Source organism: Chroococcidiopsis sp., from assembly GCF_051657925.1.
Taxonomy (GTDB): Bacteria; Cyanobacteriota; Cyanobacteriia; order Cyanobacteriales; family Chroococcidiopsidaceae; genus Chroococcidiopsis.
Map to the genome: position 1 here is coordinate 1 of NZ_JBOFLP010000320.1, position 48,068 is coordinate 48,068.

The following is a 48,068-nucleotide window of genomic DNA, read 5'->3' on the forward strand; positions in this document are numbered from 1 at the left end:
AAAGAAGTAATTTTAGTTTGTTCCTGTTCTAGGCAAATTGCACCAAATCTTCCTGGTGGTTGAGTTGCCGTTAAAGTAGCTAAAGTTTTTTGTTGTTTGTGAAATTCAACTAGCTGTTTAATATTGACGCTACTTACACCATCACCATAAGTAAAACAGAAAGTTTCACTACCAATATGCTCTTTGACTCGCTTCAGCCGTCCGCCAGTCATGGTTGATTCTCCCGTATCAACTAGCGTGACTCGCCAAGGTTCGGCATAACCGCAGTGAACGTTCATTTGATTAAAGCGCATATCAAATGTGACATCAGACATGTGTAAGAAGTAGTTAGCAAAGTACTCTTTAATCACATAGCCTTTGTAGCCGCAGCAAATAATAAAATCATTGATGCCATAGGCAGAATAAGTCTTCATAATGTGCCAAAGAATTGGTCTACCACCAATTTCAACCATTGGCTTTGGCTTAATGGTAGTTTCTTCACTTAAACGAGTGCCAAGTCCGCCAGCAAGTAGAACAGCTTTCATAGCTTTACCTCTGAGTTTTGTTGTAGTTTAAGAAAATTTGTTTGAGACAGAAGAGCTGCATTTGAAGTTGGAGATTTCGATCCCCCAACCCCCTTCAAAAGGGGGCATTTATTAGAGCTGCATTTGAAGTTAGAGATTTCGATCCCCCAACCCCCTTCAAAAGGGGGCATTTATTAGAGCTGCATTTGAAGTTAGAGATTTCGATCCCCTAACCCCCTTTAAAAAGGGGCTTTAAGTCAAGTTCCCCCCTTAAAAAGGGGGGTTAGGGGGGATCTTTCGCGTAACTCCTGCAAAAATTAGCTAGTACCAGTGTTTTTACTGAGTCATAGCTAAATCGTCGATTTGAGGATATTTGAGTCCTAGTCATAAAAGATGAATTTCGTAGTTTGAGTCAACTCAAGTCTCCGTTTTTCTACCGATCGCGTGCTGATTTTCAGTAGAATTATCTAACAACAATCGCACTAAATTACTAGTATTCCTGCTTTTACCGATATAACAGTGAATAATTGAGCCTTTGAGCAGCGATTAATTGAAATTGACAACATTGTTAATCTACATTCTGCGATCGCTTGCCAGGAATAGTTTTAGAGAGAATCGTTCATCGAGAGATAATTAACCTCTCAAATATCGAACTCATTTTTTAAAGTAATAACGCATTGATTAGTCCCTTCATTTGCAGCATTAGTCATATTCACTAGCGTATTTTCACAGGGGTTCTACTTACGCAAAAAGATCGGTAGAATTGCGGTTTTCAGAAAAATCAGTATTTTTTCTCCTAGAAATAGATGGAAGCAAGCATTAACTTGAGTTCACCGCTGATTTGAGGAAAGACAACGTGCAGTTAACTTCTGCTAATTGATTCACTTTGAGTCATTCATTTAAAACTTGTTTAGTTTTTTTGACTCGATAGCAATTACTCAAATTAGCGTTAAAAATCCTGCATCTACGGAGAACTTAAATATGACCGTTGAGAATTGCAATAAGTCTGCCAAAGTTTGGAAACAGCGATCGCTACGCTCGGCTTTAGGCACGATATTCTTGGGTACGGCTTTGTTTGCTTCAGTAGGAATACATCAATCTCATGCCGGAATTATTGAGTCATCGACTGAAATTACGCAATCTAGAAACAAAGGTTGCTCGGGAATGGAGCCTTCATACAACATTAAGAGAGCTGGACAAACAGCTTTCAAACATTGGGTAAACCGTTGCGGCGAACGATCTGAAATCGAAAAGAATAAAACTAAAATTGGTGAAACTTATTGGTATGGGTGGTCTATATTCATCCCCACAGACTGGAAAGATAATGACGCAGGATGGGATATTTTGAATCAATTTGGGGCTTATCCCACCAAAAAAGGTAGAAAACATCCCTGTGGTGGCATTGGCTCCAAGATTTCTCGCAAAGGCGATTCCGTCGGATTCGATCTTCAACGCAGTGGTGGTTCTGTTGATGCCGTATGTACTCGATTTACCATAGCTAAGGTTGCAGAACTACGAGGGCAATGGACTGATTTTGTCATGCATGTGAAGTGGACGGGAAATCAAGACGGATTCCTTAAACTTTGGCTGAAAACAGGCAACGGCAACTACGTTCAAAAAATTAACCATCAAGGAGCGACTTTCTGGAACGATGAAGGCACGGGACCATACTTCAAGATGGGATTGTATAAAGGCAATCCTAACTTTCAGGGTCCCGCTCCTAGAGTTGTCTACACTGATGAATATCGCCTGGGGGATGCTAATTCTGGCTTTGGACAAGTTGCACCATAAGCAGCGCGATCGCTTACTTCTGAAGTTCCAAACTGCTATATCTTTCAATTAAATGCATCACTAGTGAAGGAGCGTTAAATAATTTTCCTTGAAAGGGAGAAGGACGCTCCTTTACATATTCAAGTAACTGCTGAAGTTCGATACAGTGTTGTATGCCATATTTCTCTACAGCACGAGCGAATAAGAGTTGATGGTCATCGACATGTTCTCCATAACGTTTCAGTCTTGGGAGTAGGACAAAACAAGCACCCATTTCTGCTAGCATTCGTGTAGAACCTTGCCCTGCATGTGAAATAACTAATGAAGCCTGCTGTGCCGCTGCATACATTTCATGGCGACTGAGTGAAGGCACGCTAGTTAACAGGGGATGGTTTAACCGAGTCGATGTAGCACCATGCTGAAGTAATACTGGTTCGACAATAATCTCTTGTTCGAGTAATATTTGTAACCAATCAACAGCGCGATCGAAAGGAAAAAAGATAGTTCCAAGCGTGTAAACAATCATTGAACTCAACCTTCGTAAGCTTGGAGAAAATTACACAACCACACCTTTGTATTGAGCCTTGGGATAGCGTTCTACACACTCGGGCCATTGGACGTAAAACTCGTCTACTAAGTGATAAACAATTCTTCCGGTGAGGCTTAAATTACCCGAGCGCGAGATACTTTCAATAAAAACTGTTTTAATGCCATACAATTTGCTAGCTATGATAAATGGTACGGCTATGCTAGCTCCCGTGGAGAGGACTAAATCAGGTTTGCTTTGGCGCAGAATAACTAAGGCATTAAAGAAGTTGATTAATGCCTTAACTAACATCCGAGCTTCCTGCATTGCTACCCAATAAACCCGTTCTTTTTCGCTTAATTTTTGCGTGTCATAATGCCGATAAGTCACCCACTCTCTTTCGTAGGTAGACCAAAAGCTTTTCAAACCCATCATGGTAGAGAAATGACCCCCTGGATTGCAGACCAATAACAATTTCATTGCGTTGAACTCCGGTGTGTGTGAGGAGAGGCGAGTGGTGCGTGGTGCGCTCAAGGCGTGGTGCGTGAAAAATTTTGATTTTAAGTCGATTGGTTGATGTTAGAAGTTAGGCAGAAGAGATCCCCCAACCCCCTTAATAAGGGGGCTTTGTTCCCCCTTTACTAAGGGGGGCTAGGGGGGATCGAGATCTCTAGCTTCAGGTGCGGATCTCCTGTCCGTAAACCAATCGGTGGAGAGGTTTGCGTTCTGCTAATTCCTTGCCCCTGCTACCAAGCCGTTCGCGTAACTGTCGGTCTTGACACAAACGCAGTAGAGCATTGGCGAGTTCTGTGGGAGAATTTGGCTCTACTAGCAAACCATTTTCTTCGTGGCGAACTGCATCTGTTACTCCACCCAGCCGCGCTGCGATGACAGGTTTGGCAAAGTATCCAGCTTCGAGGTAAACAATCCCAAATCCTTCGATACTCTTGGCTGCGGCATCAAAAAAGGTCGGCATGACAAATAAATCGCAGGCTGCATAGTAACTAGCCAATCGATCGTCAGGAACGTATCCGGTAAAGAACACGCGGCGATCGACACCTAATCGGGTCGCGAGGGATTTCAGCTCGGACTCCATCGGACCTCGACCGCAGATGAAATAGTAGACATCAATGCCTTCAGCCACCAGTGCGGGCAAATTCTCGATCGCCCGATCGAATCCTTTACGACGAACTAGCCGCCCCACGGAAAGAAGGACGACCGCTGTTTCAGGAATGCCGTGCTGAGCGCGTAGCTCTGTGCGAAGGTTGGGAACGCGGTCGAGATTGCCAAACTTCTCAACTCCGATCGCGGGATTGATAATATATGTAGGCGTATTAAACTGACAGCGATCTTTTAAGTAGTCTTGGGTAAAACGACTATTGCAAACAATACCCTGCGCCCGCTGGAGCGTGTGCTGGAATAAAGCCTGAAAAATGGGATTGCTTAAAGGGCAGAGTAAATCGTTTCCATGTAAATAGATAAAAAACCGGATCGGTAGCAAATAACTCAGCAGTAATAGCACGGGAAAATCGAAGCCGTGAAACCATTCAATATATCGATAGCGATAGCGACGATAGAGTAAGAGGGCAACAATAAACGACTCGCTCGCGTAGAGCAGCTGCTTGAGGACACCACCCAACCAACCAGCGCGATCGAAAAAAGTATGGAGAAAACCAGGGACTAGCCAACGATGGACTGGAAATAGTTGCAGGCGATCGAATTCCTTGTCTCCTGGGTGAGCGGCGGTTAAAACGATCGCGCGATCGGGGTCTTGCAAACAACGATTGTAGGTGTAATCTTGAATTCCGCCTGGATCGGGGGGAAAAACGCGAGAGACAATCAAAATATCTGGTGCTTGACTGGCTGACGCAGCATCTAGAGCAAGACTTTGTGTAGTCATTGGGGTTTGCTTTATGTTTTTGGTGCTTGACCCAAGAATTTCCAACGCACGTAACCGCGCAACCCATATCGCAGCAGCAAGATACCCTGCTGCGGCAAGAGAGTGCAAGTACTACGAAACACCAACCTGACGAGGGTATCCTTCATACTCCGCCCGATTGCCTGACTTTCTTGCCAGGACAACCACGCAACTTGCAACGCTTCAATCCAACTGCCTTTACCTCGCTCGATAGCTTTGAAACTGCGATAGTCTACATCCTGCTGGAGATTAGAGCGCTCGACGAGTCCGACTGTGGCAGCTGCGCGATCGACGTAGGCAGCAGTTAACTCGCGCTGATGCAGCATCCGCGACCAGTTCCCGCTGTGGGCTTGTCGATTTTTGCCGTGGATGCGATAGAACATGAGTGGTTCGTTAATACTACCCACTTCGCCATAAAAGGGAACGGTTGCCGTCAAAAAAGTATCTGCTGCTTCAGTTCGTTGTGTCGGAATCGGTAGGACTTGCTGGAGAACTGTACGGCGATATGCCAGTGCAGAAGTAATTGCTGTGGCGTATCTTCCCCATTGCAATAACAAATTGCGGACATCTCCTTGGTTGAGAATACTAGAAGTGCTGCTCCCAATCGGGACTCCCTCAGCATCTACAGAAGTCCAGCAGTGACCGAGCTGTACCCATTCAGGATGCTGCGCAAAAGTGGCGACGACTCTGGCGATCTTTTCTGGGTGAAAGAAGTCATCGGCATCTAGAAAACAAATGATTTCGCCTTTAGCTCGGGCAATTCCAGCATTCAATGCCGTTCCTTGCCCGGAATTTTCCTGAAAAATCGCTATGAGGCGATCGCCATAAGACTCAATAACTTGCCGCGAATTATCCGTGGAACCATCATCAACAACGATTAATTCAACATTTTTGTATGTTTGCTCTAAAACGCTGTCAATCGCTTTAGCAACAAAACGTCCGTAGTTGTAGTTATTAATGATGACACTGACGAGCGGAGATGTTTCCAGCTGGCTAGAACGCTCGTGCCGTTGCAGATCGGTTATCATATCCCAGAGGTTGGGGCTAAAAAACAATTTTCATCGCTGGAGCGCAAGCGATCGCTTGCATCTAAGGGGACTAATCCCGTAATTCTGGCGATCGCGCGGGCGTATCCCACCGCACTACAGTAAGTTTCCACCCAACGCCTGCCCTGAACGAGCGTAGTTGGAGTATTGAGGTCGGCACTCAGGCGCACGATCGCCTCAGCCGCAGCGACAGGATCGTTGGGATCGACAGCCCATTTGGGCGCGAAGTTCTGTAAAATTTCACCAATGCCACCAGTGTTGCTACCGACGACTGGTACGCCACAGGCGATCGCCTCTACCACCGTGCGACCAAAAGGCTCCCGCGGTGCAAGCGTGACGACAACATCGGCATACTTGTAGTAGTCCTCGATCGCAAATGTGGCTGGTAAAACCGTGAAGCGGTCTGCCACTCCTAAGCTTTCGGCGCGATCGAGCAGAGCGCGGGTCAGCGACTGACCTGGGGAAGCATCCTCGCCAATGACAACTCCGTGGTAGTTGTGACCGAGAGTTTTGAGCTGAGCTAAGACCAGCGGCAGCGATCGCAGATTTTTGTCGTTCACCTGCTCGGGTGCAGTAATTCGCGAAGGTGTCAGCATCAGCCGCGCTCCCGAATTGAGGATGGGCTGTAAATTTGCTGGCGGCGAGCTAGTTGCGGGGCTGTCGTTAAACCGCTGTGGATCGATTGGCGGATAAAGGATTTCTTGAATCTCGGACACTAAACTCTGAACGTGCGCAGCCGTGAAGCGTGAATTACAGATGGCGCGGGGGGAGAGGCAGGCAAAAGCTATCTTTCTAGCCAAGTTACCCAACAGATTGGGCGATCGGGTTTGGTCGCGGAAGACATGGTAAACCGGACGACCGCTCAAACGCAATGCAGGTGCAGCCAGGATCAAGCTCGGCAAAATCTTACGCACGACACAGTTTTCCAGTAACAGGGGATAATCTTTGGGTTGCTCGCTTACCCAATGAAGCGCGTGCTTCATAAACTCCCGTTCCTGAATGATTTGCAGATAAGATGTTTGACCGACTTGCCGCAAATACCGCTCCATTAAGGAGTTAGATTTGACTAGGACGCATAACTGCTCGGAGATGCCACATTGTTCAAATCCCTTGAGCATTAAAGACAGGGAAACTGTCGTACCCCCTAAGGTATTTTGACATCCTGGTAGAACTAAGAGCTTAGCCACGATCGCACCTCTCCAGCAGGTTTGAGTTTAGGTTGCCGGATGGCAATGCATAGCAACAGAGTCAACGCTGGAAAAGGTGAAAACCACATTGCTCCTAACGTAGCAGCGGCAAGGGTAAACATGATCATCACGCAAAAAACTGTGAGGGGTCTTCCCGAGCGGGTCTTGTACAACCACGCAAATAAAGATATCCAGAAAACTGCAAAAATTCCCGTACCGACTAAGCCGTTGCCATACAACAGGTTGCCTAAAATGACGCTGTGGGAGCCGACGACGTTTGCCTCGCCGCCAGCCATACTGACGGGTTGCCCCTTACCGATTTGACCCCAGATCGGCTCTTCTAGAAATGCCTCCCAGGTCTGTCTGTAAATCTCGGCACGCCATTCAGTGGATGATGCCCGAAACTGAGAAACGTGCGCGGTGATATCTGTATAGCTACTGACTAAAAAGTGCGTGAATGGCGCAATTGATAATACGGTGAAACTGGCTACAGCCATCACCGCAAACAAGATGAGACGATTTCGAGGTTGACTGTAGGCGCTAAAGAGGTAGCGAAACCAAACAGCGATCGGAAAAGCTATCCATATACCCCGGCTCAGACTGATAACGATGAGGAAAGCACTGCCTAAAAGTAACAGCAGCGACCAAATCCGATTTTTGATTTCCAAGGCAATTAAGCCAATACATCCTACAATCAAAGCAAAAAGTTGTGCGGAGACAAAAAATAAGCTCGGACGGTAGTACCCCGATATATCGCCCTGATAGGGAGCTAAGAGGTTTTCTCCTGCTGCTTTACCCGTGACCAATCCAAACAAGTTAGGTATGCTAGGAGGCTGGAAAAGGCTGATTGGCAAGACATATTGGAGCAACAACCAAAAACCAAGCATTTGTAATATGCTGACCGTACAAGCCCAGGCGATCGGTTCTAATCGCAATCTCACGTTATTGCTTTGAATGTACCAAAGCAACAATGCGTAGCTAAACCATGTAATCAAGAGACCAGATATGCTGCCTTTGTTGGGAGCATCAAAATTGATCAGCATTTGGGCTATTCGATAGATGCAGAAGACAAACACGGCAACGACTGCCGTAATCGGGGGCTTGAGACGTATTTCTCCATGCTTCCACCATTCATAAACAGCAATGCATACGATCAGGAGAGATGTCATGTACTTGTAAATGCCTACTACCCACAGCACTGGTATGAGAATGATAAAGGCACAGACAAAACGTTCTCCTGCTGTTAAAGCTCCCCAGCGCATCCACCACCAGAAAAAGAGCTGGCGATCTGATGCCGTTGTTGTGACTGTAGATCTAGGTCTGTACAGCTGAGTCATGATCTCCGCAACGCCTAAGCCTCGTTTTCTAGTAATTCTCGTTGTCGTCCGTACCCGTAGCGATAAACTGAGGTGTGGGAGTCCGATCCGTTGACTACCAAACCCATAATCCGCGCGTTATACCGCGTCAGTTGTTCCAAGCTATTCATCACGGGATAGCGATCGCTCGTGCCAGAACGCAAAACAAACAAGACGTTGCATATCACGGCACTCATTAAATTCGTCTCGCTGGCTAGCCCGACAGGAGGGCTGTCTATTAATACGTAATCGTAGCCACCGGAGTCGCGCATGGCTTTGATATTGCGCTCAAAACTACCACGGGCAAAGAATTCAGGAATTTTCTGTTTGGGGATAGACAACGCTGGTAGTAAGTCAAGACCAGGATGGATGGAGACTGGCGTTGGAGGATTAGCATTTGCTGCTATGTCGATCCGATTTTTCCCTAAGCGCCGACTCATTTCTGCCTTGCGCAGATCGCCATCGATTACCAGCACCCGAAAGCCAAAGTTGAGTAAGGCTAGAGCTAGCCCTAGAGTAACCGTGGTCTTACCTTCTCCAGCAGTGGCGCTAGTCACCATCAAACATGGGTGTTCCAGCATCAAGATAGATGAAGCCAAGCGCTGAAACTCGATATCGATTTCGGCTGCTAAATTTCGTTCCATGCTGGGTTGTTTGAGATGGGGAATGCTGCCCAAAACCGGGAGTTCCACTTGCTGTAAGTCTTTTGGTTTGAGCAATGGGTTGCGATTTTCTAGGAAGAAAATTAGAGCCATGCTGCCGAAAATAGCAGCGAGCATACCGCCAGTGGTAATCAGCCTTAAGTTAGGTATGGATGGTCTGGGGTCGATGGTGGGTTCGTTTAGCGTTTGCACGTTTGGATAGGCGTTAAAAGGATTGGTCTTTGACTGCTCGCTTTGAGCAATAATGCCTTTGTATACGCCTTCGGCAATCTCGTACTTGCGCTGGAGGTCTAACAACTGTGCTTGATTTTTCGTGATGAAGTTGAGTTCGGTATTGAGTTTGTCAACTTGCTTTTGAATTTGCTTCGCCTGTTGCTGCGCCCCTTGAGCTAAGGTCTGATTTCGGATCAACTCTACCATCAGTTCTAGGCGGCTATCGTTAGGTCCATTACCTAGAGTTGTATCTATTTGCGCGGCGTTAACACCAGGAATTGCCACGGCAATTTGCTGATTGAGCTGGCGGAGTAACTGTTGGCGCTGCTGTAATAAAGATTGCACCTGCGGGCTATCATCTCTATACTTACTGCGGGTTACTGCCATAGTTGACTCTAGTTGCGAGAGTTGAGTGCGGGTGGCTTGATACTCTTTGTTCTCGCCCAAACGCAGAGAATTCATTGCTTGTTGGGGCGTAATCCCGAGACTGACTGCCGCAGCTTGAGCTTGCGTGGCGTTAGCTTGTCCCTGTGCGATCAGCGTCGCCTGCGTCGTTTTCAAACTGTTAATTGCTGAAATCAACCCCTTAGATTGTTCGGGACTGTCAACTAGTCCGGTGGAGCGCTGAAAATTCGATAAATTCGCTTGCGCTTGGCTGAGATTGAGACGAGCTTGTTCCAGCTCTTCTTGGGTATACTGGACACGGACTTCTGCATCTTTGCGACGCAGTTCGTTGAGTCGTTGTTGATAGACCTCAAGAAAGGTAAACAATCGCTTGTAAGCTATGTCGGGACGGCTACCCTGAGCTTCGACTTCTATCAGTGTTGTTGCTGGCTGTGGGGTGACGACAAATAACTGGCTGAAGCTACTCACCTTCGAGTACAAGCTTTTTTCGGGGTCAACTGCCTGCACGCGCTTCATCACGGCATCGCTAGTTAAAATAGCCAACTGCACGTCCAGAGGGCTGACATCTTTAAAGTTGAGCGCCGAGGTTTGAGTGCTACCTAAAGGACCGAGATTTGCACTTAAACCGCCTGTTTGGGGAAGATTTAACTTGGCATTAGCTGTCCAGACTGGAGGAATGCTCGTGCTGGCATAGAACGCTGCATAAATTGTGGCAGCAAGCACGGCACTGTTAAACCCAAGCAGTGGCAACCAGTGCTTGCGGGCAATACTGAATATCTGTTTCATATTTGAATCTCGTTCTAGTTTGGTAGTGGAAGTAACAAAAGTATCAATGCTTGACAATAGCTGACAATTATTTGTCTAAGACAAGAGTTTCTCTTGTTGCAACCGAGGTTTGACTTAATAACTTGCGAAGAAGTAAATAGGTCAACTAATAAAGTTGAAGAGCAAATTTGTCGGGTGAGATTAATTACACTCTTGTCCCAAGCCTACCTGCACTCTGATATCTTCTGTTTTAATGTCAGCAGATGTTTTTCAAGTTACAAATATGTCTCAACAATATGTCTCAACACACCCTTGACTAAAATTTGAACTAGAACTGATAGCGATTAGCTATGAATTTTTCGAAAAACTGCTGTAGGTTGGTAATTGCCTAATTGTTTCTCGCAATACGTTTGTTTTACTTCTTTGAGTCCGTTGGCAGTAAGTCTCAAGGGCTTGCATTTCTAGTTCAGAAACTTTAAAGGTAATCCATTGTTTCGGGCGAGTATATTGTCGATTTTGAGTCAATATGAGCTGTTCAATAGAAATAGTTTTCATTTGTCACGGTAAAGTTAAGTGGTAGCCTCAATTCCCTTGCTGAACCCAATAACAACCCTGGACACTACGAGGGTTAACCACAAAAATCCCCTAAAAACAGAAATTTTGCCCTGGCAAGCTAGCAAAATCTTGATGATAGTTTTCCTCATATTCGATTTTAGAAATTGGGGTCTTCTTCAGGGTGGGGAGGTTGGTTGAGATTAAAGCCTCTGGTTGCAGAACGCGAGTTAGTATAGGTTGGTAAACCTCGAATCAAATCTCTTAAAACATCTGTTTTTGTGCGTTGAGTTTGTTGACAATAAGCTTCGAGGGCTTGCATTTCTAACTCCGAAACTTTAAAAGTAATCCATTGTTTCTTTTTTGTAGACACAAGCTGCCATATGGGTAAAAGGTGGTGGATGAAAATTGTAGATTTACCCTGTAAAAGTTCGTACTCTTGCCAGTCTGCATCCAAACATTTAAATGTCAAGTTGAATAATCAACTACTCGCTGTCATGCGATCGCCCGCTATTAGCGATCGCGATTTGTAATACCAACAAAATATAGCCATATTGAAGTAAACCCGTAATAGTACTTATAACTAAATGCTTATCACTGAAGAAAGATTTATATATAAGTGCTATCTTGTAACGTGGTCAAGAGCAATATTGAATGAACTGCAATTTCTGTTTGGGATTCGTTCAAAAATACTGAATAAAGCAGTATTTTTGAGAATAGAGTTTTGGCAAAAATTGTCGCTAATGCACGATTTGAATCAGATTTCCAAAGGAGTGGCAGGATATAAGCTAGCGCTGAGCGTGTTATCATCAGAGGCTAGCACTCTTTCAGATTTATAGGGATGAGGTTAGAAAATATTCTCGATCTAGTATCGAGCGATGCACTGGGAGGATAGCCTCTCAACTGAAGGTAAGGTGAAAACTCTTCTTTGAATGAGTGAATTCCATGCCAGTCTCAAAGTTTTGATTGACAGATACGCAGCGCTTAGTCTAGGATTTACGGACTTGAATCGTCAATTTCTCAATAGGAAAGTGCGTATCGCTAGAAGGTAAAGAGCTATTTTGCGGACAGAGGATAGATGCAGCAAAACTTACCCCATAAGCTAGATAAGAGAATTACGTTACCACTCGTCCACTTACTCGATAAGACCGAGCCTGCCTTCAGTCATGCTTTTCTCCATGCCGCTCGCACTTTACATAGTTATCTGCAAGAAATTCAGTCTGCAATTGCATTAGTTGTCAATTCAGAGAGCGAACCTTACACTATAGCTGTAGTCGGTTTATTTTCTAAGCTGATGCGCAGTTACAACTCTTACGTTTTACTAGAAATTCATTACGATGACGCTGGCAGCCAATTTCTGGTAGAAGAGTTATGGGATACGGCAGTGACGCTGACTTATTTATTAGAAACTGCCGAGCGAGAAACTTTTACCGATTATATTGCTGCTTCTGTCTACCAGGCTCGCCTGCTGCTGCAAGAAGTCGAAACGCAATTAGTACACCTCCCCCAGAATTTAGATCTGCTCGTGTTGCGCGATCGCCTGAAAGCTTTTATTTCCGAACAAAAACAGCCAGCAACCGATCGAACGCTGACAAACTTAGCAGCAGATACGTGGGGTATGGAGACAGCCAATACAACTGCTAAGCGCGCTAGATTATTAGGATTGAATTTTCTCAGCAATCCAGCACAGCGCATAGCACAAAAAATTACGCCGGCTAGTTTGTTGGACGTGCAACTGAATTATCTCAATTCTGCTCCGCATGGCTTGCCAGCGTCGGATTCGCAGAAGATTGATTTTCGGCAGTTACGGGATGCAAGCCACCTTTGCTTGCACGCAACCAAAGCTTTGCTAGAAGAATTCGTGCAGACCTCAGATGCGGGTCAGGTTAAAATTCAACAGCAAGAGTTAAATGAATTTTTTGAATGGTTTTACCACGCCTATCAAGCTTATAGTAGCGATCGCGATGCATCCCTAAAGTCGAACAAGAACGGAGGCAGGCATTGATAGATGGCAGCGATTTATCTCCTGCAATAGGAGAGTCTGCTACTTGGCGCTCGACTCATGCGATAACTATATTCACTCACTGAAGGGTTTGGCACTTCTGGATTAATTGTTTGAGTTGATTGCTGCCAATCTTTACTTGTAGCTATTTGCGAAGTTAATTGACCTGCTGGATTACGGTTGAGTTTCAGCCACAGCTTACCATGTTCGCCGCAAAAAAATTCTTCAATCCAGGAGTTGCGATCGACATAAGCACCTTGACTAGCAAGCAAAGCGGCGCTTTTGTGAGACACATTTACATATTGTCGGATTTGAGCTGCTTCTGTATAGAACAAAAAGTGTTTTGTGCTACCTGCTCGCCATAAACGGCGATCGCAGTAAGGACAGCAAAAATGCTGTATTTGTTTGCGGCTGCTACGTTTTCCAGGCATTGGAAATCCCTTTGAATCACTACAAAAATACCATCCGCCAGAACATCTTTTCTGTCACTCAAAACTCATGCTTAACTAGAATCTTGCTCCAATATAACTTTGCTGGAATCAATCTAAAATTTACCGAATTTCAACCACGCAATCTCATGACGCTCGGAGGTAAGTTGCTCGATCGACTTGTGTGCGCCATTAGCTGTAAATCTGGCAGCGCAGTCTCTACCTCATTGGTACTCACTACAAAAGCTTTGGGAATAGGAATGCAACTGGGTAAATCGTCGCTATCGTGGACTTTGAGCGTCAAGCGTTGCACCTTTGGAAACATTTCTCTGACTAATTGTAGAAGATCGGCAGCGACTATCTGAAAGGTTTTTTGTTCTACGATTAATAGCGTTAGCGTATCGCTAGATAACTGCAAATCTTTCAATTTTTTTAATGTTTCTAATGGAGAATTCGCATATAATGTTCTCAGCTTTTGATGAGAACGCTGCAAATCTTTCTTAATCTCTCCTATAAGTTCGGGTTGTGGATCGATAACCATCACTACAGGTTGACTCATAAAATTTACTACTTCCTTTTTAACTCTTTTTTTGGTTTTCTTACCAATTAAGAACAACAAATTTACGAAAACTAGAATGAGCGAGTTCCTCGCTTATTTGTAAGCGAGATTTACCCACAAAAAAAGCTGTTAGAGTCGATCAACTTTCACTTCTAACAGCCTCAAGTTTATTCTCATTCAAAAATAATTAATCCCCTGGCAGACTGGCAAGTTATCGATAATAAATTATCGATAATTATTCGTCCACTCAAGAGTACGCATACTCTTTTTATGGAAGTTGTAAAAGTGCACTCCTCGGTGTCTTCTCTTACAACCTACAGCGCCATATGCGCTGAATACCTCTTGCATATTCCTAATTAATTTCTATTGGAAATTCAAACCACAAATACTTAGGAAATTCATTAAATATTTGCGAGCTTCTCAATACTAAAAAAATAACAGAACTTATTGGTATTTGTCAAATGCTTTTTTCAATTTTTTCAGGTTCTATTTCTTAAGATGAAGTCAACTGAACTGTTGCGATCGCGCTCTTGATTCCTCATCAGTTGTTCGGAGCGATCGCTACGTTTAGGTGCTGTTAGCTTTTGGAAAGATGCATAACCTCTCCCGGCTCAACTATTAATATGCAATCTATATCATTTGGTTTAGAAAATAACAGTGCTCTCACTTTGGAGTAGAGTTTGTCTCTTGATTTTGACTGTTGAGTTCGCTTACAAGGAAAATATATTGATATCTTACCTGATTATTTCTGCACTTTATTAGCATACCTATACTGAGAAGATTTAAAATGTACTCCCATATACAAAGTTACAATTTTTTTCATACAACCATAGATTCTTGGCGATTGCTTACCCAGCGGTCATTTCTCAGGTAATGGGCAGGAGCTTTTTCGGCGTTTCCGTCTTTCATAACCTCTCGCTAGTGGGATTTACCAATTATTACTTACGAATTCTCAGCTTAATGTAAGAAAATGATGCAGACATCCGTATCAAGGATGAGATAACTGTCTTATATTGGCGTTCGAGGATGTATGAAGTATCACAAGCTGAAAGCAAGTCATATCAGCATTTAAGAGTGTATGAAGTATCACAAACTAAAAACAGATAATCTTGACATGCAAAAATGTACGAAGTAACACAAGTCAAGAGCAAATCAACATTGAAATACTTATCTTGCCGCTCGCGATCTCGATCTATCGCTCAACATCTAAAAGAGTCAATGAGATTGAGAAAATTGCCTGTAGAATCTCTATATCCGTGAACGAGAGGCTCTGAATTTCCAATTTAGAATCTAGAGTTGCACCACTGCTTACTTCAAGTATAGACTAATCCCCACGATTGATGGAGTAAGCAGAATCGTTCATTCGCTATGTAGCAAACGATTGCATTAAGAAAAACTTAGTATTTTTTCAGTTTTACAGATTAATGATTAGAATTAAATGCCTCACGGTAATATTTTTTAACTTTTCAAGAACATCTGCGATTTTGAAACAATAAAATATAGATAAATTTGCAAATCAATATACTTCGGTCAAAATATTTTGAATTATTCTGCCGCGAACTTAACTGCGCCTGCACTCTACAATTGGGATTACAGGTAATGAAGTAGCTAGATGTCAATAGTTTCTTGCCCCTTATGTTTCCCAACCTATGTCTGAGCAAAATACATCTAATTTAGATGCAACACCTTTGTATGCGATGAATCCAGTCGATCGATTTTCCGATCGCGTGGGGGATTATGTAAAATATCGTCCGAGTTATCCTCAAGCTGCAATTGAGCGAGTCTTAGCGGGATTATTGCCATCACAACTGATTGCTGCAGATATAGGTGCGGGAACGGGAATTGCAGCGCGATTGCTAGCAGAAAAGGGAGTGCGAGTCATAGCAATCGAACCAAATGCACCAATGAGGCAAGCAGCTGCACCCCATGCTTTAGTAGAATTCCGAGACGGGACTGCTGAAACAACAGGTTTGGCTGATGCTGCTGTAGATTTGGTAACGTGCTTTCAGTCTTTCCATTGGTTCGATCCAGAACCGACGCTGCTGGAGTTTCGCCGAATCTTAACAGAAGAGGGAAGATTGGCTGTAGTGTGGAACGAACGCGATCGCCATGACGAGTTTACAGCAGAGTATACTCATCTGATTAAAGTTGCTTCTGGCTATCATCCCGCCGAACAGCGCCGGATGGCGATCGAGCCTTTACTCAGGAGTAGCTTGTTTGCTGATGTCCAGCAGTATAGATTTGCCTATCAACAGCCACTCGATTTTGATGGGGTTGTCGGTCGGGCAATGAGTACGTCGTACATTCCCCGCGCTGGTGCAGCATACGAGCGATTGATTGCAGATTTACGGCAGTTGTATGCTAAGAATTGTAACGATGATAGTTTCGTGACTTTAGTTTATACGACAAGCGTATTTCTAACGCAGATTAGATAATTTGTCGTCTGTCATTAGATAGATGTTTGCAGACATGTTCGGCGATCGCATTTGAACGATTGAACCAAGAATGCGACTGCGATCGCTGGATAATAAGGAAATAGCTGTAATTGTACCGCTCTTAAAGTATGAATCAGATTGCCCTAAACTTAGTTGCTATTTCCATCTTCGTGATGACGCTTTCAACACTGCTAAGTCCTTTGTTGCATTTTTCACCAGTGATTCCAGCGCTTGCTACTTTCAGCGTTTTAGCAGTGGCTACGTTAGATAGTTTTAGCTTTCAGGGCAAAGGGAGTAATTTAGTTTTAGACTGGCTGGCAAGTTTTTCACCCCAACACCGCGATCGCATTGTCCGCCACGAAGCGGGACATTTTCTGGTAGCGCATTTATTAAATATCCCGATTACTGGTTATACTCTTAGCGCTTGGGAAGCTTTGAAGCAGAAACAACCAGGTTTAGGTGGTGTCAGTTTTGAAGATCGGGAGTTAGCAGCGCAGTTAGATCGGGGTACGCTGACAGCTCAAATGCTAGACCGCTATTGTACTGTTTGGATGGCAGGTTTAGCTGCAGAAGATTTAGTTTACAGTAACACCGAAGGGGGAGCAGACGATCGCCAGAAGTTCGGAATGATTTTGACTCCTTTAGGATATACGGCTAATGCTGTAGAGCAAAAGCAACGCTGGGCGGTTTTGCAAGCACGGACTTTGTTACAGGCAAATTGGTCTGCTTATGAGGCTTTAGTTGGTATGATGCAGCAACGGGCTGGGGTTGATGAGTGTTGTCGGGCGATCGAGGAGCATAAAAGGGACAAGGATGACAAGGGAGACAAGGGAGAAGTTTTAATTTAAATGTCACGCAAAGCTGCAAAGACGCAAAAGTCGAACGGCACAACTTTTCTTATTTTTAATTGTCTACTTTTGACTCTCTTGCCAGCAAACGCAGTGTTGTAAAAATCGGGCGGGAATGTCGGGGCGCGTACCGAAATGAAGGTGGATATAAGAAGCGTGTAGGTGAGGGAGTCGCCAGCCTTCTGCGACTGGGGGAGTGCTGAGTCCTTGGGTTTGAAATAGAGGTTGGGTTGGTAATTCTGATAAAGAAGAACGATGAAATTCATGTCCCCAGACTGTATCGTTTGTGTGTAATAAGGGACTATCTTGGAGAGCAATGCAGTGACGATATCCCAAGGTAAGGCGAGAACCCATGACGCTAGCAGTGGGGATGACTCCTACCATTGACCAAGAATTCTGCTCAAAGTCGATAATTTTATCGCATAAATACATCAAACCTCCACACTCTGCATATGCGGGCATTCCAGCTAACATGGCTGTTTTTACTGAGGCGATCGCTCCTGTATTTGCTGCTAATTGTTGGGCGAAAACTTCGGGAAATCCACCACCGAAATATAAGCCGTGGACATTTTCTGGTAAGCCAGAATCGGTTAAGGGACTCCAAAATACTAATTCTGCCCCCAATTGTTGCAATAAGTCTAAGTTGTCTTGGTAATAGAAATTAAAAGCGCGATCGCGCGCAACGGCAAGTCGAATTCGGAATTCGGAATAGACGCTGACGCTACACTGCGTGAACGGAATTCGGAATTGGTGGTTTGGTAATTGGTAATTGGTAATTGGTAATTGGTAATTGCTCCTCTGCTCCTCTGCTCCCCTGCTCCCTACTCCCTGCTCCCTGCTCCCTTGTATCAAAGGCATTAATTTGTCCCAATCAAAACAGGTTTGGGCTAAAGTTGCCAGTTGCTCGATCGCGAGATCCAGTTGGGGAAGTTCGGCGGTGGGGACTAGACCGAGATGGCGATCGGGAATAGTAATATTATCGTGGCGGTGTAAAACACCAAGAATTGGTAAGTCTAGAGGTGCAAGGGCATCTTGTAATAATTGTAAGTGGCGATCGCTTCCGACTCGATTCAGTACGAATCCAACTATTTTCACACGGGGATCGAAGGAACAATAACCGTGGGCGATCGCGGCAACCGAACCAGACAGGCGACTGCAATCTATCACCAGTACTACAGGTAGATCGAGTATTCGAGCGATGTGAGCGGTACTGGCAAAATTAATTGGTAGTTGGTAGTTGGTAGTTGGTAGTTGGTAGTTGGTAGTTGGTAATTTTGAATTTTGAATTTTGACTTCTCCATTGCCAATTCCATCAAATAATCCCATCACTCCCTCTACTAGTGAATACTCAGACTGTTGGGTATGATGGATAAAACATTGTTGGACGTAAGTTTCGGAAGTCAGTACGGGATCTAAGTTGCGACAGGGAGATCCGGTCACGTACTGATGAAACATCGGGTCGATATAATCTGGTCCTACCTTAAAAGACTGGACAGATAGTTTTTGCCACCGACATAAAAAAGATAGTAGGGCAAGCGTCACGGTTGTTTTGCCTACCCCACTGCGTTCTCCAGCAATAATTAAAGACATAATAGTTAATAGTTAATAGCTAATAGTTCATTGTTAACCATTAACCATTAACCATTAACCATTAGCTAATTTCAACATCTGTACTGTCACTGCCAGACTTTCTTCAAATAGTACGTCTCGTCCCCAGCGTTGTAGTTGCTGCGAGAGCAACTCTTCAGCACTTTGATCGGCAAGGGATGTTACTTGGTTGACGATCCCAGCTTGAGCGCCGCCGTGTGCCTCCATCCGCATACAGCCAGAGGTTTCGGAACACAAAACGGTAGAACAGTTGGCAGCTGGATTCGTAGATGTGAGGCGTAAAGCAATCAAATCTCCGGCTACGTCACCGTCGCTAGCAGTTGGAACGCCAGCAATTTCTGCTTCGACTTCGCGATCGCCTTCTGCCATGAAGTAAAAGCGTTTGATGTCGTAGTCTCCCGTTTCTGTAGTCACTTTAGTCGGTCGCCAGTTCAATCGACTTGCCAACCAGCCTAAAAACATCAAGGCTTGGGCAGAATTGCCTTTTTCATAGTCTATGGTGACGCGATCGACTTCCCCTAATGAAGCGCGGCGCTGGGGTGGATCGAAGGCTTCTGCCGTCAACTCTTGCCAAGCAGCTAGCCGACTCCAGTTGACATCGAAAATTGTCATGCCTGCATCGATCAATTCTTGCAGCCGGATGAGATTGGTTTCGACTTGTGTAAAACTGTTGGAGTCGAAGATGACAGAGTTGCAAGAGGCTGCCAAACGCTTGAAGATCGGGTGATCGGGTTCTGGAGTAGCTTTCCACCAGAGAAATTTAGGCAAGCCACCAATTAATAAATCTGGAACCATGCCTACCACTCTTTCGAGGGCTTCAACCGTTCCCGTCAGGGTGATGTATTCGCAACAGATCAAAGTTGTGGCGGACTGCTTCTGGATCGGGCAGTATGCAGAAACTTGTGCCTTTACGCCCTCGTCTTCTCCAGTGACCGGACACAATGCAATAATTCGACAAGGATTGCGGCTGGCGATCGCATCAGCGACAGCAGGACTGCGGGTATCCATTGCGTAAGCTGTCGTTGCCGTGCTGCTATCTACTACACCACGGCGTTTGCTTTGTTCTTCCCTAAGTTTTATTAGTAACTCTGGGCTAGATTTCCCCGTTTTTTCCAGTCCAAATACTTTTTGGGCTTCGCGAATTGCGGAGGCGGTGCGTGGTCCTGGGATGCCGTCGATTGGACCGCTGTAATATCCCAAAGCTGCCAGCAATTGTTGAGTTTCTTCTGGTTCGTAAACGAGCAAAGTAAAGGTTTTGGCGCGAGTGGCGGCGGGCAGTCCCCCATCCTCACCAGCCACGCCATAACTTTGCCAAATCTGATTGAGTTCGGCTTCAATCTCGCTTACTGAGATATCCTTGGGAGCCTGAAGTGAGAAAATTGGAGCAGATTGAGTCACCATAGGACAGGATGAAAGATGAAGGATGAAGGATGAAACTAGCTATTAGCAATAGAGCGATCGCCACATTTACCATCATTTCCGTAAAATGGTATTTGTAACAGATAGTCTGTATACAGATTGAGTGCCGATCGCTTCATTGCTATTTACAACCTACGCCAGCGACGACCATCTTGATTGATCAGTAATTCCGCCTCGGTTGGTTCCCAAGTCCCTGCTTCGTATTGTGGGATAGTTGCGGGATCGGTGGGCGAATCCCAAACTGAAAGGGCTGGAGTCACCAATTGCCATGCAGCTTCTACTTCGTCAGCTCTAGTGAATAGCGTTTGGTCGCCCATCATGCAATCGAGTAAGAGGCGATCGTATGCGTCGGAAGTTGCTTGTAAGCCAAAGGAACCATAGGTAAAGTCCATATCTACAGAACGAGTCCGTAGAGTTCCCCCTGGCATTTTTACCTCAAATCGCAGCGAAATCCCCTCGTTGGGTTGAATTCGCAGTGCCAAGATATTAGCGTTCATCTGCTGTGCTGCCGACTGAAACAACAAATTCGGCACTTCGCGGAAATGAATTGAAATCTCCGAAACTTTTTTGGGCAAGCGCTTACCCGTCCGCAGATAAAAAGGCACGCCTTTCCAACGCCAGTTGTCGATCAAAAACTTCATGGCGACAAACGTGGGAGTTGTAGACTGGGGATTCACGCCTGGTTCTTCTCGATAACCAGGGACGCGCTTGCCTTTCATCCACCCCGCACTATATTGTCCTCGTACTGCCGCACGTTCCAAATTTTGAATATCTGCTAGGCGAGTCGCTTGAATCGCCTTCATTTTCTCCGTGCGGATTGAATCGGCATCTAGGGTGTTAGGTGACTCCATTGCTGTGAGGGCAAATAGTTGCATCAAGTGGTTTTGCAACATATCTCGCAATGCCCCAGAGCTTTCATAATATCCCGCTCTGTCTTCTACCCCGACTGTCTCGGCAACGGTAATTTGGACGTGATCGACAAACTGGCGGTTCCACAATGGTTCAAAAATGGCATTCCCAAAGCGAAACACCAGCAAATTTTGGACTGTTTCTTTGCCCAAATAGTGGTCGATGCGATAGACTTGTTCTTCTTTACAAACTTGCTGCACGACACGGTTAAGCGATCGCGCCGTTCCCAAATCTCGACCGAAGGGCTTTTCAATCATCAAGCGGGTTTTGAGCGGATCTTTGAGCATTTCTGCTTTGCCCAACTGCTGGATGGCTTCAGCAAAAAACTTGGGCGACACGGACAGATAAAATACGCGGTTGCCTCTGGTTCCCCGCTTTTCGTCCAACTCTGCCAAAAAGTTTTTTAGCTTTTGATAGCTTTCGGGGTTGTCAATATCTCCGGGGCAATAAAATATACCCTGAGAAAACTCTTGCCATAAGTCTTCCGAACCAATACCGTCAGAAAACTGCTCGATCCCCTCCCGCATTTGTTCGCGGAAGTAATCGTGACTCCATTCTCTGCGTGCTACGCCTACAATTGTAAATTCGGGTGGCAGGCGGCGTTCCCGTCTGAGTTTGTAGAGTGCTGGAACGAGTTTGCGCTGAGTCAGATCTCCCGACGCACCAAAAATGACTAAGATTTGCGGTTCGGGAACTCTCTGTTGTTGCAGCCCCACTCGTAAGGGATTTTCTAGCAACGTGACCATATGAGGGGTTAGGGGTTAGGGGTTAGGGTAAGAAGAGAACTGAGGCAGCTGAGGAAGCTGTAGGGCGTAGACACCCGAAGGGTGGCTTCTCGGAGAATAAGCCCTTCTCGTAGCCCGAAGGGCTTGCCGAAGGCTAGAATGGGAGCTGAGGGAGCGTCGAAAGAATTTAATTAGGAATTGCGAATTCAATTGACTTCCTATCCCCTCACTCCTCGCTCCTCGCTCCTCCTATACAGGTGATAGCTTAGCAACCTTCTCTTCCAAGGACTGCATCAGCGATTCAAAGGGTTTAACGAATTTGTCGATCCCTTCCACGATTAATTCGTCCATCACTTGGTCGATATCGATCGCCACATCTGGATCTTTTAAGTTTTCAATTAACTTGTAGGCTTCCTCGACATTTGACTCGACGCGATTTGCTACGTCGCAGTGGTCGGCACACGCATCAATCGTATTGGGTGGTAATGTATTGACAGTTTCAGGACCGATCAGTTCGTCAACGTACATGACATCGCTGTAGTTAGGGTCTTTGGTACTGGTGCTAGCCCACAGCAATCTCTGAACGTTTGCGCCTTTAGCTACTAATGCTTGCCAGCGATCGCTTTGAATAATTTTCTTGTATTCTTGATAAGCAATCTTAGCGTTGGCGATTGCAACTTTCCCTCTGACGGCTCTTAATTTTGCTTCTTTCTCAATCCGGTCTACGCCTGCTTTGAGGGCAGCATCAATTTTCCCGTCAATATTAGAATCGATCCGCGACAGGAAGAAGCTAGCCACAGAAGAAATCTTGCTAATATCCTTTTCTTCGGCTGCACGTTTTTCTAAACCGCGAATGTATGCCCAGGCTGTTTCGATGTAACTTTGAACTGAGAACAACAGCGTCACGTTAACGTTGATCCCCTCGGAAATGACTTGTTCTACCGCTGGTAATCCTTCATCAGTACCAGGGATTTTAATCATGACGTTATCCCGCCCAATTTCTTGATAGTAACGACGGGCTTCGTTAATTGTCGCCTGGGTGTCGTGGGCGATCGTGGGAGGGACTTCAATGCTGACATATCCATCTAGACCGCCGGAAGCGTCATAGATGGGACGCAAGATATCGCAAGCATCGCGGATATCTTGAAACACTAAGGATTCATAAATTTTGTAAGTTGGTAACCCCGCTCGAATCCCTGCTTCGATGTCAGCATCGTAGATCGCATTACCTGCGATCGCTTTTTCAAAAATTGCTGGGTTAGAAGTGATCCCGCAAATACCTTGATTCTCAACTAAATTCTTCAGCTCTCCAGACTGAACTAAGTCACGGGTCAAATTATCCATCCAAATGCTTTGACCGTATTCTTTGATCTCTAGTAAATGATTTGTTGCCATAATATTTGTATTTCTCAACTCTTCATTGGTTTACTAACTGGGGAGCGAGGAGCGAGGAGTGAGGAGTGAGAGGTAAGAGAGTGGTGCGTGATGAGTGGTACGTGGTGCGTGTTTTTGCTGCCTCTGCTCCTCTGCTTCCTCTGCCCCTCTGCTCTTTTCTAGCCCCTAACCCCTAACTCCTAACCCCTCTCATTGAGGTATGCGTGCCTGCGCCCGAATATTCTTTTCCTCTTGGGCTTGGGCGTGTCGCTGAATAAAGGACTCAACTAATGCCACGTCATCTTTACTACCAATAATCAACGGAGTGCGTTGATGCAGTTTTTCTGGCACGACATCCATGATGTCTTGGGTTCCCGTAATTGCTCTGCCTCCTGCCTGCTCGACCAAAAATGCTAAGGGAGCAGATTCATACAGTAGGCGGATTTTACCTTCTGGTTTTTTCACCGTGCCAGGGTAAAGGAACACGCCACCTTGCACTAAAATCCGATGAATGTCACCTACCATAGCTCCACTGTAACGTGCGGTATAGCCTTCTGTGCGGTGGACGTAACGAATGTATTCTCGGATCGATTCGTCCCATTGCCAGAAGTTGCCTTCATTGACACTATAAACCGAACCGTGTTGCGGCAGTTGAATATTTTCTTCCGAAAGTATGAATTCTCCAAGGCTGGGATCGAGGGTAAAAGAATGCACGCCCTTACCGATGGAATACACCAACATGGTACTGGGTCCGTAGAGGATGTATCCTGCTGCAATTTGTTTGCTTCCCAATTGCAGTAAGTCTTTTGCCTCTCCATCTAGATCGTTGCCTTCCTGCTGTCGGATGGCGAAGATCGATCCCAGACTCATATTAATATCTGTATTGGATGAACCATCGATTGGATCGTAAAGCAAGGTATAACGACCAATCGGACAGTTTTCAGGAATGTAATATGGCTTTTCCATTTCTTCGGAAGCCAAGCGACAGACTAAACCGCTCTGCTTGAAAACCGAGATAAAAACATCGTTGGCATAAACGTCCAACTTTTTGACTGATTCCCCCTGTACGTTCACGTCTCCGGTAAATCCCAGTACGCCTTCCATCAATCCCGCACGACTGAGGTGACGCGAGATTAACTTGCCAGCGAGGGCAATGCGACTCATTAAGGCGCTCAGATCTTGGGCATCAGCAGAAAAACTTTGCAACTGTTGTAGGACGTGTCGAGACAGGGTTGTACAATCCCGACCTAGTGCAGATTCGTAATCTATTGGATGTTGGACAGCTTCAGCCATAACGATCGCTCTCTCTGTAGATGAGGGCATGTTGCAAGATTTACCAATAAGGCAGCACCCTGCACTACTATCTTAGGAACTGAATCTAAATAGTGGAATCTGGCTTTAGATAAACTATAGAAATCACTGCACCTTGCCACGCGCGATCGCCACAATCGTGTTGCTGAACGATTGCGAAATACGGCGATCTCGGATCTAGCTTCAGAGTCTGATTTTCAAACAATGCCGTCAAGCCATCAGTCTAGTTCTTGCCAAGAGCGATTGACAACATGGGTTGAACTGATGACAAGAATTAGATCGATTCCGATCGCGATCGACAAAACACCGACCAGCAATTATCAGTGTCAGATACTTAACTGGTCAGTGAAAGGGTTGACCCAAATTCAGATTTAAAGTATTAATCTTGTTCCGAGTAGTTTCCTACAGAGCGGGGTGGTTGTAACTACTCCTGACCAAATCTTGCCCTCACTCCGGCTCCGTTACGCCGATATCCACCGCCGCCACCGCCATTTTCTTCGCGGGGTTTAGCTTTATTGACTCGCAGCTGTCTTCCCATCCATTCGGCACCATCTAATTCAGCGATCGCTGATTCTTCTTGGGCATCCTCGTCCATGTCAACGAAAGCAAATCCGCGCATTCTGCCAGTTTCCCGATCCATCGGTAGGACAATGCGCTTGATCGTGCCATATTCTGCGAATACAGTTCTCAGGTCTTCTTCCGTAGCGCGGTAAGAAAGGTTTCCAACGTAGATAGTCATAATCGGTCGCGTAAGTCTGAACAGAGAGTCAAGTTCAGTCGAGAAATCGAACCTAAAAATTTGCAGTTTTGGCAAACACCAGATTTCAAATTTATCAGTAATCTAGCTTTTCAAGATAGACAACCCCAGTCGGTAGCAGCTTCTCAAATTTAACCAGTTACAGGACTGAACTTACACTTACGCATATCATATCGTATGGTTTGTTTATCAAAGGTCTTCTGTATTACAAATACTGCATAAAAAATTTCCAATAGTTATCATTTAATCTGCTTAACTGTTAACAGTTAACAATCATCACTGTAGAGGCGCGAAAGATCGCGTCTCTACGTAACTCTCTACCTCTAGTCGATAGAAATGCTTTGAGGACCGCTAGTTTTGCCGTTGCGATCGCCAGATGTGGAAGAATTGTAGCTGGAAGAATCAGACTGGCGATCGAGCCAACTTTTGACTGGATCGTCAGCTAGGCTGAGGTGCAGTACCCCAGAGACAAATCCTCCTAAAAAAGAAACTGGGTGCTGTACCAATTCCTTAAAAATAGGTGCTAGTTCGTCTACAAACATATTTGAATTTCCTCTATGCGTGGCTGCATCTGTACTGTTTGAAATTCTAGCTTTTTAGTCGAGAGGTTTGAGGAGCGAGGAGCGAGGAGCGAGGAGCGAGGGAAAGAGTGGGAAGTGTGGGAAGTGTGGGGAGTGTGGGGTGTAGAGAATTTTGAATGCGTGAATTGTTTTGCTCCCCCAGCTGGGCGACTCTCCCCCAGCTCTCTTCTAAGCCCTCACTCCTCACCCCTCACTCCTCACCCCTCACTCCTCGCCCCTTCCTGTTGAGGAAAGAGGCATTTATCTGAATCGCACCCTGCTGGACCTGCTTCATCTAACTCTTGAGCATCATAGCGGCTGAGGGCAGTATAAAAATCATGCACTTGCCGTCGGGAATGCACTTGTTGCATTAATTCTTCGTACTTAGCTTTGGTTATCGGTTCAAATGGCAAGCGGGGAAAAGTTTGTAAGTCGTCAAATCTGGCTAATAAGGCAGCACTAATATAACCTTCATTGTTTTGAATGGTTTCGTAAATCCGCATCCCCAATGCTTCGACCTCGTTTTCTCGCAACTCAATTGTTGCGGAAGTGTTGTGAGTTACATAGTATTTCTGCACTTGCATGTAGAAATCCATTTGGGCTAAAGCGCTAAATTTGCTAATCTCAATTTCATCAGCACCGGGTAAATCTGCCCAAGGCACGGCGACAGGAATTTCTACCAACCACTCCATACAACGAGGATCGAAGGGGTCGTTCAACAAATTGCCATTTTCGTCTTTATCTGATTGGGAGGGAACGACACCATAACCGTAGTCAATGCAAGCTAGTGCCACTGGATCGTTTTTGCGGAAGGTAATCCGACGAATAAAACGTTGGGCTTTGGGAGGATGCCAGCCAGGAGACGCGCCAGTCAATAGAGATTTAGTACCGCTAGGTTGGACGGTAGTACAGCGATTCGGGCGTTTAATGTTATGGCGATCGCAATATTCCCACACAACGCGAAACACGATATCGCGCCAACGACTGAGATACTCCCTTTCTTTATTTCTAAAATACTCCGCCAAATTCTCACTGCTGAATTCTGAATTCTGAATTCTGAATTCTTCCGGTCTTCCTTGTTCCCACCACCGCAACCAATCGACACCAAAAGCACGGACGAAGAAATCGAATAATCCGGTGAAAGAAACACCCACAATTGGGTCTAATTCGCGACTGAATTGATAGCGAGGTTCGAGAAATTTGTGATTCAACAAAGAAGCGACAGACAAGGCTCCTGCTGTAAAGGCTTCTTCTTGTTCTTTGTCATTTTTGGGGTCGATTTGATTTAAATGAACCTCCGATAAATTGCAGTGGAAATTACCACCCAAAATTTCGCCACATGGGTTCAAACCATATCTTGAAAGCCTATGTTCCAGTTCAAAATTCGTTATTTCTGGATGGCGATCTTTCAGCCAAATGTGAGCTTTTTCTTTTGAAGTTACGTATGTTTCAATAAACTCTTGCTTTAGTGCTTGACTACTTAAAAAATCTGCATTGCTACGGGCGATCGCTTCCGGCGCATACTGAATTGCTCCTTCACCAGAATAATATTGACTGCGAACGGCATTAATACATTCTTCTAAGGTTGGCTTTTGATGAAATACGCGGGTATGATTCGCCATTCTCAGCGCATCGCGTTCGGGATCGATCCGCCAGTTACCGTTTTCATCTTGTTGCCAAAGGTTATTTTTAGCATTAGCAAATAGCTCGTCATTGCTAGTACCTTGACGCATCCCCGCACTATTATGTGTGAGGTAGCCATCACAGTAAAAACAGTGAGCTTCTTCTACTTCAATATCGTAGGTTTGAACGTAGTCGTAACTTCCCAAACCTTGCACTGTAACTGGAATATCAAGACAAACTTCTGATTCAGCAGTGTAGCGTTCGTAATTAGCATCTACAGAGCGAGAACCTTGAAATCCCATTTCTCGCATCTCGCTATAGGTGTATACTTCACGCATCAGCGAACCAGGTATGGTAAATCCATACGTTTTCAATCCCTGGCGTAATTCACCTTTGACTGAATGCAGTGCAATTAAGGCATTATATTGATTTTTTAAAGCTGGTAAAGTGACATTATATTTTACTTGCCAATTTTCTACTTGTGGACGAGTTAGCTGTACTTTTCCAGCAATCCCCAAACTGGAAAGAACAGCAGCTACTTGTCTAGCAAATGAGCGATAAACTGTTGTCACTAAATGAGGTGGTCTATTATTAATTGCACCATCACTGTCCATTAAACCTGCTAAATAAGCAGCTCTGATGTCAACCGAACCTTGCAAAATAAAGTCAGGAATTTCTATCGATTTATTTGGCTGTTTGATGTATTCGTGGAAATATTCAGCCACTCGAATAGAAGTAACACGAGATCGCAGCGTATTCTCATTTGCTAGCAGTACGTGTGTTGCCTTTAATCCAAAGAAAGCTAAAGCGCGATCGATCTTGTGATGAATTTTAGCAGCTAGTTCTCTATCTAAGCTGCTACAAGCCCAAGAAATTGCTCCGTAGAGTTTTCCATGTTTATTTCTACCTAAACTGACATATCCATCACCATGAGTCAGACCAATCAGCCATGCAACTTCAGGAGTTAATTCTGGGATAATAATTGGTCTAGCATTTCTACTTTGAATTGGTCGCTCTGCGGTAAAATCTGGTGGTAATTGAGTTACAGTACCAGGAAGAACCTGAGTATTGTGCATGAGACGATCGCCTTCTACTATATCTCCAACTTGCTTCCAGTTAATGTTACCTTTAGCATCAGCTAGCACGGCAATGCGATGATTTAAAGTGGCGCGAGGAAAAGTACCGTTTGTCTCAATTTCGTAAACTTCTTGAACGCCCTGGTCAAATTTATCAACTACTTGCCGAAAACCAAGTGGAGTTTGTACTAAATCTCCAATTTGGATATCTCGAATTGGGACGAGTCCCGTTGATGTATGTACTAAAGCATCTTCAGGTAAACAGCGGCGAACATTTCCGGCAACTACAACAACGGCAGCTTCATCTATTAATAAACAACATTCAACAGAATTAAGTTTTCTGCCTACGGCTTTATTCAAAATTGCTGCGCAGCGTTGATACAATTCTGGCAATTTAATCGGGTTAGCAACGCCGCCAAAGCCTTTTAAGATCTCTCCTGCCGGACGAATATTGCCGAGATTGACGCTGACATGTACGATATCCGAAAAACGCTCGTTAGTTGATAGTTCTAACAGAGTTTGATAAGACTTGACCCAACCTCGGCGGCTATCACCGACCAGAAGATGAACGATATTACCCTCAATTTGCACTTCTGTCTCTTCTCGCCGTTCTGAAGCGGGAGTTGTGCCAATTTCTCCTTCTACAGTAACGTGGAGGCGGTTGCGAATCACGGGAAGTTGGTTAATGTACTGGGGTTCGAGGATTGCACCCGTACCGCAGCCCATCATTGCCAAGTCCATCATCAAGCCAAAAGCCCGCCAGTCTACTACGTTGGTAGAAGTACAGTTATAAGCGCCGGAAAAGTTTTCTTGCCGAGAAATCCATTCCGTACCCCCTACCCACAGCCAGCGCCCGCTAGGAAGAGATTTTATCTCCTTTTGCATTTTTTCGAGAATAGCGGCTTCTGCTGGGGTGAGTTTACCCAATTCTACTAGCCCGCGCAGGGTGCGATCGCATACTTGTTCCCAAGTCTCGCGCCCACCTCCTATCCGCCGACTATACGTCCTGAAAAAAACTGGATTTGCAGCTGGGGCAGTTTCGGGAAACTGGCTGGTTGGGTTTAAGCGCTGTAGCTCTCGCACCATAGGTAAAATATTTAGGAAAAAGGTTTGACTGGAAAAAAAGCCTTAGCAGTTAAAGGCAATAGATTAAGACTATACGCGATTTACATATAGTGGTAAAGATTGAAAAATAAGGAAATATGCGCTAGTCGTAGAGACAGTGACCAGTGACCAGTGACCAGTGACCAGTGACCAGTGACCAGTGACCAGTGACCAGCGACCAGCGATCGATTAATTCCGAATTCCTCCTACACCCTACACCTTTCTTTCTTCACTACTCACTTTCAAAAGCTAAGTTTTTACATGCACGGGCACTAACCCAAAGGCAATTAACCGCGCTAGCAGATCGCGCAGAATTGATAGCCTTAGCAAGCTTGGCATCTGGAACTTTTGCTGTGGCTTGAGCGCTCGATTGAGAATTTGCTTTTGGATTAAAGACTGAAAAGCCTGGATAAATCGGATGGGCAACTCACGCCGACGTTGGACTTTGGCTAAGTCTTGTAGCTGCAATCTACCAGTTTTTAGTGGTTCGCTCAGCACGTTTGCCGCTACTACGGCATCTTGAATCGCATAGTTGATCCCTACTCCTCCAACGGGTGACATGACATGAGCAGCGTCACCAATCAATAGTAAGCCAGAACTATACCATTGCGGTAGGCGGTTCGACTCAACTGAGAGAAATGCGATTTGAGACCACTCTTTGAGTAGTTCCACGCGATCGCTTAATTCCGGCACTACTTCAACAATAGACTTTCTCAACGCCTCCAATCCCGCCGCCCGCAAATCTTGATAACCACCTTTAGGAATGACATAAGCAATCTGCCAAGTATCACAGCGATCGATTGTTACTAAAATATGACCGCTACCGATACGACCATTCAAACCTTCTGGTTCGTCCGGTCGGCGCGGAAGACGAAACCACAGCACGTCCATAGGTGGCGAGGTCTCAATTGGCTTAAATCCAGCTAGTTGACGTAGGCGGGAATGACGACCATCTGCACCAACTGTAAGCTGCGCTCTCACTTCATGCCAACCGCCATGTCCGCGATAGCGTACGCCTCGGACTCCTCCATCTGCCACAATTAATTCTTGTACGTTTGCGCCCAACACGAGTTGAAAGTTGGAATACTGTTTTGCCTCCTCAGTGATAAACTCTAGGAATTTTACTTGGGGCATCACTGTAACGTACGGATAGCGGGTTTTCAAGTGACTAAAATCAGCAATTGTGAAAGTTTTCCCATCTGTGCGAATATTCAGCTGGCGTAGTTTGGTGTGGCGCAGCTCAAGCAAGCGTTCGGCTAAGCCCAATTCTGCCAAGATCTCCATCACAGACGGGTGAATGGTATCACCCCGAAAGTCACGATCCAAATCTTTGTGTGCTTCCAGCAGCATCACAGGTATACCTTGACGTGCCAGCAGCAGCGCCAATACTGCTCCTGCCGGACCACTGCCCACAATACAGCAGGTTGTCGTTTGCTGGTCTAAAATTTCATGCTGCGGGGATACGGCATCAGTTGGCGATATGGGAGTTGTATCGTTAGTCATACCAAAAACTCCTGAAAACTTCCAAAACAATTGAACTTATTCTTGATTGATTAGTTAATCAACAAAGCTCGAAAAAACGTCCTAAAGCTGAATCGCATGAATTATTCCTACCCCGTATCCCTACTCATCTGTGGGAGCAACTAATGTCCCTTGTAAGAAAACTTTGACCGCAGTTTCTACCATCACTTCTGCACTAAGCTGCTGTGCGTCGGGTTGCATGAAGACCTCCCGCGTTAGTAAATATGCCACAAAAGAACCAGCGAAACAGCGTGCTGCTGCATTTGGATTCATCGGTTTGAGTACGCCAGCAGCCATCTGTTGTTCTAAATAATGGGTTAAGAAAGTCACCGAACGACTAGGACCAATTCGATTTACTATTTCTGCAACATGCGGCTGCCGAATTGCTTCTCCCATAATGAGTTTGAATAGAGCCAGCGATGTAGGATTTTCAGCCATTCTGAGAAAAGCATGACCGAACAGAGTTAACACATCCTGTATCGGCTTGGTCATCAACTCGTCGCTGTGGCTCAGTAGTTGCATTAAAGGCAAGCGTTGTTCGAGAACTTGTTGAAACAAGTTGCTTTTGTCCTTGAAGTAGTGATAAATCAAACCAGGGGAACCAATACCGGATGCCGTAGCAATATCTTTATTGGTTGCTTTCTCAAAGCCTTTGCTAGCAAAAACTTGTAAAGCACCATCAATAATTTGCTGTCGCTTATCCTCAAAATCGCGATCGTCCCGTGGGGGCATGGCTATATCCTAGTCGTGTATTCGTCGTTGAGTTTGTAGAGGGAGCAGGGGGGCAGAGGAGCAGGGGAGAAAAATTGTTTGGTTACTCCCTAATTCTTAGAATAACTTTGATTGACTAATCAATCAAAAATATTTACAGATAGACAAAGAGATCGGTTGAGCTATGAGGCAGTTAGAACGATACCAATATTTTGCCTACTGTTTTTAGTATCGTGTAGCGATCGCAAACCTCCCTCAGTTTTTTGGGTAGGCAATTTAGATAGGGATGGAAAACTCGACTTAATTATCGAGTTGGCAAGTCATGTCAATGTCTCCAGTCTCACATTATTTTTATCTTCACCTGCAAACGATCGATAGCAATAGATAATTTGAGCGATCGCTTTCCGCGCAGACGTTAAAATTTAGCACAAGGCTAAGAATCAGCTTCTATTCCCTCTTTTAGTAATGGCGTTGCAGTTAAATTATCTGACTTTTCTCGAACTTGAAATAACTGTCGTACTAAGGATAATGCTTCTTGTCTTTCTTCATCAGTTAAATAATCTTGTCCTTTCAGACCAGCGCGATAACCCTTATGAGTCCCCTTGGCTTCCATGTAGCGTTGCTTGCCAGTATTCAAAATTTCTGTAAATCTTTCATATTGCTGTTTTTGTAATTCAGATGGTTCTCTCATAAATCTGACCGCCAGTTAGTTGGAACTACTTCACCGTCATGCTGAATAACAGAAATTGGTAAAACAGAGCTATGAGTTTGAATATACCAGTCGCCTGTACTCTCATCATAAAAGCCATTTTCTAGTAAATCTAGCGTATCGAGGGCATTAATAATTAAATATTGTTCCTCTGTAGGTTCCATTTATATAGCATCCCGATTTAATTTGTGAGATCTTGCGTAATGGTTGTCATTTGTCATTGGTCACTAGTCATTTGTATTCACCAATGACGAATGACGAATGACGAATGACATTACTTGTTCTACCTCCACCTTGCCCTATGGCAAAATATTAAATAATTCACTGCATTCCGTCTTCCCGACATGACAGCAACCATTCCTAACCTGCCCAGCCTCTACGACCCCTTCACCACTGAAGCCAAGTGGCAAAAATTCTGGGAAGACAACCAAGTGTATAAAGCAGACCCCCAGCGCGGCGGGGAACCCTACTGCATCGTCATTCCTCCCCCCAACGTGACTGGTAGCCTCCACATGGGTCACGCCTTCGATAACACGCTGATAGATTCCCTGATCCGCTACCATCGCATGAAAGGATACAATGCGCTCTATCTCCCTGGAACTGACCATGCCAGTATTGCAGTCCATACAATTCTCGAAAAGCAACTGCAAGCAGAAGGCAAAACCCGCTACGAACTGGGACGGGAGAAATTTCTCGAACGCGCTTGGCAGTGGAAAGACTCATCTAAGGGTACAATTGTCGGTCAACTGCAACGCTTGGGAGTTTCCGTAGATTGGTCGCGGGAACGCTTCACGATGGATGAAGGCTTAAACAAAGCCGTTGTCGAAGAGTTTGTCCGATTTCACGAAGAAGGACTGATTTATCGCAGCAAATATTTAGTGAATTGGTGTCCCGCAACTCAGTCAGCGGTATCCGATTTAGAAGTAGAAAATAAAGAAGTCAACGGGCATTTATGGCACTTCCGCTATCCATTAACTGATGGATCTGGATCTGTAGAAGTAGCAACAACGCGACCAGAGACAATGCTAGGCGATACGGCTGTCGCGGTAAATCCAAAAGACGATCGCTACAAACATTTAATTGGGAAAACCCTAACTTTACCAATTATGCAGCGAGAAATTCCGGTAATTGGCGACGAATTTGTCGATCCTGAATTTGGGACGGGTTGCGTTAAAGTGACTCCTGCCCACGACCCGAACGATTTTGAGATGGGTCAGCGTCACGATCTGCCGTTTATTAATATTATGAATAAAGACGGCACACTGAATGAAAATGCGGGAGATTTTCAAGGACAAGATCGATTTGTTGCCCGTAAGAATGTCGTCCAACGTTTAGAAGCGGAAGGATTTCTCGTCAAAGTCGAAGAATACAAACACGCCGTACCGTATAGCGATCGCGGAAAAGTTCCAATTGAGCCACTACTTTCAACTCAGTGGTTCGTCAAAATTCGTCCTTTAGCCGATCGCACTCTATCATTTCTAGACGAAAAAAATTCGCCCCAGTTCGTCCCCCAACGCTGGACGAAGGTTTATCGCGACTGGCTAGTTAAACTCAGAGATTGGTGTATCTCGCGTCAACTATGGTGGGGGCATCAAATTCCGGCTTGGTATGCCGTCAGCGAGACAGGCGGAGAAATCTGCGATAACACGCCGTTTGTTGTGGCGCGAAGTGAGGCGGAAGCGCGGGAAAAAGCTATATCAAAATTTGGTACAGATGTCAAGCTAGAACAAGACCCAGACGTATTAGATACGTGGTTTTCCTCAGGACTGTGGCCCTTTTCCACTTTAGGCTGGCCCGATCGCACTGAAGACTTAGAATTTTACTATCCTACCGCTACCCTAGTCACGGGATTTGACATCATCTTCTTCTGGGTGGCAAGAATGACCATGTTAGGGGGACATTTTACCGGACAGATGCCGTTCAAGGATGTCTACATTCACGGGTTGGTATTGGATGAAAACGGCAAGAAGATGTCCAAATCGGCGGGAAATGGCATCGATCCGCTGTTACTAATGGATAAATATGGGACAGATGCCTTGCGCTACACCTTGGTGAAAGAAGTTGTCGGCGCGGGACAAGATATTCGGTTGGATTACAACCGCCAAAAAGATGAATCTGCTTCTGTGGAAGCATCTCGCAACTTTGCGAATAAATTGTGGAACGCTGCCCGTTTCGTGATGATGAATTTGGATGGCAAAACTCCGCAACAATTGAGATCCCTCCTCAATCCCCCCTTGATAAGGAGGGAAGAAACAGATTCTCTTGCGACTCCCGTACGGGCGGGTTTTGAACGAGAATCTATTGGCTTAACTGACGATCTTTCGCTAAACCCGCCCCTACAATTATCCGATCGCTGGATTCTCTCTCGCTACTACCAGGTTGTCAAACAAACGACAGATTATATCGATAGTTACGGCTTGGGAGAAGCGGCAAAAGGATTATATGATTTTATTTGGGGCGATTTCTGCGACTGGTATATCGAATTAGTCAAATCTCGACTATTCCAGAAAGATGCTGAGGGCGCAGCGTCACGGCTGGTAGCACAACAAACTCTTGCCTACGTTTTAGAAGGTATTCTCAAACTTCTGCATCCCTTTATGCCTCATATTACTGAGGAAATTTGGCACACGCTGACACAATCAGATGAAGCAGCGAGTATATCCGTACAACCATATCCAGAATCAGATGCGACTCTAATTGACTCAGAATTAGAGCAGCAATTTGAATTGTTAATTGAAGCAATTCGTACCCTGCGCAATCTACGGGCGGAGGCAGGAATTAAGCCAGGGGTAAAAGTAAAAGCGGTAATGCAAAGTGAAAGCGATCGCGAACGCCAAATTTTGACAAGTAGTGAATTGTATATTCAAGACCTTGCCAAAGTCGAGTCACTGACGATAACTTCAGCTTTAGATACAGCATTAGAACCCGCGATCGCCGATGTTGTCGGTACGGTACAAGTCCTAATTCCTTTGGCGGGAGTCGTCGATGTTGCCGTACTCAGAGCCAAATTAGAAAAAAGCCTTAGTAAAGCCCAAGCTGAAACCAAATCTCTCTCGGCGCGACTATCTAACCCCACCTTTGTCGATAAAGCCCCGCCTGATGTCGTCCAAGGTGCTAAGGATGCTTTAGCCGAAGCCGAAAAACAAATTGAAATTCTCCAAGCCCGATTGCGTTTGCTGAATTAGGGAGCAGGGAGCAGGGAGTAGGGAGTAGAGGGAGACAAGGGGGACAAGGGAGCAGAGGGAGCAACTACCAATTCACAATTCACAATTAATTCCGAATTCCGAATTCCGAATTCTTTCCACTCACCACTCACTACCTATGACTTTCTACCTCGCTCAAATTATCAAGTACGGGATCTCTGGTAAGTTAGGCTTAAAATTGCTTGCCAGTCAAGAAGCAGAGCATACTTGGGTATTGGTAAGCGATCGCAGTGCTATTCTCGATGTGGAAACTACGATTGGCGATCGCTGTCCTTTTACTCTTGCTGAGGGTTTGTTGGTACTGGCAGAACTCTCGCCAGATTGCTGCCAGGTTTACAGCCTTCAAAACGCTGCGGATTGGGTGATGGAATTAGTCCAAACCTATCTTACTAGTGGCATTACTCCATTATTTTTGCAACAAGAAATGGAACGAGCAGAAAAATGGCGACAAACCCTAACTTTACAAACGCAAGAGTTATCTCGACGGGCGCTAGAAGTAGAAGCTAGACGAGAACAAATTCAGGCTTTGGAAACAAATGTGAGGCGGGAACAAGAGGGAGATGAAACGGATTGATTGGTAATGGGTAATGGGTAGTTGGTAGTTAGTAGTACTATCTCCAGCTTCTCTGGATTTTAACTATCGTGTTACTGTTATAGGCAAGTTGTTAGCTAGAGGGACTACACATGGCTGAAGTTCTTGTTGTGTACGCTAGCCTATTTGGTAATACCCAAAAACTAGCTCAGAGTGTAGTTGAGGGAGCTGCATCGGTCGCAAATACTACAACTACATTACGCACCGCAGATGAAGCAACAATAGACGAAGTTCGGCGATGTGACGCTCTGATTCTTGGTTCGCCCGTACATATGGGAATGCTGGATTGGAGAATCAAGAAATTCATTGACAGCAGCATATATCAACTTTGGTTAGTTGATGAACTGGTGGGCAAGGTTGCAGGTGTATTTGCTACAGGTGGGGGATATGGAAATGCGGGTTCAGGTGTTGAATTGACCCAAATTGCTATGCTCGGTTCGTTAGCGGAGTGTGGGATGATTCTGGTTCCATTTCCAAAGTCAGCGCCGGGTAGCGAGGTTACAGGTTCTCGCTGGGGTCCCTATGCGCGTTCAGGTGGTTCGCGTATGGAACCAATTGGCATTCAAGAAGAAATGCTGGAAGGGGGTCGCCAGTATGGTGCTTCAGTTGCTCGTGTTGCAGCTGCTCTTGCTGGTAAAGATTTGTTTACTCGTACAAATCATGTACCCGAAGGGGAAAACCTTAAAGTTTTTCAGTCCGTAAATGGTTAAATTTCTAAATTTTCTTACTAACGGGTAATTGCCATTACCCATTACCACTTTTAAACCTTTGCAGGTGGCAAGATTAAACGATCGCTGACACTTGGTTTATAACCATTGCTGTAATTATCTTCTGGTGTAATTAATAACTCTCGTAGCAATCGCGCGATCGCCTTTTGCGTCAACTGACTGGCGAGTTGCTGCCCGATTCGTTGAGTTTCTGGTTTTGTTAACACCTGTGCCAGTTGCGGAATTAATTGTGCGGGGTCAAAACCACGGGTTTCTTGTAAAATTCCCCAAATACGTTTGATATGCTCCAAAGTCTGCTGTTGTTCGGAAGAAGCACCTGGAGTTTCATGAATTGCCATTGCCAAACGATTTCCCAGGGGGACGCGATCGAATGTGTCTCGCAGCCTGGATGTGACGGCGTGTAAGGTATTTCGACTCACAGCATCTACACTCTTAACGATCTCATCTACCAGGCGATCGCGAATAAAAGCCCCCCGTTCGGATGAAAGAAAATCAATCATTTGATTCAGGACAATATTAAAGTCGTAGTCCTGATTCCCACGGGCATTGCGTAACAAGTTTTCTAAGCGATTCCAGCGGAACGTCCCTTCTTTAAACAGTAAATCTTTTAACGATGCCCGCAATTCTGGGGCTGGATCGATCAACAACCGCTTAGCAACATAGGGATATGCAGCACTGAGAACTTTAAAATCAGGTTCGATCCGAATGGCAATTCCTTCCAACGTCACCAGCGATCGAATAATTAGAGCGTAGTATGCTGGGACGCGGAAAGGATATTCGTACATTAAATTCGACAGTTCGTCAGTAATGCTTTTAATATTCAATTCCGATACGCTAGCACCCAAAGCAGCATTAAACACCCTAGCAAAGGCAGGGACGATTGGTGTTAGGTCTGTATCTGGAGTCAAAAACTCCAGTTTCACATAGTCTTGTGCTAAAGAGTCAAAATCACGATTTACCAAGTGGACGATCGCCTCAATCAATCCGTACCTCTGGGCTGGCTGAATCTCGCTCATCATGCCGAAGTCTAAATATGCCAACTTCCCATCGGGTGTGGCAAGTAAATTCCCTGGGTGAGGATCGGCGTGGAAAAATCCGTTTTCCAATAGCTGACGCAGCGAACACTGCACCCCAACTTCAATGATGTGTTGGGCATCTATTCCTTGGGCGCGAATCGCTTCTACCTGCGTCAGCTTCGTTCCTGTAATCCACTCCATCGTCAATACTCGGCGCTGAGTGTATTCCCAGTAAATTTTAGGAATATAAATATCTGGTAAATACCCGTAGTATTCGGTAAAACGTTCGGCGTTTTCGCCCTCCTGAACGTAGTCCATTTCTTCAAAAATGCGATATCCAAACTCGTCGAGAATATCGACTAAGTTACTGCGGATGCGCTTAAAAGTTTTGTTTGCCCAAGCTGCCAGACGACGGATGATGTATAAGTCGATAGTAATGCGATCGCGCAGGTCGGGACGCTGCACTTTCACTGCCACTTCTTCCCCAGTTTTCAGCCTACCCTTATACACTTGCCCTAAAGAAGCAGCAGCAATCGGATTGGGAGATAGTTCGGCGTAAATTTCTTCTGGAGTTTGCCCCAATTCCTCTTGAATGAAACGGTAGGCGATCGCATTATCAAAAGGTGGTAGCTGATCCTGTAGCTGCGTTAGTTCCTCTAAATATCCAGGTGGAACTAAATCGGGGCGAGTAGAAAGAGCTTGACCGATTTTGATATAAGCTGGACCCAGTTGCGTCAACAATTCCTTGAGCTGAACTGCCCTGCGCTGCTGCATTTTTAAGCTGCGTCCCCATTGCTTGTCCCACCACAAACCAAAAGCAAAGGAAAAACAAGGCAGCAGAACCGCAAAAATTCTACCAACAACCTGAAAAGAACGACGACTGTAATATGCAGCGATCGCTTCCGGTTCGTATCTTAATGCCAATTCCGGCTCGATCGAGCTGTGTCCAATTTCTGTAGCGTGTCTTGGCACAACATCTATGCTAGCCACGGGGCTATCTGTCGTTACTTCTACGTAACTGTTCCCTCTTTGGCTGTCCAACTGCTGAGGATTTGTGGAAACCTGCTTCACATTCATGAATTTGGTGACGCTTGGGCGTGAGTTCGCTAACTATTGTAACAATTTGTTACCTAAAAAAGTTGTCGCAATACCCGAACGCCACTGGACTTAAGACAGAAATCTGTTACGTCCGACAGCGATCGCACTGCACCAACGTCATCATTATCGCTTTTTAGTTCAGTAAAGTAATCCTACTGATGATGGGCAAGTTTTGGAGATTCTATTGGTGGTTGGCTGTCGAGGATATCCGTATTGGGCATTAAAGCTTTGCAAATCGCATTTCTTACCCATCTTTTTATCTGACAGTCAAAAATAACGAATGACTCATGACGTACAACATTTCTGCTAGCCTGTAAATTGAAGCATACAGCTTGGTATAGCAATGTACGTACTAATTGGCGGCGCGGGCTTAGTTGGGCTAAATTTGGCACAAAAGCTTGTAGAATTAGGTCATACTGTTGCAATTATCGATTGCGATCCTAATGCCTGTCGTTATGCCCGCGAACAAGTGGGGGTGATGGCTTTTGAAGGGAGTGCAGTCAATACAGAAGTGTTGTTAGAAGCAGGGATTCGCAAAGCTGACTCTGTGGCTGCTGTCCTCCGTCAGGATGCTTTAAATTTAGCAATGGTAACTCTTGCCAAGCACTACGGAGTCTCTCACATTTTGGCGCGGATGCGTCACCGCGATTTTGCCGAACCGCTACGTCTTGCTGGAGCTAATCATATTATTAGTACTGTAGAGCTGGCAGTCTCTACGATGGTAAATGCGATCGAGTATCCCCAAGTGGAATCGATGATGCATTTCGAGCAGGGACAAATTGAAGTATTGAAACTCGCTCTTTCTAATAATTGCTACGTTGTCGGTCGTAGCGTTGCCGAAATTGCTCAAGATCGAAGATTTCCCACAGGCTCTTTAATTATTGGTTATCAAGCCCATCCTCATGAAGATTTAGTCATACCTAATGGTAGTACAATACTAGAACCGGATTCAACTGTATTAATCGTGACGAAACCAGGCTCGCTACATCAAGTTATCGATTTTATCGAAGGTTGTCGGTAACTAATTTTCATGAGAATATATCCATTATTTTGCTTACTTGTATCTGTTTTTTTTCTGACTTCCTGTACGTCACCAAGTCCGTCGCAAAAAGCTAATTCTCCACAGGAAACTCCATCTCAACAAGTAGTAAATGTAGATGAAAACTTTAAAAGAGTAGCAGGTCAAACTGTCTACGTTCCTGTCTACTCTCATATCTATCACGATGATGGAAAAAAGACTTTTAATTTAGCAGCTACCCTCAGTATTCGTAACACCGATTTGGCAAATCCTATTGTCATTACCTTTGTTCGCTACTACGATACAAATGGAAAGTTAGTCAGGCAATATTTAGAGCAACCAATTCAAATTGATGCTCTAGCTTCTACAGATTTTGTCATTGATACAACCGATACTAGTGGAGGATCGGGAGCTAAATTTCTTGTGGAATGGATAGCTCAAACAGAAGTTTCCGAACCTATTATTGAAGCAGTTATGATTGGTAGCGGCTACCATCAAGGCATTTCTTTTATTAGTCCAGGTAAAGTCATTAAAAATAAGTCGTAAGTCGTAAGTCGTAAGTTATTTTCCCCCTGCTCCTCTGCCCCCCTGCTCCCTACTCCCTACTCCCTGCTCCCTGATAACTGTCAATCGTCTTCTAGGCTTAGTAGTTGCTCGTCAAGCTTTTGCAAGCGCGATCGCACAATTTCTTCTGAAAGAATTTGCTTGCGAATTGCTTCATTAAGCGCCCCTTTTTCTGCTAATAATAAGCGGCGACGGATAGCATCGAGTTTAGTACGGTCATCTTTGCTAGCATCTAAATCATTTGGGCGGCGATTGTAAATTTCCCGCAGTGCTTTTTCTGCCCCTGCTACTCTTACCTGATATGCCGATCTCATTTCTTCATAGACGGCTTTTGGTAATACTCCCGATCTTAAAAGACTATCTAATTCATCTTGTGCTGCCTTGGCAGTCATCAATTGTGCTTGTAATTCTTCAATCTGTTGCCGAAATTTGGAAAATTCAGACAGATGCAAACGTTTAATAAACCAAGGCAAGCTCAATCCTTGCCCAACTAAAGATAGCAACACCGTACCAAACACTATCGCAATTAGCTGCTCTCGCCCTGCTAGCGAGGGTGGAATACTCAGCGCCAGCGCCATAGATAACGAGCCTTTGATGTTACCAATAAATAAAACGTGCTGCCAACGCCACGGAATCGGACGGTCGAACCAACGTACTAAAACTAATAGCCCGTAGACAGAGACAAGTCGTGCCACCTGACAAGCCAAAAATGTTAATAGTACCGCAGGCAGAGTTTGCCAAAGAGTGATTAAATCGATTTCTATACCGATAAGCAGAAAAATAAAACTGTTAACACCAAAACTGGCACATTCCCAAAAACTCAACAAAGTCAACTTACTAGAAGCGGATATCTGTCTAACAAGCCCAATCGTACCAAAGATTAGCCCTGCAACAACCACCGCTACCCCACCAGAAACTCCCAAAGCCTGTCCGATTTGAAAAGTTCCTAGTGCTACTGCTACTGTTAGCAAGATACTACTGAGCGGATCGTCCATTCGAGCTAATAAACCCGTGCTACCCGTACTCAAATAGCCCAAGGCTAGCCCTACTAAAATACTGCCTGCGATCGCTACAAAAAGTTGTTGTAACCCACCCAAAATTGAGAACGAACCAGTCACGCTGACATTTAAAACCAGATTAAATAAAACTAGAGTGAAAATATCATTGAATAACGTTTCTCCCTCGACAATCGTAGACAGTCGCGAAGGCACAAGCACTTCTTTAAAGACAGCAATCACGGAAACGGTATCTGTATTTGCCAAAATCACCCCAACTAGCAACGCTGGTATCCAACTCAAACCAAGTCCGAATTTCAGTACTACTGTTATCACCCCAGAGGCGATAACAACTCCTGGTCCCGCTAGCAGGGTAATTGGTTTAATAGTGCTACGCAGGCGACTAGTATCAGTATTGATAGCTGCTTCAAATAGGAGAATTGGCAAAAACAAATTCAAAATTAGAGAGTCATCCAAACCAATGCGTTGAGGTAAAAGTTCGGTAATGGCTAAACCCGCTAACACTAAACCTGCAACATAAGGCATTCGCAACCAACGGGATAGTAAAGCCACGCCAGTTGCTACGAGTAACAGAATAATTAAGACAGTAACTAACTGAGCGACTTCCATTTAAATTAAAGTCAAAAGTTAAACGTGAAAAGTCAAAAGGGTAACCCTGCCATTTATCCACTTACTCGTTTGCGTTGGCTTACGCCTACAGCCATATTTATCATTGGCTTGTACAAGGCGATCTCTAGTTGGCATCCTAGACTCCTGAGCTGAAAGTCCAACTTGCGACCTATCGTAACAGAAGTCAGCAACCAACTATCAACTGCCAATTATCACCTACCAATTACCAACTACCAACTACCAACTACCAATTACCAACTACCAACTACCAATTACCAGCGAGACTATTAATCCCCTACCAATGTTGGCTAAAATTCATGAGGTGGCAAGTATGCGATCGCCCTTACGACATAGCCCTTCATGTTAATCTCCCTCCAGATTGAAAATTTTGCTTTAATTGACCAGCTGGAGTTGGAATTCGGCACTGGTCTGAATGTCCTCACAGGCGAAACTGGTGCTGGTAAATCGATTATTTTAGATGCGATCGATGCAGCTTTAGGTGGAAAAGTCAATAGTCGCGCCATTCGCACGGGAACAAATCGCGCCTCGATTGAAGCGACATTTCGATTGGATAAAGTTTTGGCTGACTGGCTAATTACAGAAGAAATCGAACTACTTGACGATAACTCCTTAATATGCAGTCGCGAACTATCCGTGGCTCAAAATAGCCTCCGCAGCCGATCGCGAGTCAATGGGGTACTCGTCAACCGCCAGCAAATGGCACAACTACGCGATCGCCTGGTAGAAATTACTGCCCAAGGGCAAGCCGTACAAGTAGGACAAGCAGCCCAAGTACGGGAATGGTTAGATCTTTATGGAGGAACAAGTCATTTTCAACAGCGAGAAGTTGTCGCAACTGCTTACACTGAATATCAACAGATCAAAAATAGTTTAGAAAAACGGCGACAGTCCGATCGGCAGCGGTTGCAGCAAATTGACTTACTAACTTATCAAGTCAAAGAATTAGAAGCAGCTAGTTTAAGCGAACCAGACGAACTAGAACAACTGGAACAGGAACGCCAACGCCTCAGCCATGTCGTAGAACTGCAACAGTCGAGTTATAAAGTCTACCAAGTCCTCTATCAAAATGAGAATGACGGGCAAGCCAGCGCCGACTTGCTAGCAGAAGCAGAAGTGACGCTAACAGATATGGTGCAATACGACACCCAGCTACAACCAATCCTCGATTTAGTGGGTGAAGCACTAGCAGCAGTTACGGAAGCAGGACGGCAGATCGGCGCTTATGGAGAAAGTTTAGAATCCGATCCGCAGCGGCTAGAAATCGTTGAATCCCGCATTCGCGAATTGAAACTGGTGTGCCGCAAATACGGTACTCTCCCAGAAGCGATCGCCTACTACCAAAAAATTCAAACAGAACTCGCCGAACTCAACGACAGCGAACAATCGATTGAAGCCTTGGAACAACAGGAACGAAAATATCTAGACCGACTGTTGCAGGAATGCGATCGACTCACCCAACTGCGCCAACAAGCCGCCGCCAAACTCGAAGCACAGATTCTTGCAGAACTCAAACCCTTGGCGATGGAAAAAGTCCAATTTCAGGTAGAAATAGCCTCTACAGTCCCTACAGCCACCGGAAACAACCAAATTTCTTTTCTGTTTAGTCCTAATCCTGGTGAACCATTACAACCCTTAATTGCGATCGCCTCTGGGGGTGAAATGAGTCGATTTTTACTCGCCCTGAAAGCCTGTTTTTCCCAAGCTGAAGCATCGGGAACGCTCATCTTTGATGAAATTGATGTTGGCGTATCGGGAAGAGTCGCCCAAGCGATCGCCGATAAACTCCACCATCTCAGCCAACGCCACCAAGTTTTGTGCGTCACCCACCAACCCTTAGTTGCAGCTATGGCAGATCGCCATTTTCGGGTAGATAAGCAAGTGATTGTAGGGGCGGGTTTATCAGACACGCCTGAAAATCAACAAACAATCCCGACAAACCCGCCCGTACCGAAGTCGGGAGTCGTAGGGGCGGGTTTATCAGACACGCCTGAAAATCAACAAACAATCCCGACAAACCCGCCCGTACAGGGATCGGAAGAAATTAGGACTGTCGTAAGAGTCGCAGCCCTAGATAATTTTGATACTCGGCGTGAGGAACTCGCAAACCTAGCTGGTGGTAAATCTGCCCAAGATGCGATCGCCTTTGCCGATTCTCTGCTTACCCAAGCCGCCAATCAACGCCAAACTCCACAAAACGGTGCAGCGACAAAACCGCGATCGACTAAATCGGCAAAAAAGCGATGATCGGTGCGTGGTGCGTGACCAACTACCAACTACCAATGACCAACTACCAATGACCAATGACAATTGAAGTGACTCGCACCTATTTAAAAATGACAGCGGCAGATGAGCTAAAACCTGCCAAAATGGAAAGCGATCGCCTGCAAATTCATCAGGTCGTTGAATGTCCGGCTTCTTTTTATCGCTATCTCTACACTGAAGTTGGACGTAAATACCATTGGTGCGATCGCCTCAAATGGACAGATGAAGAAATTCGGACTCACCTCGATCGAGCCAATGTTTCTGTGTGGGTTCTCTACTCAATTGGTGCGCCAGCCGGATTTTTTGAATTAAAACAACACGAAGATAAATCGGTAGAAATTGCTTATTTTGGTATTCTCGACGAATTTTTAGGGCGGGGATTCGGCAAACACCTACTCACTATAGCGCTCGAACGAGCTTGGGATTTAACCGAAAATTATATTTGGTTGCATACCTGCACTTTAGACCATCCAGCCGCCATACCCAACTACCTCAATCGCGGCTTCAGTCCTTTTAAGCAAGAAACTTATTATGTTTAGAGACAATACGTGTAGAGACGTTACATGTAACGTCTCTACACGTAGACATTTATGTAAAAACTATGCTACCAGACCAGCTCTGAGGGCGCGTACAGCCGCCTGCGTCCGGTCGTTGACGCATAACTTATTGAGAATATTACGGACGTGAGTTTTGACAGTGCCAACTGTAATGTAGAGTTTATCGGCAATGTCATAATTACTATGCCCTGCCACAATCAGCGCTAACACATCAAGTTCGCGATCGGTTAGGGGAGTAGCTGCCAGCATTTGAGTGTACTCTGGCTCTATGGCATCGATCGCCACCGTTGGCTTAGCACCAACCGGACGGACTTCTTTCAACACAATCCGGGCGATTGACGAATCAATCCAGTTTTCACCTGCGTAGGTCGCTTCTATCGCTTCGACTAATTGATCTATACTGGTATCTTTCATACAGTAAGAGTCTGCTCCAGCCGTAAAAGCAGCTAAAACAGTATCTTCGCGATCGTTTAAAGTCAGGATCAAAACTTTACTCTTGCAGTCTGGCGTTTGGGTTTGAAACTCGCGGAATTTACGAGTTAATTCAATCCCATCCATATCTGGTAAACCTACATCGACGATCGCCACGTCTGGCTTAGTCATTTGTAGCAATTGCAAACCATCATGGGCATTAGCAGCATCGCCAACCACTTTCACTTTCTGAGTCTGTTCTAGAGCAGTCCGCATTCCTAAGCGGGTAAGAGTGTGGTCTTCAACCAATGCAACTTGAATTAGACTCATATTCAACCTCAATCAATTCGATCTCAACAGTTTAGACAATAGTTTAGACAATTACCTGAAAAACAGTTTTTATTGTGCAGTCAATTCAATTTCAATGAGAAAGTCTATTGAACATTTACTGAAATAGGGTGAGAAACAATCCGTAAATTACCCGCCCTTCGGTAGATACATCGATATTCGCATTAGCCCTAAAATTACGCTATCCCTCTAAGGGATGAAGTTGTCCCTAAAAGGGAGCAATTCAGTGACCAGCGATCGGTGACCAGCGATCGGTGACTAGTGACTAGCTATTAAAACGGTTTCTGGGCAACAAAAGCATTGCTGCTTGTAGATGGCCTAGTTGTAAATACTAACTGATAACCGATCGGAGGCAAGAGGCGAGAGGATTTTAGACTTCTCACTAGCGCTCGCTGATAATTGACAACTTTGTACAGACACTACATGTAATGTCTCTACACTGATAACTGATAACTGATAACTGATAACTGATAAGTAGAGCAAGTGAATCAAAAAAGTGTAGAAAAAATTCAAACAGCAACAAAATTTATTCTGTGGTTTCGCCACTGTTTACCGCAACCATTTCAACAGGTTGTGCGACCATATTTAGCTCAACCTTATCAATTAGCTTTAGAAATACTTGACTGTTGTAGCGGTGAAGAACCTATGACGGTAGAAACTATCGCTCAGAAAGTTGCGATTAACAAAAATACAGCGCGGCAAGTACTCAGTGCTTTGAGAGAGGGAGGTTTGACTTTTACGATCGGTGCAAATAGAGGATGGAAGTGTTTGCAAGTCAATCAGCAATCTTTACAAGCGATCGAGCAAACTTTGGAACGAGAATTAATTTCTTAAGTATTTCAAACTTGAGTGACAAATGCTGATGGAGATTGTCATTAGTCATTAGTCATTAGTCAGCGATCGCGTTCCAGTGAGAAATTTTTCAGGGCGCACAGATGTACGCCCCTGTCTTAGATTTTGTGCAGTTGAGAACGGCTAGCAGCTGAAATTCTATTCTACGGTGACGGACTTAGCCAAATTACGGGGCTGATCCACATCCAAGCCACGCCTTGCAGCGATGTGATAGGCAAGTAGCTGTAACGGAATAACTGAGAGAATGGGAGAGAGAATTTCATCTACAACTGGGACGGGGAGTGTATCGTCAAATATTTCCTTGGCGTGTTCGTCGTGCATGGGCGCAACGCCAATTAAGCGCGAGTCGCGGGCTTTAGCTTCCTGTACGTTAGAAAGAACTTTTTCATAAACGCTACCAGGCATAGCGATCGCCACGACAGGGACTTTGGCATCCAACAAAGCGATCGGTCCGTGTTTCATTTCTCCCGCTGGATAGCCTTCCGCATGAATGTAACTAATTTCCTTCAATTTCAGCGCCCCTTCCAGCGCGATCGGATAATTAATTCCCCGTCCGATGAAAATAAAGTCTTGCGTCTCAGTAAACTCATGGGCGAGTTCTTCGATTTGTCGCTCTTGCTGTTCCAAAATTGACTCAATCTGGGCTGGGAGTTGCCACAGTTGCCCGATGATTTGCTCTAGTTGAGTCGCTGATAGAGTTTGTCGGCGATACGCCAGATCGAGGGCGAGGCAATAAAAAGCAACTAGCTGGGCAATAAAGGTTTTTGTGGCGGCTACGCCAATTTCAATTCCAGCCTGAATGTCAATTGTGTAGTCTACTAGTCGAGCTAGCGAACTTTGCATTCGGTTGGTAATTCCCAACAGACGAGGACGAAATTGTGGCGTTTTTTCGGCACGGCGTTGCTTATCCATAGCGATCGCCGATAGCGTATCAGCCGTTTCACCAGATTGCGTCACGCCTACAATCAACGTATTTGGCATCAGAGGCGGCGGCGCGTAACGGAACTCTGAAGCATAGTGTACCTGTGTGGGAATTTGTGCTAACTGCTCCAGCAAATACTTACCCACCAAGCTAGCGTGCCAACTCGTACCGCACGCTACAATTTGAACTTGCTCCAAGTCGGTGTAGAACTCTGCTGGTAAGCTCAGATTAATTGTACTTGTGGTAGATGCAGCAGTCCAATCGTTGCCA

General features: G+C 45.1%; 43 protein-coding genes. 14 read left to right on the forward strand and 29 right to left on the reverse strand.

Going from position 1 to position 48,068, the window contains the following annotated elements; genetic code table 11:
- A partial coding sequence (rfbF, locus tag ACRC32_RS25610; RefSeq protein WP_438556618.1) for a glucose-1-phosphate cytidylyltransferase occupies window positions 1-524 on the reverse strand: 524 nt, incomplete at its 3' end.
- A gap of 960 nt (window positions 525-1,484) precedes the next feature.
- On the opposite strand from rfbF, the gene ACRC32_RS25615 reads away from it, so the two are divergent.
- Window positions 1,485-2,294 carry a polysaccharide lyase gene (locus ACRC32_RS25615; RefSeq protein WP_438556619.1) on the forward strand — a complete coding sequence of 270 codons (810 nt, stop codon included), beginning with the start codon at window positions 1,485-1,487 and terminating at the stop codon, window positions 2,292-2,294.
- 13 nt (window positions 2,295-2,307) lie between these two features.
- On the opposite strand, the gene ACRC32_RS25620 is transcribed toward ACRC32_RS25615, so the two are convergent.
- The 8 genes from ACRC32_RS25620 to ACRC32_RS25655 form a co-directional block, all read right to left on the reverse strand.
- Complete coding sequence (locus ACRC32_RS25620; RefSeq protein ID WP_438556620.1) at window positions 2,308-2,799, reverse strand: glycosyltransferase; 492 nt, start codon at window positions 2,797-2,799, stop codon at window positions 2,308-2,310.
- A 30-nt stretch (window positions 2,800-2,829) separates the two neighbouring features.
- On the reverse strand, window positions 2,830-3,279 hold the full coding sequence (gene pssD / locus ACRC32_RS25625) for a PssD/Cps14F family polysaccharide biosynthesis glycosyltransferase (protein ID WP_438556621.1): 450 nt from the start codon (window positions 3,277-3,279) through the stop codon (window positions 2,830-2,832).
- A 196-nt stretch (window positions 3,280-3,475) separates the two neighbouring features.
- Window positions 3,476-4,699 carry a glycosyltransferase family 4 protein gene (locus ACRC32_RS25630; protein WP_438556622.1) on the reverse strand — a complete coding sequence of 408 codons (1,224 nt, stop codon included), beginning with the start codon at window positions 4,697-4,699 and terminating at the stop codon, window positions 3,476-3,478.
- An 11-nt stretch (window positions 4,700-4,710) separates the two neighbouring features.
- The gene (locus ACRC32_RS25635; RefSeq protein WP_438556623.1) at window positions 4,711-5,745 is read right to left on the reverse strand and encodes a glycosyltransferase family 2 protein; all 1,035 of its coding nucleotides are present in this window, start codon (window positions 5,743-5,745) and stop codon (window positions 4,711-4,713) included.
- Window positions 5,742-6,950 carry a glycosyltransferase family 4 protein gene (locus ACRC32_RS25640; RefSeq protein WP_438556624.1) on the reverse strand — a complete coding sequence of 403 codons (1,209 nt, stop codon included), beginning with the start codon at window positions 6,948-6,950 and terminating at the stop codon, window positions 5,742-5,744. The genes ACRC32_RS25635 and ACRC32_RS25640 overlap by 4 nt, the downstream gene beginning before the upstream one ends.
- A complete protein-coding gene (locus ACRC32_RS25645; RefSeq protein WP_438556625.1) occupies window positions 6,935-8,287 on the reverse strand; it encodes an O-antigen ligase family protein in 1,353 nt (450 codons plus the stop codon). Before ACRC32_RS25645 ends, ACRC32_RS25640 begins: the two co-directional genes overlap by 16 nt.
- 14 nt (window positions 8,288-8,301) lie before the next feature.
- Window positions 8,302-10,371 carry a GumC family protein gene (locus tag ACRC32_RS25650; RefSeq protein ID WP_438556626.1) on the reverse strand — a complete coding sequence of 690 codons (2,070 nt, stop codon included), beginning with the start codon at window positions 10,369-10,371 and terminating at the stop codon, window positions 8,302-8,304.
- Window positions 10,372-11,062: 691 nt separating this feature from the next.
- Window positions 11,063-11,374, reverse strand: coding sequence for a hypothetical protein (locus tag ACRC32_RS25655; protein ID WP_438556627.1), 312 nt, complete (start codon window positions 11,372-11,374; stop codon window positions 11,063-11,065).
- A gap of 606 nt (window positions 11,375-11,980) precedes the next feature.
- On the opposite strand from ACRC32_RS25655, the gene ACRC32_RS25660 reads away from it, so the two are divergent.
- Window positions 11,981-12,907 carry a hypothetical protein gene (locus ACRC32_RS25660; protein WP_438556628.1) on the forward strand — a complete coding sequence of 309 codons (927 nt, stop codon included), beginning with the start codon at window positions 11,981-11,983 and terminating at the stop codon, window positions 12,905-12,907.
- A gap of 14 nt (window positions 12,908-12,921) precedes the next feature.
- On the opposite strand, the gene ACRC32_RS25665 is transcribed toward ACRC32_RS25660, so the two are convergent.
- Together ACRC32_RS25665 and ACRC32_RS25670 are read right to left on the reverse strand one after the other, a co-directional pair.
- Complete coding sequence (locus ACRC32_RS25665) at window positions 12,922-13,335, reverse strand: hypothetical protein (protein ID WP_438556629.1); 414 nt, start codon at window positions 13,333-13,335, stop codon at window positions 12,922-12,924.
- Window positions 13,336-13,465: 130 nt separating this feature from the next.
- On the reverse strand, window positions 13,466-13,891 hold the full coding sequence (locus tag ACRC32_RS25670) for a hypothetical protein (protein ID WP_438556630.1): 426 nt from the start codon (window positions 13,889-13,891) through the stop codon (window positions 13,466-13,468).
- A 1,649-nt stretch (window positions 13,892-15,540) separates the two neighbouring features.
- Between ACRC32_RS25670 and ACRC32_RS25675 the strand changes: the two genes are divergently transcribed.
- Entirely contained in the window at window positions 15,541-16,326 is a 786-nt protein-coding gene (locus ACRC32_RS25675; RefSeq protein WP_438556631.1) for a class I SAM-dependent methyltransferase, read from the forward strand.
- Window positions 16,327-16,454: 128 nt separating this feature from the next.
- A complete protein-coding gene (locus tag ACRC32_RS25680; protein WP_438556632.1) occupies window positions 16,455-17,174 on the forward strand; it encodes an ATP-dependent Zn protease in 720 nt (239 codons plus the stop codon).
- 63 nt (window positions 17,175-17,237) lie between these two features.
- Here ACRC32_RS25680 and ACRC32_RS25685 read toward each other — a convergent pair whose 3' ends face one another.
- The 12 genes from ACRC32_RS25685 to ACRC32_RS25740 all read right to left on the reverse strand — a co-directional run bounded on the left by ACRC32_RS25685 (window position 17,238) and on the right by ACRC32_RS25740 (window position 31,893).
- Window positions 17,238-18,764, reverse strand: coding sequence for a cobyrinate a,c-diamide synthase (locus ACRC32_RS25685; RefSeq protein ID WP_438556633.1), 1,527 nt, complete (start codon window positions 18,762-18,764; stop codon window positions 17,238-17,240).
- Between the two features lie 54 nt (window positions 18,765-18,818).
- Window positions 18,819-20,183 carry a glucose-6-phosphate dehydrogenase assembly protein OpcA gene (opcA, locus tag ACRC32_RS25690; RefSeq protein WP_438556634.1) on the reverse strand — a complete coding sequence of 455 codons (1,365 nt, stop codon included), beginning with the start codon at window positions 20,181-20,183 and terminating at the stop codon, window positions 18,819-18,821.
- A gap of 143 nt (window positions 20,184-20,326) precedes the next feature.
- Window positions 20,327-21,856, reverse strand: coding sequence for a glucose-6-phosphate dehydrogenase (gene zwf / locus ACRC32_RS25695; RefSeq protein WP_438556635.1), 1,530 nt, complete (start codon window positions 21,854-21,856; stop codon window positions 20,327-20,329).
- A gap of 228 nt (window positions 21,857-22,084) precedes the next feature.
- The gene (gene tal, locus ACRC32_RS25700; RefSeq protein ID WP_438556636.1) at window positions 22,085-23,230 is read right to left on the reverse strand and encodes a transaldolase; all 1,146 of its coding nucleotides are present in this window, start codon (window positions 23,228-23,230) and stop codon (window positions 22,085-22,087) included.
- Between the two features lie 189 nt (window positions 23,231-23,419).
- Entirely contained in the window at window positions 23,420-24,502 is a 1,083-nt protein-coding gene (gene fbp / locus ACRC32_RS25705; protein WP_438556637.1) for a class 1 fructose-bisphosphatase, read from the reverse strand.
- A gap of 85 nt (window positions 24,503-24,587) precedes the next feature.
- Entirely contained in the window at window positions 24,588-24,734 is a 147-nt protein-coding gene (locus tag ACRC32_RS25710; RefSeq protein ID WP_438556638.1) for a hypothetical protein, read from the reverse strand.
- 210 nt (window positions 24,735-24,944) lie between these two features.
- The gene (locus tag ACRC32_RS25715; RefSeq protein ID WP_192156036.1) at window positions 24,945-25,259 is read right to left on the reverse strand and encodes an RNA recognition motif domain-containing protein; all 315 of its coding nucleotides are present in this window, start codon (window positions 25,257-25,259) and stop codon (window positions 24,945-24,947) included.
- A 341-nt stretch (window positions 25,260-25,600) separates the two neighbouring features.
- On the reverse strand, window positions 25,601-25,819 hold the full coding sequence (locus ACRC32_RS25720; RefSeq protein WP_192156038.1) for a hypothetical protein: 219 nt from the start codon (window positions 25,817-25,819) through the stop codon (window positions 25,601-25,603).
- Window positions 25,820-25,865: 46 nt separating this feature from the next.
- On the reverse strand, window positions 25,866-26,045 hold the full coding sequence (locus ACRC32_RS25725; RefSeq protein ID WP_438556639.1) for a hypothetical protein: 180 nt from the start codon (window positions 26,043-26,045) through the stop codon (window positions 25,866-25,868).
- A gap of 10 nt (window positions 26,046-26,055) precedes the next feature.
- The gene (gene nrdJ, locus ACRC32_RS25730; RefSeq protein ID WP_438556640.1) at window positions 26,056-29,622 is read right to left on the reverse strand and encodes a ribonucleoside-triphosphate reductase, adenosylcobalamin-dependent; all 3,567 of its coding nucleotides are present in this window, start codon (window positions 29,620-29,622) and stop codon (window positions 26,056-26,058) included.
- A 267-nt stretch (window positions 29,623-29,889) separates the two neighbouring features.
- Window positions 29,890-31,143, reverse strand: a complete 1,254-nt coding sequence (locus tag ACRC32_RS25735) for an FAD-dependent oxidoreductase (protein ID WP_438556641.1) — start codon at window positions 31,141-31,143, stop codon at window positions 29,890-29,892.
- A 120-nt stretch (window positions 31,144-31,263) separates the two neighbouring features.
- Window positions 31,264-31,893 carry a TetR/AcrR family transcriptional regulator gene (locus ACRC32_RS25740; RefSeq protein ID WP_438556642.1) on the reverse strand — a complete coding sequence of 210 codons (630 nt, stop codon included), beginning with the start codon at window positions 31,891-31,893 and terminating at the stop codon, window positions 31,264-31,266.
- Between the two features lie 111 nt (window positions 31,894-32,004).
- On the opposite strand from ACRC32_RS25740, the gene ACRC32_RS25745 reads away from it, so the two are divergent.
- On the forward strand, window positions 32,005-32,250 hold the full coding sequence (locus ACRC32_RS25745) for a hypothetical protein (RefSeq protein WP_438556643.1): 246 nt from the start codon (window positions 32,005-32,007) through the stop codon (window positions 32,248-32,250).
- Between the two features lie 55 nt (window positions 32,251-32,305).
- Here the strand turns inward: ACRC32_RS25745 and ACRC32_RS25750 are convergent, their stop codons facing one another.
- Both ACRC32_RS25750 and ACRC32_RS25755 read right to left on the reverse strand, forming a co-directional pair.
- Complete coding sequence (locus ACRC32_RS25750) at window positions 32,306-32,563, reverse strand: hypothetical protein (RefSeq protein ID WP_438556644.1); 258 nt, start codon at window positions 32,561-32,563, stop codon at window positions 32,306-32,308.
- A complete protein-coding gene (locus ACRC32_RS25755) occupies window positions 32,560-32,745 on the reverse strand; it encodes a hypothetical protein (protein WP_438556645.1) in 186 nt (61 codons plus the stop codon). Before ACRC32_RS25755 ends, ACRC32_RS25750 begins: the two co-directional genes overlap by 4 nt.
- 180 nt (window positions 32,746-32,925) lie before the next feature.
- Here ACRC32_RS25755 and ACRC32_RS25760 point away from each other — a divergent pair, with 180 nt between their 5' ends.
- The 3 genes from ACRC32_RS25760 (at window position 32,926) to ACRC32_RS25770 (ending at window position 37,086) form a co-directional block, all read left to right on the forward strand.
- Window positions 32,926-35,766 (forward strand): valine--tRNA ligase, encoded by a 2,841-nt coding sequence (locus ACRC32_RS25760; protein ID WP_438556646.1) that lies wholly within the window; start codon window positions 32,926-32,928, stop codon window positions 35,764-35,766.
- Between the two features lie 136 nt (window positions 35,767-35,902).
- Entirely contained in the window at window positions 35,903-36,358 is a 456-nt protein-coding gene (locus tag ACRC32_RS25765; protein ID WP_438556647.1) for a hypothetical protein, read from the forward strand.
- Window positions 36,359-36,468: 110 nt separating this feature from the next.
- Complete coding sequence (locus ACRC32_RS25770; RefSeq protein ID WP_438556648.1) at window positions 36,469-37,086, forward strand: NAD(P)H-dependent oxidoreductase; 618 nt, start codon at window positions 36,469-36,471, stop codon at window positions 37,084-37,086.
- Window positions 37,087-37,136: 50 nt separating this feature from the next.
- Here the strand turns inward: ACRC32_RS25770 and ACRC32_RS25775 are convergent, their stop codons facing one another.
- Complete coding sequence (locus ACRC32_RS25775) at window positions 37,137-39,197, reverse strand: ABC1 kinase family protein (protein ID WP_438556649.1); 2,061 nt, start codon at window positions 39,195-39,197, stop codon at window positions 37,137-37,139.
- 364 nt (window positions 39,198-39,561) lie between these two features.
- Between ACRC32_RS25775 and ACRC32_RS25780 the strand changes: the two genes are divergently transcribed.
- Together ACRC32_RS25780 and ACRC32_RS25785 are read left to right on the forward strand one after the other, a co-directional pair.
- Window positions 39,562-40,239 carry a potassium channel family protein gene (locus ACRC32_RS25780; RefSeq protein WP_438556650.1) on the forward strand — a complete coding sequence of 226 codons (678 nt, stop codon included), beginning with the start codon at window positions 39,562-39,564 and terminating at the stop codon, window positions 40,237-40,239.
- Window positions 40,240-40,248: 9 nt separating this feature from the next.
- Entirely contained in the window at window positions 40,249-40,782 is a 534-nt protein-coding gene (locus ACRC32_RS25785) for a DUF3124 domain-containing protein (RefSeq protein WP_438556651.1), read from the forward strand.
- 80 nt (window positions 40,783-40,862) lie between these two features.
- On the opposite strand, the gene ACRC32_RS25790 is transcribed toward ACRC32_RS25785, so the two are convergent.
- Window positions 40,863-42,425, reverse strand: a complete 1,563-nt coding sequence (locus tag ACRC32_RS25790) for a cation:proton antiporter (RefSeq protein WP_438556652.1) — start codon at window positions 42,423-42,425, stop codon at window positions 40,863-40,865.
- A gap of 162 nt (window positions 42,426-42,587) precedes the next feature.
- Here ACRC32_RS25790 and ACRC32_RS25795 point away from each other — a divergent pair, with 162 nt between their 5' ends.
- The 3 genes from ACRC32_RS25795 to ACRC32_RS25805 all read left to right on the forward strand — a co-directional run bounded on the left by ACRC32_RS25795 (window position 42,588) and on the right by ACRC32_RS25805 (window position 45,247).
- A complete protein-coding gene (locus ACRC32_RS25795) occupies window positions 42,588-42,716 on the forward strand; it encodes a hypothetical protein (RefSeq protein WP_438556653.1) in 129 nt (42 codons plus the stop codon).
- 69 nt (window positions 42,717-42,785) lie between these two features.
- The gene (gene recN / locus ACRC32_RS25800) at window positions 42,786-44,690 is read left to right on the forward strand and encodes a DNA repair protein RecN (protein ID WP_438556654.1); all 1,905 of its coding nucleotides are present in this window, start codon (window positions 42,786-42,788) and stop codon (window positions 44,688-44,690) included.
- A 56-nt stretch (window positions 44,691-44,746) separates the two neighbouring features.
- Window positions 44,747-45,247 carry a GNAT family N-acetyltransferase gene (locus tag ACRC32_RS25805; RefSeq protein ID WP_438556655.1) on the forward strand — a complete coding sequence of 167 codons (501 nt, stop codon included), beginning with the start codon at window positions 44,747-44,749 and terminating at the stop codon, window positions 45,245-45,247.
- Between the two features lie 60 nt (window positions 45,248-45,307).
- On the opposite strand, the gene ACRC32_RS25810 is transcribed toward ACRC32_RS25805, so the two are convergent.
- On the reverse strand, window positions 45,308-46,006 hold the full coding sequence (locus tag ACRC32_RS25810; protein ID WP_438556656.1) for a response regulator: 699 nt from the start codon (window positions 46,004-46,006) through the stop codon (window positions 45,308-45,310).
- A gap of 501 nt (window positions 46,007-46,507) precedes the next feature.
- On the opposite strand from ACRC32_RS25810, the gene ACRC32_RS25815 reads away from it, so the two are divergent.
- Entirely contained in the window at window positions 46,508-46,858 is a 351-nt protein-coding gene (locus ACRC32_RS25815; protein WP_438556657.1) for a winged helix-turn-helix domain-containing protein, read from the forward strand.
- A 156-nt stretch (window positions 46,859-47,014) separates the two neighbouring features.
- Here the strand turns inward: ACRC32_RS25815 and glmS are convergent.
- Window positions 47,015-48,068: glutamine--fructose-6-phosphate transaminase (isomerizing) (glmS, locus tag ACRC32_RS25820; protein ID WP_438556658.1), on the reverse strand; the 1,054-nt coding region annotated here is incomplete at its 5' end.

Excerpts from the sequence above, each read along its gene's own strand:
- ACRC32_RS25720 (WP_192156038.1), bottom strand. The coding sequence starts at position 25,819 with ATGTTTGTAGACGAACTAGCACCTATTTTTAAGGAATTGGTACAGCAC.
- ACRC32_RS25740 (WP_438556642.1), bottom strand. The coding sequence starts at position 31,893 with ATGCCCCCACGGGACGATCGCGATTTTGAGGATAAGCGACAGCAAATT.
- ACRC32_RS25615 (WP_438556619.1), top strand. The coding sequence starts at position 1,485 with ATGACCGTTGAGAATTGCAATAAGTCTGCCAAAGTTTGGAAACAGCGA.
- pssD (WP_438556621.1), bottom strand. The coding sequence starts at position 3,279 with ATGAAATTGTTATTGGTCTGCAATCCAGGGGGTCATTTCTCTACCATG.
- nrdJ (WP_438556640.1), bottom strand. The coding sequence starts at position 29,622 with ATGGTGCGAGAGCTACAGCGCTTAAACCCAACCAGCCAGTTTCCCGAA.
- ACRC32_RS25805 (WP_438556655.1), top strand. The coding sequence starts at position 44,747 with ATGACAATTGAAGTGACTCGCACCTATTTAAAAATGACAGCGGCAGAT.
- ACRC32_RS25680 (WP_438556632.1), top strand. The coding sequence starts at position 16,455 with ATGAATCAGATTGCCCTAAACTTAGTTGCTATTTCCATCTTCGTGATG.
- ACRC32_RS25685 (WP_438556633.1), bottom strand. The coding sequence starts at position 18,764 with ATGTCTTTAATTATTGCTGGAGAACGCAGTGGGGTAGGCAAAACAACC.
- fbp (WP_438556637.1), bottom strand. The coding sequence starts at position 24,502 with ATGGCTGAAGCTGTCCAACATCCAATAGATTACGAATCTGCACTAGGT.
- ACRC32_RS25660 (WP_438556628.1), top strand. The coding sequence starts at position 11,981 with ATGCAGCAAAACTTACCCCATAAGCTAGATAAGAGAATTACGTTACCA.
- ACRC32_RS25630 (WP_438556622.1), bottom strand. The coding sequence starts at position 4,699 with ATGACTACACAAAGTCTTGCTCTAGATGCTGCGTCAGCCAGTCAAGCA.
- tal (WP_438556636.1), bottom strand. The coding sequence starts at position 23,230 with ATGGCAACAAATCATTTACTAGAGATCAAAGAATACGGTCAAAGCATT.
- ACRC32_RS25620 (WP_438556620.1), bottom strand. The coding sequence starts at position 2,799 with ATGATTGTTTACACGCTTGGAACTATCTTTTTTCCTTTCGATCGCGCT.
- ACRC32_RS25760 (WP_438556646.1), top strand. The coding sequence starts at position 32,926 with ATGACAGCAACCATTCCTAACCTGCCCAGCCTCTACGACCCCTTCACC.
- ACRC32_RS25775 (WP_438556649.1), bottom strand. The coding sequence starts at position 39,197 with ATGAATGTGAAGCAGGTTTCCACAAATCCTCAGCAGTTGGACAGCCAA.
- ACRC32_RS25785 (WP_438556651.1), top strand. The coding sequence starts at position 40,249 with ATGAGAATATATCCATTATTTTGCTTACTTGTATCTGTTTTTTTTCTG.
- recN (WP_438556654.1), top strand. The coding sequence starts at position 42,786 with ATGTTAATCTCCCTCCAGATTGAAAATTTTGCTTTAATTGACCAGCTG.
- ACRC32_RS25635 (WP_438556623.1), bottom strand. The coding sequence starts at position 5,745 with ATGATAACCGATCTGCAACGGCACGAGCGTTCTAGCCAGCTGGAAACA.
- ACRC32_RS25810 (WP_438556656.1), bottom strand. The coding sequence starts at position 46,006 with ATGAGTCTAATTCAAGTTGCATTGGTTGAAGACCACACTCTTACCCGC.
- ACRC32_RS25750 (WP_438556644.1), bottom strand. The coding sequence starts at position 32,563 with ATGAGAGAACCATCTGAATTACAAAAACAGCAATATGAAAGATTTACA.
- ACRC32_RS25665 (WP_438556629.1), bottom strand. The coding sequence starts at position 13,335 with ATGCCTGGAAAACGTAGCAGCCGCAAACAAATACAGCATTTTTGCTGT.
- opcA (WP_438556634.1), bottom strand. The coding sequence starts at position 20,183 with ATGGTGACTCAATCTGCTCCAATTTTCTCACTTCAGGCTCCCAAGGAT.
- ACRC32_RS25780 (WP_438556650.1), top strand. The coding sequence starts at position 39,562 with ATGTACGTACTAATTGGCGGCGCGGGCTTAGTTGGGCTAAATTTGGCA.
- ACRC32_RS25790 (WP_438556652.1), bottom strand. The coding sequence starts at position 42,425 with ATGGAAGTCGCTCAGTTAGTTACTGTCTTAATTATTCTGTTACTCGTA.
- ACRC32_RS25735 (WP_438556641.1), bottom strand. The coding sequence starts at position 31,143 with ATGACTAACGATACAACTCCCATATCGCCAACTGATGCCGTATCCCCG.
- ACRC32_RS25755 (WP_438556645.1), bottom strand. The coding sequence starts at position 32,745 with ATGGAACCTACAGAGGAACAATATTTAATTATTAATGCCCTCGATACG.
- ACRC32_RS25670 (WP_438556630.1), bottom strand. The coding sequence starts at position 13,891 with ATGAGTCAACCTGTAGTGATGGTTATCGATCCACAACCCGAACTTATA.
- ACRC32_RS25715 (WP_192156036.1), bottom strand. The coding sequence starts at position 25,259 with ATGACTATCTACGTTGGAAACCTTTCTTACCGCGCTACGGAAGAAGAC.
- ACRC32_RS25765 (WP_438556647.1), top strand. The coding sequence starts at position 35,903 with ATGACTTTCTACCTCGCTCAAATTATCAAGTACGGGATCTCTGGTAAG.
- zwf (WP_438556635.1), bottom strand. The coding sequence starts at position 21,856 with ATGGTCACGTTGCTAGAAAATCCCTTACGAGTGGGGCTGCAACAACAG.
- ACRC32_RS25770 (WP_438556648.1), top strand. The coding sequence starts at position 36,469 with ATGGCTGAAGTTCTTGTTGTGTACGCTAGCCTATTTGGTAATACCCAA.
- ACRC32_RS25645 (WP_438556625.1), bottom strand. The coding sequence starts at position 8,287 with ATGACTCAGCTGTACAGACCTAGATCTACAGTCACAACAACGGCATCA.
- ACRC32_RS25675 (WP_438556631.1), top strand. The coding sequence starts at position 15,541 with ATGTCTGAGCAAAATACATCTAATTTAGATGCAACACCTTTGTATGCG.
- ACRC32_RS25650 (WP_438556626.1), bottom strand. The coding sequence starts at position 10,371 with ATGAAACAGATATTCAGTATTGCCCGCAAGCACTGGTTGCCACTGCTT.